Raw genomic sequence first — 53,994 nt, forward strand, 5'->3', positions numbered from 1 at the left:
CCCAGGCCGTGGAGTGGCACCAGGGCTCACGGGTGCTCGACTCCCGGGTCTTGGCCTGGAGGTAGGTGGGCTCCATGGCGTCCAGCTCGGCGGGCCAGGCGTTCCGCTTGGTCATCGCCTGGATGTGGTCGATGGGGTGGTCCGGGTCGTACATGGAGTGGATGAGCGAGGCCAGCCGCCCCTGCCCCAAGGGCTGGCGCACCCGGATGTCGGCCTCGGCGAGCCGGGCGCAGATGTCGGTCAGCTCACGGGCCATCACCACGGCGAGGCCCGCGTCCTTGTCGAGCCGCCGGCCGCCGCCGCTGTGGCGGGCGGCGCGCGCGATGGCCTGGGCCTCGGCGGCCAGGTCGCGGGTGTAGTGCATACAGGCGACGAGATAGGCGCGGTGCTGCTCGGAGGAGGTGGAGACCATGGACTGCAACTGGTCGTAGGAGTCCTTGAGCCAGTTGGGGGCCTGGTCGTCACCGCGCCGCTCGACGTCCTTGGCATGCGCGTCGGGGTCGGCGGGGAGGGTACGGGCCAGCATCTGGAGGCGGGTCACGAAGCCGTCGCCGTTGGCCACATGCTTGAGCAGGGTGCCGAACCGGTCGACGAGGGCCTCCTGGTCCTCGCTGTCGCGCAGTCCGACACCGGGGCCCTCGATCTCGATGGCGGCGGTGACGGTGCGGCGGTCGGCGTGCAGGAGCACGGCGATCTCGTCGGGGCCGAAGGGGGCGGCGAGCCAGTTGATCCGGCCGATGCCGGGGGGCGGGCCGACCTCGATCTCACGGCCGTCCAGGCGGGTGCCGGCCTCGGCGGCGCCGGAGCGGTAGGCGGTGGTGCCCTTACGGACGCTGCGCTTGTAGGAGCGGTTGATCTCGAACCAGCGGTAGAACGTCCGCCCGTTGTACGGGACGTACACGGCGGCGAGGGCGAGGGTGGGGAAGCCGACCAGGGCGGTGATGCGGAACATCAGCACCGGCACCAGCAGCCCGCACATCATCCCGATGAACGCCCCCGCGATGATCAGCCCGATCTCGCCGGTCTCGCGGTTCTTGCCGACGATCGCGTTCGGGCGGGGGCGCCCGATCAGATATGTGCGACGGGGCGCGATGTGGTGCGACTGGGCGTCGATCGTCACCGGCGGTCACCTCCCGAGTTGTTGCCGGAGCCGCGGTTCGTGGCGGAGCCGCCGCCGGAGCCTCCGGTGCGGCCGGTGCGGCTGGCGGGCGCGGGGGAGGCTCCCCCGCCACCTCCGCCGCTGGTGCGGGTGGAGTGGGCCGCCACACCGCCGGAGACGGGGTTGGCGGGCTTGGCCTGCCCCGGGGCGCCGCCGCCCCCGCCGCCCTCGCCTCCGCCGCGGGCGCTGTGGGTGTTGATGCCCTGCTTCACCAGGGCGGCGGGGGAAGTGATGACGGCGGCGGCCTGGCGGGACGCGGGGTCGGAGCTGGCGCTGCGGGCCTTGACGATCTCATCGCCGAAGCCGGGCACGAAACGGTAGATCATCGCGCTGGCGAAGATGGCGAGGATGATGATGGACAGACCGGAGACGACGGCCGAGAAGGCGTCGGGCTTGTCGCCGTTGGTGGAGAGCGCGCCGGCGAGGGCCAGGACGGTGATGATCACCGGCTTGACGAGGATCACGGCGATCATGATCCCCGCCCAGCGGCGCACATGCCCCCACATGTTCTTGTCGACGAGGCCCGCGTAGACGGCGGTGCCGAGCAGCGCGCCCACGTAGAGGAGGGCGGCGCGGATGACGAGCTCGAGACAGAGGACGCCGGCGGCGAGGATCGTCACCAGCGAGACGACGATCAGCATGATCGGGCCGCCGCCGATGTCCTCGTCCCGTTTGAGCGCTTGGGAGAACGAGCCGAAGAAGGCGTCGTTGTCCGCACCGGTGCCGGAGGCGATGGCGTCGGTGACGGCGTCGGTCGCGGTGACGACCGTATAGAGGATGAGGGGGGTGAAGGCGGAGGCCAGGACCGTCAGCCAGAGAAAACCTATGGCCTCGGAGAGCGCCTCGCCGAGGGGGACGCCGCGGATGGCGCGCTTGGCGACGGCGAGGAGCCAGAGGATGAGGGTGAGGACGGTGGAGGCGGCGAAGACGACGGCGTACTGGCGGAGGAAGGCCTCGTTGGTGAAGTCGACGTTGGCCGTCTCCTTGACGAGCTTGGAGAGCTTGCCGACGAGCCAGGAGGCGGCGTCGGCGCAGCCGCGGGCGAGGGAGGCGGCGGGGTCCAGGGGGTTGGAGGGGTCGGGGGGGCCGCCCCCCTTGTCGCCCTTTTCGCAGTACTTCTTGGCCGAGCCTGTGAGCAGATTGCAATCGCTGTCGTCGGACGGGCTCGGCGACGGCGCGGCGGCGGCCCGCGTGGCGAGGAGCACAGCAGAGGTCTGGACCGCCGCCACCACCCCAGCGAGCGTGACGATGCGCTTGCGCGGCTTACCGGGCATACGTGAACCCTCCGTACTGCTGCACAGCCTTGGCGATCTCATCAGCCGTCGACGCGGTGTTGTCGCTGTTGACCGGGGCAGGGCCGTCCTTCTGGGAGTAGCTCTCGACCTTCCAGTCCTTGTTCACCCATCGCAGCTTGACGGTCATGGTGAACCAGTCGTTGGCTACCGGGTTCTTCGATCCCTCTCCTGCCGTGCCGAACACGCCGGTGCACCAAACCTCGACGGTGGCGGCGGTATCCGTGGAAGTGGTCGTCTTCGTGCCGATGGGAGCGGCGCGCGAGACATAGGTCATGCCGTCGCCCGCGTTGCCGTTCGCGTCCAGGCCGAGCTTCTCCAGGAAGCTCTTGGAGTAGGCCCGGTCCAGCTTCTTCTGTAGCCCGTCCACTCTGTCGCTCGTGAAGATCTGGGAAACCAGCTGGTGACGGCGGTCCGACTTGGTCATGTCGGCGGATGCGAGAGCCACCGCGTAGTTCGCCGCCGCGCTCTGGGCGCCCTGCTCCGATTTGGCGAAGCCCGAGGCGATGTCGGTCGTGGCGTTCTTGCCGTCGACCGGGCGCTCGCCGGTGGGGGCGGTGGGCTGGGCTTCGGTGCCGCCCGCGCCGGCGTCGCCGCCGCTGGAGTCGCCGTCCTTGCCGTCGCCGCGGTTGACGAAGGCGATGGCCGCGAGGAGGAGGACGATGACGCCGACCACGGTGATCAGGTTGCGGCTGGGCTTGGCGCGGCCGGGGGCTCGGCGGGGTGGGCCGTAGGGGTCGCCGTCGCCCTCGGGCAGGCGGGTGCGCGTCAGGTGACCCTCGGGGGCCGCGCCGCGTCCGCGGCGCACCTCATGGCCCTCGTAGTCACCGCCGTATCCGTCGTCGCCGCCGAGACTCATCCTGCGTACGCCCCTTCACCTTCACCCGTGCCGAGTCTGCCGAGCCTGCTGATCCCGTCGATCCCGCCCATTCTGCCGACCGCGTCATCCATCGTCCCTCTTCCGTCACCCGCATACGACGGTAACGGCGAGGACTGACGCTCGGGCGCGCTGGTGTGAGTGGACATCAAGCTGACACGACCTCAGCGTGGTGAGCGGGAGCGGGCATCAGGGAGCAGCCTCGGGTACGGGGATGTGGGGCCGGTAGGGGGAATCGGGAGCGGAGGCTTGCGGCCAGGGGTGTGCGCCCCGCGCGGAGGGGCGGCTCGGGGGCGGGCGGGGGACGCGGCTAGATGGCCATGCCGTACACGATCGTGAAGAGCGTGCCCAGAGATCCGATGATGAACACACCGGTCAGGCCCGCGACGATCAGCCCCTTGCCCTGCTCCGCGCTGAAGGTGTCCCGCAGGGCCGTCGCGCCGATCCGCTGCTTGGCCGCGCCCCAGATGGCGATGCCGAAGCACAGCAGCAGTGCGACCGCCATCACGACCTCGATCATGACGCGGGCCTCGCTGCCCAGGCTGCCGAACGGGCCCCAGTCTGGGGCGATTCCGCCGATGATGGTGTTGATGTCGCCCTTTTCGGCCGCTAGGAACATGATGAACTCACCGCCCCTTGTGGGTTGTTGTGTCCCTCCGCCGGCATGGCGTGGGTCAGCCTCTATCTTCGCTGATGAATCCGCTTCCGCATGTCGACTTGGCGGCATTTCTTGGCGGATCTCGTGCGTGTTGTGGGACACGCCCGTCCGGCGGCTGTGGGAGGCATGTCAACGGAGCGTCGTATGGTCACTCTGTGTATCACGCGGGTGAGCGTCGGGCAACGATCCGTGAGTGGCTGACGGGTGGGCCCCTCGACGGACGTCGTCGGAGGTCGTCAGCGCGCCCGCGCCCAGCGTCCCCGCCCGCTCACTTCTCCGCGGGCTCGTCCGTCTCCGTAAGGTCCGCGAAGTCGTCCTCAGCAAGGTCCGCGAAGTCGTCGAACTCGCCCGCCTTGACGCCCTTGATGAACGCGTCCCACTTGGCCCGGGTCGTGACGACGACGGTCTCCGGGTCGTTGCTCTCGCGCATCAGGATCTGGTCGTCGGGGCCCACGGCCACCTCGAGGTACGCGGCGCCCTCCGGGAGGTCGTCGGGTGCGGCCCGCTGCCAGTCGAGGTCTTGCCAGTCGAGCCGTGTCATCTGCGGTCCCCAGGGTCGTGGTGCTCGGACGGCTGGACTCTACGCGTTCCCCGGCCCCGCGAGAGGCGGCCGAGACGGGGCGGTGAGGCGCGCGGGGCGGGTCGGCGGCGCATAAGGGGGCGCGCGCCGGCGGCGGTCGTATGGTTTCGGCTGGGGAGCGGCTGATTTTCGCCGTGCGAGCGGAAACGCGTTCGCATGGCGGGCGGATGGGGGAGGATGGCCGGGTGCGTAAGGTCTGGCTGGGTGTCAGTGTCGGTCTCGGAGTCTCCTTTTCCTTCGTCGCGCTGCTCGTCGTCGGTACCTATATGGTCGCGGCGGACCTCGTCGGCGGTGCCGGCGGTAAGGCCGTCGGGCTGGCCAAGGGCGCCGTTCCCGCCACGTACGAACCGCTCATCCAGCGGTACGGGAACTCCTGCCCGGCCATCAACCCCGCGCTCCTCGCCGCGCAGCTCTACCAGGAGAGCGGCTGGAACGCGAAGGCGCAGAGCCCGGCCAACGCCAAGGGGATAGCGCAGTTCATCCCCGCCACCTGGGCCTCGCACGGGGTCGACGGCAACAAGGACGGCGTCAAGGACATCTGGGACCCGCAGGACGCGATCCCGTCGGCGGCCGCCTATGACTGCTCGCTCGCCAAGTACGTCAAGGATGTGCCGGGCAATCAGACGCACAACATGCTGGCCTCGTACAACGCGGGCGCCTATGCCGTGATCAAGTACGGCGGGGTGCCGCCTTACCGCGAGACCCAGAACTATGTGAAGACCATCACCACCCTCGCCAAGAGCTTCGAGGCGCCGGTCCAGAAGGTCCAGCCCTCCCAGCAGTCGGCCGGGGCGATCTACTTCGCGCAGAAGCAGCTCGGCAAGCCCTATCTCTGGGGCGGGAACGGCACGCCGGAGGAGGGCGGGCGGTTCGACTGCTCGGGGCTGACGAAGGCGGCGTACAAGACGGTCGGCATCGATCTGCCGCGCGTCGCCAACGACCAGTGGAACGCCGGACCGCACCCCAAGCGGAGCGAACTGCTCCCCGGGGATCTGGTCTTCTTCGCCTATGACCTCGACGATCCGAGATCGATCCACCATGTGGGGATCTATGTGGGCGGCGGCTACATGATCAACGCGCCCTACACCGGTGCGGTGATCCGTTTTGACAAGATCGACTCGCCCGACTACATCGGTGCTACACGGGTGACTCAGGATGGCGCGAAAGCGCTGCCGCGGGCGAACCCCGCGTAAGGATTCCCTCTGAGCTGCGACGATCGGTCACCCTTCGATAACGTCCCGGTGATCGTTGGGTGGAGTACGGAACCCCTGGCACGAAGAGGGCGTTCCCTGGAGGTGGATCGAGGCGTGGATCAGCGTGGATCGACGGCGGACTCTCCGGCGCCGGTCGCGTTGCCACGGCTCGCAAGGCATTACGGGGGGTCGGCAGCTGCACGTAGTGACAGGCAAGAGATAAGGGGCCACGGCATATGGCTGGACTCGCACTGGACGGGTCGAACCCCGATGTCAGCCTTCTCTACGACATCAACGGGCTTGCGAAGGACGCCCCGCACTGGTTCGACCGCGTCATGGAGTTCGTCGGCGAGTACGGGATCATCATCGGGCTCGCCCTGGTGACCCTGGCCGCCTGGTGGAGCGTCCGGAAACGGCCGCAGGAGGCGCCGTCCGCCGTCGCCGGGCTGGTGTGGGCCCCGCTGGCCGCCGGGCTGGCGCTGGTCGCCAACATCCCCATCCGCGGCTTCGTCGAGCGGCCCAGACCCTTCAAGGACCATCAGGGGCTCGACGTCCTGGTGGCGGGCAAGACCGACTTCTCGTTCGTCAGCGATCACGCGACGCTGACCATGGCGGTCGCCGTCGGCGTCTTCATGGCCCATCGCGCCTATGGGGTCGCCGCCATAGGGCTCGCGCTGCTGGAAGGGTTCTGCCGCGTCTATATGGGTGTCCACTACCCGACCGACGTGATCGGCGGGTTCGCCCTGGGGACGGCGGTCACGCTGCTGCTCGCGCCGCTGGCGATGATGCTGCTGACCCCGCTGACCACGGCCGTCGCGGGTTCGCGGGTCGGCCGCTTGATACGGGCCGAGCCCGCCGCCGCCGACCAGGACGCGGACGAGGCACGCGCGGAGCTCGCCGAGTCCCGCCCGGTGGGCGGCGACCACGGGAACAAGGATCTGGCGGCCTGACGGCACCCTTACGGACGTCACGGACGCGGATACGACGCCACGAACGCGGAGATGACAGAAGGCCCGGCGGCTGCCGGGCCTTCTGTCATCTCCGCGGTTCGACCGCCGCTCCGCGGCTCAGCCGCCGCTGAACCTCCGAGGCCCCGCGCATCCCCGGCCGAAGACCTCACAGCGCCTGCGGGAAGTCGAAGAGCCGGTCCGGGTCGTAACGCTTCTTCACCCGCGTCAGCTTGTCTGCGGCCGAGCCGTAGTAGGCCGAGCGCCAGTCCTTCAGCGACGCGTCCGTGTAGTTCTGGTACGCCGCCCCGGAGGCGTACCGCCGCATCGCCCCATGGGCGCCGTCCAGCCAGGCGTTGCCCGCGGTGCCCGAGCCGCCCGCCGCCCAGGACGCGGTGTACTGCGCGAGGAACCGCGAGCGCCGGTGAACGAAGGACGTGGCCGTGGACGAGACCCGGTTGACCGCTCCGCCGAGCGCGGTGAGCGCGACGCTGACCGCGCCCCCGCCGCCGGTGCGCCGCCCGTAGCGCTCCAGTTGGTCCAGCATCGCCCGGACGCCCGCCTGGCTCAGCGAGCGGTCGAAGAAGTCCGAGCGCGCCGCGTAGGTCTCGCGGTTCAGCACCCCGGAGGTGCTGTGGCCGGGCTTGTCGCCGGGCAGATGGCAGTTGGCGGTGGAGGTGTCGCCGCAGCCCGCGTACATCCGCATGGCGTCGACGTAGCCGCGCCGGCGCAGGCTGACCTGCGAGGCGGGGCCGGGGCCGCCGGGGCCGTCGGCGAGCTTGTCCACCGCGTTCTGTAGCGCGCCGTAGGTGCCGAGCGAGAAGCAGCTGATGGAGACGGTGGGGGTGCGCCCGGGAGCGGCCGACAGATGCAGTGCCGACCAGATCTCGTCCGGCTGGTCCGGGCCCCACTTCTGCCAGGCGCTCAGCACCTTCGCGGCCTTGGACCATGGCCATGACATATAACAGGTCACGCCGTCGGCCGCGTCATGCGTACGGAAGCGCAGTTCGGTGACGACGCCGAAGTTGCCGTTGCCCGCGCCGCGCAGCGCCCAGAACAGCTCGGCCTCGCGGCTCTTGGAGACCTCCAGGGCCTTGCCGTCCGCGGTGACGATGGTGGCCCCCGTAAGGCTGTCGGCGGTCAGTCCGTACGCCCGGGAGACCACGCCGTGGCCGCCGCCGAGGGTCAGCCCGGATATGCCGACGCTGGGGCAGGAGCCGCCGGGGACGGTGACCCCACGGGCGCCCAGTGTGGTGTAGACGTCGATGAGCTTGGCCCCGGCGCCGATCCGCGCCTCGCCGGAGGTCGTACGGATCGAGGAGAGCGCGGAGACGTCGATGACGAGACGGCCGTCGCCGCTCGACCAGCCGGCGTAGGAGTGGCCGCCGTTGCGGATCGCGACGGGGGCGCCATGGCGCCGGGCGAAGTCCAGACAGGCGGAGATGTCCGAGGTGTTCTCTATATAGGCGACGGCGGCGGGGCGCAGATGGTCGAAGCGGGTGTTGTAGAGCCGGCTGGCGGAGGTGTAGTCGGAGTCTCCGGGGCGCACCAGGCCGCCCTGGAGGTCCTTGCCGAGCGCGCTCCAGTCCGCGGACTTGGGCTTGCCGTCGACGGCGCGGCGACTGCCGCTCGCCGAGGCCGAACGGGCGTCCGACGTAGCGGAGGAGCCGATCGGGCTCGTGTCACCGCCGGCCTTCCCCGCGTCATCGTCGCACGCGGTGACCCCTGTGGCGGTGGCCGCCAGCCCCGTGCCCACTGCCAGCAGTGTCCGCCGGTTCATGGCGGTGTCCCCTCCCTGTCGACGCTGCTCTCAACCGTCGACCGGGCCGCCGCCAAGCGGGCCCGGTCCTTTGGTCAGAGGGGTCGACCGGGGGGTGTGGTTCCGCTCGTGGCCGAAGAGTTGTCGGGGGACGGACAACCCGCGCCAATCGGACGAGCCTGATCCGGACCAAGACGAGCCTGATCCGGACTAATCGGATGAGTCCGATGAATCGCTTGTGCCGGGCGGGGTGTGACGGGCCGTCGCATGGTCCGCCGCGTCATCGCGGGCAAGGGCTCTGGCGCGACGGGCCGGGCCGGACCAGCCGCAGGTGCAGCGGGCGATGGAGAACGAGCCCCGCTCCACGGTGGTGGTGCGGTTCTGGCCGGGGCCTATGTCGCCTGAGTCGAGCACATGACCACGCTACCTGGCCGTGACGAGCCGCCGGTGTGAATCGTTAAACGAACAAGTACCAAGCGGGACGAGCGTGGCCAGGGGGTCGGCGGTCGATGGTGTTCCAGCAGCGCGGGCTCGGCGTGCGGAGACGGGTGAGAGCGGTCGCCGGAGCCGTGTCGGGTGGCCTGCTGGCCCTGTCGCTGGCGACCGTGAGCGGCTGCTCCACCGAGACGGCGGCCGATGAACGACCGGGCGGCACCGCACGCGAGAGCGCGGTCACGGCCCTGCACCGGGCCGCGGACGTGCTGGTCAAGTCGGGCAGCTCACGGGTCCGTACGACCATGGAGACGGCGACGGGCGGCACCCGCGTGTCCATCCGGGGTGCCGGCGCGTACGACTTCGCGAAGCGGCTGGGACGGCTGCGGCTGCTGCTGCCGAGGGATGCGATGGGGGCCGCGGAGCATGCGCCGATCACCGAACTCCTGACCTCCGGGGCGCTTTTCATGCGCAATCGCGGTGCGGGCATTCCCCGCGACAAATGGGTGCGGGTGGATACGACGGACATTCCCGATGGGAATCTGGTCACCGGCGGGGCCACGGATCCACTGACCGCCGCCGAACTGCTGCGCGGGGTGCGGGAGGCCAGCCTGGTCGGCGAGGAAGGACTCGGTGGAGACTTGGTGCGCCACTACCGTGGCACCACCGACATCGGCCGGGCGGCGCGGGCCGCGTCGGAGGGTGCGCGGGGGGCGCTGGTGGCCGCGGCCAGGGGGTTCGGCGAGAGCACGGTGCGCTTCGACGCGTATCTCGACGGCCTCGGCCGGCTGCGCGAGGTGCGTCACCGGTTCACGGTGACCAGCCGGGCCGACGGACAGGAGGCGGCGGGGAGCCCGGATGCCGCGGGGCGGCGGCGCGGTGAACTGGGGGTGGCCTCCACCACGGAGCTGTACGACTTCGGGGCCCCCGCCGAGGTTCAGCTCCCCAAGCCCACGGATATCTACACAGGAAAGGTCGGATCGCCTCAGAAGTAGTCGGAGGGGCCTGCTTTGCCCTTCGAAATGGCCCATCCGTGCCATGCGCGGAGTGTGTACCGATCCCTACGCTGGGAAGCCGCTGCTCGAAAGTGCTCGCAGGTGCTCGCTGGAGGAGGTGAAACACGTGGTTGCGCGTCGCGGCTCGTCGGGCCCGGACCCCGTGGCCCTCGTCGAAATCGATCTCTACGGTGACTTGATGATCGCTGCGTCGAGCGCGGACGAGGACAGGCTCAGTACGGACCGTATCGACGAGGTGCTCCGGGTGCAGGCCGACCGATCAGATTCGGCCGAGGGAGCCACGGGCGCCAAGGGAAACGGGAAGGCCGCCGAGGACGGGAAGCGCCCCGAGAAGGCGAAGCCCGCGGAGAAGGCGAAGCGCTCCGAGGGGGCGAAGAGCGCCGCGGAGGCGAAGGCCGCCCCGGAGTCCGGTGCCGGGAGCCCGGACGCCCCGTAGCGGACGCCCTCGGACAATGTCGATGCCGCCGTCTCGCCGGCGGGCGCCCAGTGGCCCCGTCCGGCGAGAGGCGAGCGTACGGTCATGTCCACGTCCGCGAACGGGCCCCCGTACCGGCGCCGCCCCGGAGACCGCTCCCACCTGCGCTCCCCGGGAGCGGTCCGTAATGCCCCGTAACGCCGCGCACCGGCCGTCGGCCCGCACCGGCGCTCAGGCCCGTATCGGCGCTCAGGCCCGCACCAGCGCTCAGGCCCGCACCAGCGCTCAGGTCCGCAGCAGCCGGGCGATGGCCGCCGTGGCCTCGGCCACCTTGGCGTCGACCTCTCCCGTGCCCTCCGCCTCGCCCTGGGCGGCGCTCTCCACGGCCGCGCTGGCGACACAGTGGCGCAGATGCTCCTCGAGCAGCTGGAGGGCGAAGGACTGGAGCGCCTTGGTGCTCGCCGAGACCTGGGTGAGTATGTCGATGCAGTAGACGTCTTCCTCGACCATCCGCTGCAATCCCCTGATCTGGCCCTCGATCCGGCGCAGCCGCTTCAGGTGCTGATCCTTTTGTTTGGCGTATCCATGCCCACCGTGGGGTACGGAGTCCTGGGCGGAGGTGTGCCCGGATGCCTGGCCCCGCTCGTCGCCGTCGGTGGGCACGGTGGCGTCGGCCGCCGAGGTCGTCATGGCTTCCTCCCGTTGATTGCACTATGTCCGCATATACCCCCAGTGGGTATATGGTATCGCCTTTTCCGGTCGAACCGGGCCCCCGTGCTGAGCACTCTGCCCCATGGGCGACACTGGGATCGCCGGTTACCGTGGCCGGAAGATGCGCCTAGCATCGTCGAGTCCCCATCCGCTGCATTCCGAGGATCCCCAGTGCGCTTTCGTCTGACCCCCAGGGAGACGAGCTTTTACGACATGTTCGCCGCGTCCGCGGACAACATCGTGACCGGCTCCAAGCTCCTGATGGAACTGCTCGGGGCGGACTCCTCCGCTCGTGCCGAGATCGCGGAGCGGATGAGGGCCGCGGAGCACGCGGGGGATGATGCCACGCACGCGATCTTCCACCAGCTGAACTCCTCCTTCATCACGCCGTTCGACCGTGAGGACATCTACTCCCTCGCCTCGTCCCTCGACGACATCATGGACTTCATGGAGGAGGCCGTCGACCTGGTCGTCCTCTACCAGGTCGAAGAGCTGCCCAAGGGCGTCGAGCAGCAGATCGAGGTGCTGGCGCGGGCGGCCGAGCTGACCGCCGAGGCGATGCCGAATCTGCGCACCATGACCAACCTCACGGAGTACTGGATCGAGGTCAACCGGCTGGAGAACCAGGCGGACCAGATCCACCGCAAGCTCCTGGCCCACCTCTTCAACGGTAAGTACGACGCCATCGAGGTGCTCAAGCTCAAGCAGATCGTCGATGTGCTGGAGGAGGCGGCGGACGCCTTCGAGCATGTGGCCAACACGGTCGAGACCATCGCCGTCAAGGAGTCCTGAGCCCGGGCATGGACACCTTCGCGCTTGTCGTGACCATCGCGGTCGCGCTGTTCTTCACCTATACCAACGGCTTCCACGACTCGGCCAACGCCATCGCGACCTCGGTCTCCACCCGGGCGCTGACCCCACGGGCGGCGCTCGCCATGGCCGCCGTGATGAACCTCGCGGGTGCCTTCCTCGGCAGCGGTGTCGCCAAGACCGTCAGCGAGGGCCTGATCGCCACCCCCACCGGCGACCAAGGCATGATGATCTTGTTCGCCGGACTGGTCGGCGCGATCACCTGGAACATGGTGACCTGGTACTACGGTCTGCCGTCCTCCTCCTCGCACGCGCTCTTCGGCGGGCTGGTCGGCGCGGCGCTCGCGGGGGCGAGCACGGTCCACTGGGACGGAGTGCTGGAGAAGATCGTCATCCCGATGGTCCTCTCGCCCATCGTCGGCCTGGTGCTCGGCTACTTCGTGATGGTGGTCATCCTCTGGATCTTCCGTAACGCGAACCCGCACAAGGCCAAGCGCGGCTTCCGGATAGCGCAGACCGTCTCGGCGGCGGGCATGGCGCTCGGCCACGGCCTCCAGGACGCCCAGAAGACGATGGGTGTCGTGGTGATGGCCCTGGTCATCGGGGGTGTCGAGGACGAAGGCGACGCGATTCCGGTGTGGGTGAAGATCTCCTGCGCCGCGATGCTGTCGCTCGGCACCTACGCGGGCGGCTGGCGCATCATGCGTACGCTGGGACGGCGGATCATCGAGCTGGACCCGCCGCAGGGGTTCGCGGCGGAGACCACCGCGGCAGGCGTCATGTACACGGCGTCGTTCATGTTCCAGGCGCCCATCTCGACCACCCATGTCATCACCTCGGCGATCATGGGCGTGGGGGCGACCAAGCGGGTGAGCGCGGTCCGCTGGGGGGTCGCGAAGAACATCGTCCTCGGCTGGTTCATCACCATGCCCGCGGCGGCCGGAGTCGCCGCGCTCAGCTACTGGATCGTCAACCTGGCCTTCGGCTGACCGCCGCAGAGACTGACCGCCGCAGAGACTGACCGCCGCACAGACCGACCACCGCACAGACCGACCGCCGCCCAACAGACTGGACCCACGAAGGTGGGCCCGCCCCCGGGAGCCAGGGGCGGGCCCTTCGTCTTGCGGTGGCACCGCCATGCAGCACCGCAGGACGTTCTGTCCTCGCCGGTCGTGCGAGGGGCCTGGGTCAGCCGAAGCGGCCGGAGATGTAGTCCTCGGTCGCCTGCACCGACGGGTTGGAGAAGATCCGCTCGGTCTCGTCGATCTCGATGAGCTTGCCCGGCTGGCCGACACCGGCCAGGTTGAAGAAGGCCGTACGGTCCGAGACGCGCGCTGCCTGCTGCATGTTGTGCGTCACGATGACGATCGTGAAGCGCTCCTTGAGCTCACCGATCAGGTCCTCGATGGCGAGCGTGGAGATCGGGTCGAGCGCCGAGCAGGGCTCGTCCATCAGCAGCACATCGGGCTCGACCGCGATGGCGCGGGCGATGCACAGCCGCTGCTGCTGACCGCCGGAGAGCCCGGCGCCCGGCTTGTTGAGCCGGTCCTTGACCTCGTTCCACAGGTTGGCGCCCTTGAGGGACTTCTCGACGACGCCCTCGAGCTCGCTCTTCTTGTACGAGCCGTTGAGCTTCAGCCCGGCGGCCACGTTCTCGAAGATGGACATCGTGGGGAACGGGTTGGGGCGCTGGAAGACCATGCCGACCGTGCGCCGCACGGAGACCGGGTCCACGCCCGAGCCGTAGAGGTTCTCGTCGTCGAGCATCACCTTGCCCTCAACACGTCCGCCGAGGGTGACCTCGTGCATCCGGTTGAGGGTGCGCAGGAAGGTGGACTTGCCGCAGCCCGACGGGCCGATGAAGGCGGTCACCGAGCGGGGCTCGACGGTCATCGAGATGTCCTCGATGGCCTTGTGGCTGCCGTAGTAGGCGGTGAGCCCGCTGACGTCGATGCGCTTGGCCATGTGAATCACTTCTCTTCTTCTCGGCCTCAGCGGCCGGACTTCGGGGCCTTCCAGCGGGCGATGCCGCGAGCCACCAGGTTCAGGATCATGACGAAGGCGATGAGCACGAGCGCCGCTGCCCAGGCCCGGTTGAAGGAGGCCTCGTTGCCGAGCTGCCACTGCTCGTAGATGTAGTAGGGCAGCGACGACTGGGCGCCTTCGAACGGGTTGTTGTTGATCCCCGTGGCACCGAAGACCAGCAGCACGATGGGCGCCGACTCACCGGCGATACGGGCGACCGCGAGCATCACGCCCGTGGTGATCCCGCCGATCGCGGTGGGCAGCACGACCTTGAGGATGGTGCGCCACTTGGGTACGCCGAGCGCGAGGGACGCCTCACGCAGCTCGTCCGGGACCAGCTTGAGCATTTCCTCGGTCGAGCGGACGACGATCGGCATCATCAGGATGGCCAGCGCCATGGCGCCGGCGAAGCCCGAGTAGCTGAAGCCGAGAATGATGATCCAGAAGCTGAGGATGAACAGACCGGCGACGATCGAGGGGATGCCGGTCATCACGTCGACGAAGAAGGTGACGGCCTTGGCGAGCCGGCCGCGCCCGTACTCCACCAGGTAGATGGCGGTCAGCAGCCCGATCGGCACGGCGATGAGGGCGGCGAGGCCGACCTGCTCCAGGGTGCCGATGATCGCGTGGTACGCGCCACCGCCGGGCAGGATCGTCTGCACACCCTCCATGGAGTGGGCAAGGAAGTAGCCGTCGAGCACCGTCCGGCCCCGGTCGATGGTCTCCCAGATCAGGGAGAGCAGCGGGACGACGGCGAGCAGGAAGCAGACCCAGACCAAGCTGGTGGCCAGCCGGTTCTTGGCCTGTCGGCCGCCCTCGACCGCGGCGCCGAGGGTGTACGAGGCGATGATGAAGACCAGGGCGGCGAGCAGGCCCATCTGGAACGGGTTGCCCATGCCGAGGGCGGTGCCGATGCCCGCTCCCAGCGCCAGCGAGACCACGACCAGGGCGTACGGGGCCCATCCGGGCAGCCGGGCCTGCTGGAGGCTCGAGCCGTGGCGCCCGGCGTTCTTGTCAACGACAGTGCTCATGCGGCGGTCCCCGAGTACTCCTTGCGGCGGGCGATGATCATTCGCGCGGCGCCGTTGACCAGCAGGGTGATGACGAACAGCACCAGACCGGAGGCGATCAGCGCGTCACGGCCGTCGTCACCGGCCTCCTTGAAGCGGCTGGCGATGTTCTGGGCGAAGGTGCCGCCGCCCCCGTCCAGCAGGCTGGTCTCGATCAGGAAGTTGGGGGACAGCACGGTGGCGACCGCCATGGTCTCGCCCAGCGCGCGGCCCAGGCCCAGCATGGAGGCGCTGATGATGCCGGAGCGGCCGAACGGGAGGACGGCCATCCGGATGACCTCCCAGCGGGTGGCGCCGAGCGCCAGCGCCGCCTCCTCGTGCATCTTCGGGACCTGCCGGAACACCTCGCGGCTCACGCTGGTGACGATCGGCAGGATCATGATCGCCAGCAGGATGCCGACGGTGAACAGGGAGCGCGCGGGGCCGCCCTGGTAGCTGAGGACCCCGGTCCAGCCCAGGTAGTCGTCGAACCAGGTGTACAGGCCGGTCAGATGCGGCACGAGGAAGAGCGCGCCCCACAGGCCGTAGACGATGCTGGGGACCGCGGCGAGCAGGTCGATGACGTAGGCGACCGTGGTGGCCAGCGGGCGCGGGGCGTAGTGCGAGATGAACAGCGCGATGCCCACCGCGATCGGGACCGCGATGAGCATGGCGATGATCGAGCTGACGACCGTGCCGTAGGCGAGGACGGCGATGCCGAACCGCATCGGCGAGGAGCCGGTGTTCCACTCGAAGGCGGTGAGGAAGTTGGCCTCGTCCTTGGAGATCGCGATGGCGGCGCGGTAGGTGAGGAAGGCCGCGATGGCCGCCATGATCACCAGCAGAGCGATACCGGAACCCCGGGACAGGCCGAGGAAGATCTTGTCACCGGCGCGGCCGGTGGAGCGGGTCCGGACCTTTGATGGTGACTCTGCGGCTGATGACGTGGGTGCTATATCCGTTTTCATGGGTTCTCCGGTCTGCGGAGCCTGCCGCGGAGGAGGCTCCTGGTGCGGCGGTGCACCGGACGATGCGGCTGACTCCGTCGTGGCGATCGCCGTGACGGAGTCAGCCGCACTCGGTCAGGAGAGGCTCTTGACGCTCTCGCGGACCTTGTTGGCGATCTCGGTCGGCAGCGGGGCGTAGCCCAGCTCCTTCAGCGAGGTCTGGCCGTCCTCGCTGGCGACGTAGGTCAGGAAGGACTTGGTCGCGGGGAGGGTGCTCGCCTTGTTGCCCTTGTCGCAGGCGATCTCGTAGGTGACCAGGGTGATCGGGTAGGCGCCGTCAGCCTTGGTGTCGTAGGCCAGGTCCAGGGCCAGGTCGCTGCCGGTGCCCTTGACCTTGGCCTCGGAGATGGCCTTGGAGGCGTTCTCGACGGTGGCCTGGACCGGGGCGGAGGCGCCGGTGTCCAGGTCGACGGTCTTGATGCTGTTCGCGGTCGCGTAGGAGAGCTCGAAGTACGAGATCGAGCCCGGGACCTGCTTGACCTGCGAGGAGACACCGGAGGAGCCATCGGCCGACTGGCCGCCCTCGCCCTCCCACGCCTTGCCCGGCTCATGCGGCCACGCCTTGGGCGCGGCGGCCTTGAGGTACTTGGTGAAGTTGTCCGTGGTGCCCGACTCGTCGGAGCGGTGGAACGCCTGGATCTTGAGGCTCGGAAGCTTCGCGTCCTTGTTCAGCGCCTTGATCGCGGGGTCGTCCCACTTCTTGATCTCGGAGTTGAAGATCTTGCCGAGGACCTCGGCGTTCAGCGTCAGCTTGTCCACGCCGGGCACGTTGAAGCCGACGGCGATCGGGCCGCCGACCATCGGCAGGTCAATGGCCTTGCCGCCCTTGCAGACCCGCTCCGAGGACTTGATCTCTTCGGGCTTCAGCGCCGAGTCGGAACCCGCGAAGGCGGTCTTGCCCTGGAGGAACTCCTGGATGCCCGCGCCCGAGCCGGTGGCCTTGTAGTTGAGCTTGGTGTCCTTGCAGGCCTCGCCGTAGGTCTTGATCCACAGGTCCATGGCGTTCTTCTGCGCGGACGAGCCGGAGGCCAGCAGCTGCCCCTTGCCGTCGCACTTGATGTTGGAGGCTGCCTTGGAGTCGCCACCGCCGCCACCACCGCTGTTGTCGTCGGAGCCGCACGCCGTGAGGACAAGGGCGCCGGAGACGGCGAGGGCACCGGCGGCGATGGCGCGAAGCCGGTTCTTGCGCTGAAGCTTCACTTTCGGGGGTTCCTTCCAGAAGCCGCCGGTTGGGGGACGGCGCGCGAGATGGGTGGAGCGCACTTGTTGCGGCGTGCGCCGGAGCCGTTCTCGGCTCACGCTCAGTAGGGCCGAAATTAGGCAGATCAGGTGAAGCGGCCTGAGGGGGTGAGTTAACGGACGGTGAACCTCGGCCGTCAGTGTGGTGGCCATGTCACGGCCAGGTCACGGCTGGATCGCAACGTGGGAGACCTCCTCGCGGTGGTCGCCCACGGTCCGTCCGACACCTGTGCGGCACCCGTCCGGGGAACCGGATCGGGGTGGCTGCCGGCGTAACCGCCGCGTGTCTCTGTCGGATTGCGGTACGGCATGTCACTATCCGTCCCTACGTGCCGGTACGTCAGGTCTGGCGCGCGAGAGCGACAGGAGCGCGCACGGCCGGAACCGAACGAGAGGAGACCGCGGGTGAGGCGGGACGGGAGAGGGAGGGGTGTGAGCGTCGCCGCGGCCACCGCGCTCGTCTGCGCGCTGGGACTGTCGGCCGTGCCGGAGGCGGCGTACGCCGCGCCCGGCGAGCCGGGGCCGACGCCGGGCGGCGGGGCCGGTGGCGGGACCGGTGGCGGCGGGAGCGGGGACCGGAGCCTGGAGGCGGTCCGTCAGGAGGTCGAGGGGCTCTACCGCAAGGCGGAGTCCGCCACCGACGCGTACAACCTGGCGCGGGAGAAACAGGCCCGGCAGGAGAAGTCCATCCTGAGGATCGCCCGGGCCGTGGTGAAGGCCCAGAAGGAGATGGCCGGACTGCGCAAGCGGGCCGGGGCGATGGCCCGGGCCCAGTACCGGGGCGGCGGGATGCCCGCGGAGGCGCGGCTGTTCCTCAACGGCGACCCGGGTGACTTCCTCGACGGCGTCACGCTCGCGCGCAAGGGTGAGAAGGCGACCCACGGTCTGATCGGCCGTCTGGCGCGCACCCAGGTGGCGCTGGACCGCTACGCCGAGTCGGCCTCCCAGGAGTGGGAACGGCTGGACCGGAGCCGGGCGAAGAAGGCGGCCGCGAAGAAGGAGATCCTGCGCAAGCTGGCCCGGGCGCAGCGGCTGGAGTCCCGGCTGGCGAAGGACGAGCGGGAGCGGCTGCGCCGGCTGGAGGAGGACAAGGCCCGTGGCGCACAGGCGAAGTGGCTGGACACCGGGATACTGCGGGAGCTCGGCGGCGGCGCCACCGCGAGGGGCGGCCGCGCGGTCGACTTCGCGAAGGACCAGCTCGGCAAGGACTATGTGTGGGGCGCGGTGGGCCCGAACACCTATGACTGTTCGGGGCTGACCCAGCGGGCGTGGGCGGCGGCCGGCCGGGCGATCCCGCGGACCTCGCAGGAGCAGTGGCGGCTGCTGCCGAAGGTGAGCGTGAAGGACATGCGCCCGGGTGACCTGATCATCTACTTCCGGGACGCGAGCCATGTGGGGATGTACGTGGGCAGCGGCGCGATGATCCACGCCCCCCGCCCGGGCCGCCAGGTGACGGTCGCGGGCGCGGGCTCGATGCCGATCCTGGGCGTGGTGCGGCCGGACGCGAAGTAGGCACCGGCCACCAAGGGCTCAGGGAGTAGCCACCGGTCGCCAGGGGGTCAGGCCGGCGGAAGCTCGTTCAGGGCCGTCTCGAAGGCGTCGTACGCGCGCTGGTCGAAGAGAACGAAACGGGCCTCGGTGACCGAAGTGTCCGTATCGCGCACGGTGGTGAGCGCGATCCGGGCGGCGTCGTCGAGGGGCCAGCGGTAGACGCCGGTGGAGACGGCCGGGAAGGCGACCGTACGGGCGCCCAGTTCACCCGCGACCCGCAGTGACTCGCGGTAGCAGGAGGCGAGGGTGGCCGAGCGGTCCTCGGCCGCGGAGAAGACCGGTCCGACCGTATGGATCACCCAGCGGGCGGGCAGCCGGCCGGCCGTGGTGGCGACCGCCTCACCGGCCGGAAGTCCCTTGCCGTAGCGAGATGCGCGCAGATCACGGCATTCATCCAGAATGTCGGATCCGCCCCGTCGATGGATGGCTCCGTCGACGCCACCCCCTCCCAGCAGGGAGGAGTTGGCCGCGTTCACGACCGCGTCGACGCTCTGCTCGGTGATATCGCCCAGCGCCAGCGTGATGTTCGTCATCTCGGGATTGTCTCGCGGGCCGCCAAGTGCCGCATGACGTGGGGCATATGACAAAAGTCAGTGCCTGGAGGTCATTCCGTGAAACGGCCGCCTAGCGCTAAGGTCGCCTGGCAATATCCGGTACCCGCACCTTGAGGCCGTTGAAACCGACCAGTCGGTGTACCGGATCCCAGCACGCTCCACCGTTGGCGGGGCGCGCCCTCGGGGGGAGGGAAGGAATCGAGCGATGTCCGTACCCGTGCCGAGGCAACGGGAGGCACCGGCCCAGTCGGCCGGTCCCGCCACCCTGCCCGACAACGGGCTCACCCTGCTGGTGATCGAGGACGATCCGTCCGGTGCCTTCAACGTTCCCGAGATGCTGGATACCGAGGGTAACCGGGTCCGCATCCGTACGGCCCGCAACCTCACCGAGGCCACCCGGCTGCTCACCGACGGGGTGCAGTGCATCCTCCTGGCCCTGCCGGGCCCGTGCCACGACGGCACGGACTCGCTGGCCACGCTGCGCGAGGTGCTGAGGCTCGCGCCCTCGCACGCCGTCCTCGTGCTCACCGCCGAGGACGACGCCGAGCGCGCCGCCGAGGCGGTGCGGGTGGGTGCCCAGGACTACCTCTTCCGCGGCGAGCTGGACGGCCGGATCCTCAGCCGCGCCATCCGCTACGCCGTCGAGCGCAAACGCTCCGACCTCGCCCAGCGCCAGCTCACCGAGTCACGGCTGCGCGCCCAGGAGAACGCCCGGCTGGAGCGCGGGCTGCTGCCCACCCCGCTGCTGGACGGCTCCGGGCTGCGCTTCGCCGCCCGCTACCGGCCCGGCCGCAGCCGGGCCCTGCTCGGCGGCGACTTCTACGACACCGTCCGTACCCCGGACGGCACGGTCCACGCGATGATCGGCGACGTCTGCGGGCACGGGCCGGACGAGGCCGCCCTCGGCGTCGAGCTGCGGATCGCCTGGCGCGCCCTGACCTTTGCCGGGCTCTGCGGCGATCAGCTGCTCGGCACCCTTCAGCAGGTGCTGGAGAACGAACGCGCCGACGATGAGATCTTCGCCACACTGTGCACGGTCGACATCACCCCGGACGGCCGCCGGGCCGGGGTCTGCCTGGCCGGGCACCCCTCACCGCTGGCGATCCGCCCGAGCATGGCGCCCCGGCTGCTGCCCACCGACGAGAACGGCCCGGCGCTGGGCCTGCTGCCGAACGCCCGCTGGCCGCGCCGCGAGGTCGAGCTCGGCGGGGCGTGGAGCCTGATGATGTACACCGACGGGCTGATCGAGGGCCGCGTCGGGCAGGGGGTGCAGCGGCTCGGCCAGGAGGGGATGGTCGAGATCGTGGCGCGCCAGGTCGCGGAGGGACGGCGCGGTGAGGAACTGCTGGACGCGACCGTCACCGAGGTGCGGTCGCTGAACGGCGGGGAGCTGACCGACGACCTGGCGGTGCTGCTGCTGGACCGCGGCTGACCGGCCGCGGCCCGCTATGAGGTCCCGCTATCGGCCGTTGAAGGGTCCGTAAGGGCCGTCTGAGCTGGAGCCACGGCCGCGCGGCCAGCGGCGGCCGCCGCCGGAGACCTGCCGCAGCGCGGGCCGGACGTCCACGATGTACACGATCGTCGCGATCAGCCCGATGATCGGCAGGAAGTCCAGGATTCCCATGAAGAAGTTCACCGCGGCCGCGAGACCGAGGATGATCAACCAGAATGCCTTGGTCTGCTTGTCCGCCGCTCGATACGCGTCCTCCCGGCGGATCGCCGAGTCGACGAAGGCGAAGAGGCTGAAGAGGAGCAGGGCCCAGGAGACCCAGTACATCAGCTTGCCGAAGCCTTCAACCAGCACGCCGTCCACCGCCTAGAAGATATGTATGGGAAGCGTCTCTGCGGGCCACCGTACCCGCCCACCGGGCCGGGCACGCAGGGTATACCCGGCGTACCCGGCCCGGTCGTGGACGTGCGCGCGTCAGCCGGCCGACTTCGGCTCCGGCTTCTTGGCGGCGGTGGCGGGCTTGTTGCCGCGGGCCGGGGCCTTCTTGGCCTGGGAGGCCGACGAGGCCGCGGACGCCTGGGCGCCCGAGTGACCGGAGCCACTTGACGCGGCCGGGGTGGCCGGCTTGGCCGGGGACTTCGGCGCCTCCTTGGACGAGTCCATGGCGACCGAGTGCGCCGGAGCCTTGGACCGGGCGGCGTGGCCGTCCCGCTCCTCCTTGGGCTCGATCGCGTCGGCGATGTCGACGACCTCGTCGGCCGCCTCACCGCGCCAGGTCCGCACGACGTCCTGGCCGTGCTCGGCCACCTCGTCGTACCGCTCCCGCGCCTTCACGGCCAGCTCGGCGGCCCGGCCCACACCCTGGAGGGCGAGCTCCTGCGCCGTGTCGCGCAGCCGCTTGATGTCGGTGTCGAGCGTGCCCAGCATCTCGGTGAGCTTGTCCTGGGCGCCCTTGGCCTGCTGGGAGACCCGCTCCTGCACGACCTTGGGGTCGGTGTTGCGCACCGCGTTCAGGCGCTCCGGGGCCTCCGCGACGATCTTCTCGACGAACGATGGCACCTCCTTGAGCTTCTGGGCGGCGATGTCGGCCGTGCCCGCCATGAAGTACAGCGGGGTCGGGTCGGTGAGGGTCTTGCGTACGTCGTCGGTGATGGCCATGGTGATGGTCCTCCCGGATCAGTTCGAGGGTGCGGCGACGTCGGCGCCGGTGTCGGGGGTGTCGGAGGCGTCGTCCGAGGCGGTCTGGAGCCCGTTCTCCTTGCGGAAGGACTCGTAGATTTGCAGCAGGACCTGCTTCTGCCGCTCATTGATCGAGGGGTCGGCGAGTATCACGCCGCGCACCTCGGTCTCTGCGCGGTCCCGCTCATCGAGGATCCCCGCCTGTACGTACAGGGTCTCGGCGGATATCCGCAGCGCCTTCGCCAGCTGCTGAAGGATCTCGGCGCTCGGCTTGCGCAGCCCGCGCTCGATCTGGCTGAGGTACGGATTGGACACCCCGGCCGCATCGGCCAGCTGCCGCAGCGACAGCTGCGCACTGCGCCGCTGCTCGCGCAGGAACCCGCCGAGGTTGCCGACGTTGAGTGATGCCATGCCTCGATGCTGCAACAGGTGTGCTAACTATTGCAAGCATTTGCTTGCAATAGTGGTGCGTGTCATGTGGGGGCCGTCGGCGCGACCTCGTCAAAAAAATTTCGTGAGGTCTGTCGATCCGGGCGGAGCTCGTTCGACGCAGGGGTGAGAGGCGGGGCAAGCCCCCCGGTCTCCGCTCCGAAATCTCGATCTCGTTACGCAAGGAGTCACCATGCCGCGCTATCTGTCGATGATCCGCGTCGATGAGCAGAACGCCCCCGCCGAGGGCCCCAGCCCCGAGCTCATGGAGCGGATGGGCGAGCTGATCGAGGAGATGACCAAGGCCGGGGTCATGCTGGACACGGCCGGGCTCACCCCGACCTCCGACGGCACCCGGGTCACCTGGTCCGGCGGAGAGATCAGCTGCACCGACGGCCCCTTCACCGAGAGCAAGGAGGTCATCGGCGGCTACGCCCTGCTCCAGGCCAAGGACAAGGCCGAGGCCCTGGAGTGGACCAAGCGGTTCCTGCGGGTCCATGAGGAGTACTGGACCATCACCTGCGAGGTCCGTGAGGTTGTCGAGCCCTGAGCCGGTAATGCTTGCTCCGTCCCCGTATGGCTGCTCTGATGGTGGCCGTGACGGCAGCAAGTCCGGCCGATGCGGCGAAAGCGGCTGAAAGCGCCCGGAGCGGCGCAACGGCTGATATCGCCAGAACGGTCGAAACGGTCTTCAGGATCGAGTCCGCGCGGATCATCGCAGGCGTCGCCCGCATCGTGCGGGACGTCGGACTGGCCGAGGAACTCGCGCAGGACGCCCTGGTCACCGCGCTGGAGCGGTGGCCGGAGTCGGGTGTGCCGAAGAATCCGGGCGCCTGGCTCATGGCCACCGCCAAGCACCGCGCGATCGATCTCGTACGCCGTAAGGAGACCTACGCACGCAAGCTGGCGGAGGTCGGGCGGGCCCTGGAGGACATCTCACCGCCCGACCCGGCGGATCTCGCCGGGACCGCCGAGGACATCGACGACGATCTGCTGCGGCTGATCTTCACCGCGTGTCATCCCGTGCTGTCCACCCCGGCCCGGGTCGCGCTCACGCTGCGGCTGCTGGGCGGGCTGACGACGGAGGAGATCGCCCGCGCGTTCCTGGTCCCGGAGCCGACGGTCGCCCAGCGCATCGTCCGGGCCAAGCGGACCCTCGCCAAGGCCGAGGTCCCCTTCGAGGTGCCGTACGGCGACGACCGGACCGCCCGGCTCTCCTCGGTCCTGGAGGTCATCTACCTCGTCTTCAACGAGGGCTACTCCGCGACCGCGGGCGACGACCTGGTGCGCCCGGCCCTGTGCGAGGACGCGCTGCGCCTGGCGCGGGTGCTGGCCGGGCTGCTGCCCCAGGAGCCCGAAGCGCATGGCCTGGTCTCGCTGCTGGAGTTCCAGTCCTCCCGGATCGCGGCGCGCACCGGCCCCGGCGGTGAGCCGGTGCTGCTCGCCGACCAGAACCGCACCAAGTGGAACCGCCTGCTCATCCGGCGGGGTGTCGAGGCCCTCCAGAGGGCGGGCCAGGGCCCGTACTCCCTCCAGGCCGCCATCGCCGCCTGCCACGCACGGGCGATCCGGTACGAGGACACCGACTGGACGGCCATCGCCGCCCTCTACGGCCGGCTGATGGCGCTGACCCCATCCCCGGTGGTGGAGCTCAACCGGGCGGTCGCCGTCGCGATGGCGGAGGGGCCCGCGGCGGGGCTGAAACTGGTCGATGCACTGGCTGAGGAACCGGCCCTCACGGGCTACCACCTGCTGCCGAGCGTCCGCGGGGATCTGCTGGAGCGGCTGGGGCGGCATGAGGAGGCCCGCGCGGAGTTCGCCCGCGCGGCGGCCCTGACCCGTAACGCCCGTGAGCGGGCGCTGCTGCTGGAGCGGTCGTCGGGCTGAGCTGATCTTGTGGTTGGGGCGAAAAGGTGCGCATGCTGCCCCATGACCTCATCCTCTTCCTTGTCCTCATCCTCTTCCTTGTCCTCATCCTCTTGCTTGTCTTCATCCGCTTCCGCTTCCGCTTCCTCATCCGCGGTTTCCTCGTTTTCGTCTTCCCGTCTCTCGTCACCGGCCGATCGGCTGGGCTTCGGGGCCATGCAGCTGCCGGGGCGGTGGAGCGGTCCCGCCGTCGAGCGGGCCACGGCCGTGGAGGTCGCACGGCGCGCCGTGGAGCTGGGCGTCCGTCATATCGACACCGCGGCCTTCTACTTCTCCGCCACCGAGCGGGCCAACGACATCCTGCGCGAGGCCCTGCACCCGTACCCCGAGCACCTCACCATCGCCACCAAGATCGGGCCGCTGCGCACCGCGACCGGGGAGATGTACGCGGAGGCGCGGCCGGAGCAGCTGCGGGGGCTGGTGGAGGAGAACCTGCGGCAGCTGGGCGTGGACGCCCTCGACCTGGTCCACCTGCGGGTGGGGCGGCTCAAGGCGGTGGGCGGGGTGCCGATCGGGGAGCGGTTCGGCGCGCTGGCCGCACTGCGGGAGGAGGGGCTGGTGCGGGAGCTCGGGGTGAGCAATGTGAGCGCCGAGCAGCTCGCCGAGGCCCGTGCGATCGCGCCCGTGGCGGCGGTGCAGAACCGGTTCGGGGTCCTCGACCAGGCCGACGGGGCGCTGGTGGACGAGTGCGCCGCGGCCGGGATCGCCTATATGCCGTTCTTCGCGCTGGGCGGCGGCCACACCGGCCTGGACGACGAGAATCTGCGGACGGTCGCGGAGCGGCACGGCGCGACGGCGCATCAGATCGCCCTCGCCTGGGGCCTCGCCCGCTCGCCCGCGATCATCCAGATCCCCGGCACCAGCTCACTGGCCCACCTCGAGGAGAACATGGCGGCGGCGCGGATCGCCCTCGACGAGGACGACATGGCGCTGCTGAAGCCGGTGGCGTCGGCGGACTGACGCCGAGCGGGGCGGGTGGGGCGGCAGGGCCGGGCAATAGGGGCGGGACGGGCCGTGACCTGGGCGCGAGGCCGTTGTCGTACCCCCGTGGTCGAATGAAGGGAAGGCGGGCGCGGAGTGCGCCGACGGCGGGAGGTGGGCGATGTCCGGTGGGACGAGCGGGGTGCGGGTGCGGCTCGAGCCGTGGGAGGACAGCGCGCTCTGCCTCGAGCTGCTGCGCCGCGTCAACAGCCCGGAGATGACGAGCCATCTGGGCGGACCGGAGAGCGAGGAGCAGATCCTGGTCCGCCACCGGCGGTATGCCGAGCTGACCGGGCCGGGCGCCGGGCGGATGTACCGGATCGTGCTGCCGGAGGGGGACGAGGGGGACGAGACGGCAGGCAGCATCGGGTACTGGGAGCGGGAGTGGCGGGGTGAGTCGGTGTACGAGACCGGCTGGGCCGTGCTGCCGCCGTTCCAGGGGCGGGGGATCGCGGCCGCGGCCGCGAGGGAGGTGGCCCGGGCGGCCGCGGCGCAGCGGACCCATCGGCATCTGCACGCCTATCCGTCCGTCGGCCACCCCGCGTCGAACGGGGTGTGCCGCAAGGCCGGGTTCACGCTGCTCGGCGAGTGCGAGTTCGAGTATCCGGTGGGGACGATGATGCGGTGCAACGACTGGCGGCTGGAGCTGTGGCCGCCCCCCTAGCCGTTCAGGGCGCTCTCGGTGTCCTGGGCGCCTTCGGCGGCCGGGGTGCGGGGCGGTGCGTAGTGCACGGAGAGGCCGGTGCGGCCCGGCAGGAGGTCGGGGCGGAGCACCAGGCGCTCGTCGTAGTCCCCGCCGTTCTGGCGGCGGAACGGAATCGGCTCCTCGGTCGGCAGGGCGGCCAGCCGTTTCCGCAGTTCGGCGGCATGGGTTTCGTACGCCTCGGCCGGGACCCGGTCCGCGCCGTACACCACATACGGCGGCAGCACGGACATCCCGCTGTACCAGAAGGTGCCGTGGTGCAGCGGGAACAGCAGATCACCGAGCTCGCCGTTGACACCGCGCGGGCCCATGGTGGCCTCGGGCGCCCCGGCGGTGAGCACCACCATGGCGCGCTTACCGGCCAGCTTGCCGTCCCCGTAGCGCAGGGTGCGGCCGTCCGGCCCGATGACCCCGTAGGCGAACCCCTTGACGAAGACGCGGTCGAACCAGCCCTTGAGGATGGCGGGCATGCCGTACCACCACAGCGGGAACTGCACGACGAGCGCATCGGCCCAGGCGATCTTCTCCTGCTCGGCGCGGATGTCCTCGCTGAGCGTCCCCGTGTCATGGGCGCGCCGCGAGGCGGCCCCGACGACGAGGCGTTCGTCCGCGTCATGCCGGAAGTCGGCGCCGTCCACCACCGGGTTCCAGCGCATCGCGTAGAGATCGGACAGCCGGTACTCATGGCCCGCCTCGCGCAGGGCGCGCAGCCCCTCGTCGCGCAACGCCCCGCTGAGGGAGCGCTGTTCGGGGTGGGCGAATATCCACAGCACGTTCATGCCCACCATGCTCGGAAATCGGCCCCGGGGCCGACGAGTGGCCGGATGGCCAGGATGTAGAAGAATCTGGCCAGCCACTGGCCGGCAACCTGGCCGGCAATCTGGCCAGTCCCTGATCCGGGCGGTCAGCTCCGCGCGCTGATCAGCGCCTCCACTCCGTCGAGGATCCGCTCCAGACCGAAGACGAACTCGTCGTCGGGGCCGCCCGGGGTGTCGAACTCCCCCGTCCGCAGCGCCGCCGTCACCGCCGGGAAGCGCTCGGCGTCGGTCAGCTTCTCCAGCAGCCTGGCCCAGGACGCCATCGAGGACTCCAGGCTCTGCCCCTTGCGCCGGTGGGCCGCCAGCAGGTCGAAGGTCATCCGCGCCTCGTTCCGGACAAAGCCGCTGACCAGCATCAGCACGGAGACCTTCTCACCCTCGCCGAGGTTGGTGTGGCGCAGACAGGCCAGCCCGCGCTCCATCCAGGCCACCGAGTTGGGCGTCGAGGGCGGGGTGCTTATGGGGACGTTCACCACCCATGGGTGGCGGGCGACGGCGGTGCGCAGCCCCCAGGCCCAGTCGGTGAACCCGGTCCGCCAGTCCTCCGCCGGTTCGCCGGGCGGGGGTGGGCCGTAGGCCGCGTCCTCCATCAGCGTCAGCAGCTCGTCCTTGGCCGAGACATAGCGGTACAGGGACATCGTGGAGACGCCCAGCTCGGACGCGACCCGGCTCATGGACACCGCGCCGAGGCCGTCCGCCGAGGCGATGCCGACGGCGGCGTCGACGATCCGGCCCAGGGTCAGACCGGGGCGGGGCCCCTTGCCCGGACGTTCCCGCAGTCCCCAGGCGGCCTCGATGCTCGTCGGCAGGCCGGTACCGCTGTCCTCGGTGGCCATGGCCTCGGGACCCTCCGTATCTACGTGCGCTGATGGTGGCTCGATTGACCGCCATCCTAGAGTTGTGTATACCCTACGCAGTAGGGCGTATGGCATACGCAGAAAGAGGAACGGGGGAATCATGGCCCATCGACCAGCCATCGAGGCGAGCGGCCTCGAGAAGGCCTACGGGGCGGTGAAGGTGCTCAGGGGCGTCGATCTGTCGGTCGCGCCCGGCAGCGTCTTCGCGCTGCTCGGTCCCAACGGGGCGGGCAAGACCACGACCGTGCGGATCCTGGCCACGCTGACGCCACCGGACGCCGGGCGGGCCCGTGTCGCGGGCTTCGACGTCGTCGCCGACCGCCGCCGGGTCCGCCGCGCCATCAGCCTCACCGGGCAGTACGCCGCGGTGGACGAGATGCAGACCGGCGAGGAGAACCTGCGGATGATGGGGCGGCTGACCCGGCTCGGCCGCGCCGAGGCCCGCGGCCGGGCACATGAACTGCTGGAGCGCTTCGACCTCACCGGCGCCGCCCGCCGCACCGTGGGCACCTACTCGGGCGGGATGCGCCGCCGACTCGACCTCGCCGCGGGCCTGGTCGGCCACCCCGAGGTGATCTTCCTCGACGAGCCGACCACCGGACTCGACCCGCGCAGCCGACAGGCCATGTGGGAGGTGGTCAAGGGGCTGGTGACGGACGGGGTGACGGTCTTCCTCACCACCCAGTACCTGGAGGAGGCCGACCAACTCGCCGACCGCGTCGCCGTGGTGGACGGCGGCCGGGTGGTGGCCGAGGGCACCCCGGCCGAGCTGAAGGAGCGCGTGGCCGGGCAGCGGCTGGACCTGACGCTCGGCGATGTCGCGGCGTACGAGACGGTCGCGCGCCAACTCGGCGTACGGCTCGTCCGGAGCGACGCCGACCGGCTGACGCTGGGCGTCGCGACGGACGGCAGCGCCGCCCATGTGCGCGCCCTGCTCGACGAGATCGACCCCGAGCGCCGCGCAGTGGACCGCTTCACCGTGCACAGCGCCACGCTCGACGATGTCTTCATGACCCTGACCGGCCATGACGCCGGGGGCGACAGCCGCTGCGCCGGGGGAGAGCGCTCCGCGGGGGAGAAGGAGACGGCCGGTGTCTGACGCGATCGTTCTGACCGGCCGCACCATCCGCCTGAGCAGGCGCAATCTCGACGCGGTGCTCACCGCCATGCTGCTGCCGATCATGCTGATGCTGGTCTTCGTCTACTTCTTCGGCGGCGCCATCCACACCGGTACCGAGTACGTCACCTATGTCGTCCCCGGGGTGATGCTGCTGTGCGCGGGCTTCGGCTCGGCCAATACGGCGGTCACCGTCACCAATGACATGGCCGGTGGCATCATCGACCGCTTCCGGTCGCTGGACATCGGCGGCACCCCGATCCTGGCGGGCCATGTGGCCGCGAGCGTGCTGCGCAACACGGTCGCGACCGCGATCGTCTTCGGGGTGGCCTTCCTCATCGGCTTCCGTCCGGCCGCCGGTCCGCTCGACTGGCTGGCCGTGGCCGGGATCCTGCTGATGTTCATCCTCGCCATCTCCTGGCTGTCGGCCTGCTTCGGTCTGATCGCCAGGTCACCGGAGGCCGCGGGCGGGTTCACCTTCATGATGATGTTCCTGCCGTATCCCAGCAGCGCGTTCGTGCCCATCGACACCATGCCGGGCTGGCTGCACGGGTTCGCGGAGCATCAGCCGGTCACCCCGGTCATCGAGGCCCTGCGAGGGCTGCTGCTGGACCGGCCGGTCGGCGACAGCGCCTGGCAGGCCCTGGTCTGGTGCTGCGGAATCCTGGTGGTGGCGACCGGACTGTCGGGCGTGCTCTTCCGCCGTCGCACCGGCTGAGCCGCGGAGCCGCCGCACCGGCTGAACTGCTGAGCCGTCGAACCGGCTGGACTGCTGAGCCGTCGCACCGGCTGAGCCCATGAGCCGGTGAGCGCGTTCCCGGCGGCGCCGTCAACGGGGGTCGGCGCCGCCGGGCGGATCAGCTGCCGTACGGGTGGGTGGTGCGGGCCGTGCGCAGGGCCCGCGCCCACCAGGTGAGCTGGTCGAGCATCGCCCCGGCGGCGGTGTCCGGGCCCTCGGGATCCTTCAGCCGGCCGTCCTCTCCGAACAGCCCGCCCGCGTTGTGGAAGCTGACCGTGTCGCGGACGGTCACGGCGTGGACCTCGGCGAAGACCGGCCGCAGATGCTCGACCGCGCGCAGGCCACCGGAGATGCCGCCGTAGGAGACAAAGCCGACCGGTTTGGCCTGCCACTGGGTGAAGTGCCAGTCGATCGCGTTCTTCAGAGAGGCGGGGTAGCTGTGGTTGTACTCGGGCGTGACCACGGTGAACGCGTCGGCCGCGGCCAGCCGGGGCGTCACCGCTTCCAGGGCCGCGACGTCCTCGGGGCCGGGACGGTGGGTGAGGGCCGCGGGCAGCGGAGTCTCGGCCAGGTCCACCACATCGACGGTCATATCGGAGCGGAGCGTCGCATGACCGGCGAACCAGTCCGCGACCTTCGGCCCGAAGCGGCCGTCGCGGGTGCTGCCGATGATGATGGCGAGCCGGATGGGGGAGTCGGAGTCGGTGGCGGATGCGGGCGTGGTGGTTGCCGTCAGAACGGCGGTGTCTGTCGTCATGAGACGAGCCTCGGACTTAAACAAAGGTTGAAGTCAAGCTACCCTCGGCACCATGACGCAACTGACCTGGAAAACCCATGAGCTCACGGTCGGCGATCTCGCACAGCGCAGCGGGGTGCCCGCCTCCGCGCTGCGCTTCTATGAGCGCGAGGGGCTGATCCACAGCCGCCGCACCTCCGGCAACCAGCGCCGCTACACCCGTGACACCCTCCGCCGCGTGGCCTTCGTCCGCTCCTCGCAGCGCGTCGGCATCCCGCTGGCGAGGATCCGGGAAGTCCTCGGGCTCTTCCCCGAGGACCACGTCCTCACCAAGGAGGACTGGGCCCGGATCTCGGAGTGCTGGCACGCGGACCTCAACGAGCGCATCGAACAGCTGGAGAACCTCCGCGACCACCTCACCGACTGCATCGGCTGCGGCTGTCTGTCGATCGACAAGTGCGCGCTGGCGAACCCCTACGACCGGCTGGGCGAGCAGGGCACGGGCGCCCGCCGGCTGCTGAAGTCCAGCTGCTGAGCACCGGGCGGCTCAGAAACCGGTCGGCTCAGAAGCCGTCGGGGCACCAGGGGCGGCGCGGGGTCCGCAGCAGCCGGTCCGCCAGTGCCGCGGCGCCCGGGCGGTCCTCCGATATCCGGCCCAGTGAGGCGAGCCGGACCGCCGACTCGTCGCCCAGCCACAGGGTGCTCAACTCGCCGATGTCCATGGTCAGATCGGCCGGACGGCCCGTGGTCGCGCACGCCGCGCCGTCGGGGCCCGCCTCCAGGAAGTAGCGGCCCCCGGCCAGCCCGGCGGCGTCGCGCAGCTCGAGCACCAGCGAGCCCTCCGCCGGGTACGTACGGGTCTCCAGCAGCTGGGGCACATCCAGCGGTCGCAGCCACAGCCAGTCGGCATACATGGTGACCTGGGCCGCGCGGGGGTCGCCGAGCAGCAGCGGAAGCAGATCGTCCGGGGCGCGTCGGCCGGTGTTGACCCGGGTCACCCAGTCGACCGAGAGCAGGAAGTGCCACAGCGCCCGCTCGGCGGCCGGGGTGACCGTGGTCAGCTCGAGCACGGTGGCGGTGTTGTGCGGTCGTTTGTTGCCCTCCCAGCGGTCGTCCGCCGTATAGGCGAGCAGTCCGTCCACCGGGCCCTCGGGGGAGCGGTAGAGCACATAGAACGGCTCGGTCCAGGGGCGGTTGGGGTACTGCCGCTGACCGGTGTTGGTCCGCCACCAGTGGTCCGGGCGGTCGATGACGCCGTGCTGCTTCGCGCGCAGCCGCTCATGCAGGGCGGGGCCCAGCTTCCGCACCTCGTCGGCGTCGGCGAAGTCGACCCGGCCGCCGTCCACCGGAGCCGAGTGGCGTGGGTCGAGACCGGCCCGGGGGACGTCCACCTGCCATTCGGTGATCCAGGTGGCCGGGCCGAAGCCGTACCGCCCGTAGATCGGGTACTCGGCCGCGATCAGGGTGGCCACCGCCTCGCCCCGCTCCTTGGCGGCGCGCAGATCGTGCTCCATCATCCGGCTGAGCAGCCCCCGGCGGCGGTGGGTGGCCGATACCGCGACATTGCTGATCGCGTCGGCCGGAACATCCGCCCCGCCGACCGCCGTCAGCCGCTGTGCGAAGCTGCGGAAGGTGGCCACGCAGCGGTCCCCGTCGAAGACCCCCTGCGTACGGGACAGATCGATCTGCTCCCGCCGCAGCTCCACCTCCTCCTTCGGCGCCTCCGGCGGACGCAGGAAGCCGGTGTTGAGCGCGACGGTCCAGTTGGTGAGGTCGGAATCGGCGAGTGGGGTGCGGAGTTCGAGGGCCATGCGCACACGCTAAGCGTCGGCCGCCACCGGCCGCACGCCGATTTCCACAGCCCTCGGACCAGGTACTTTCATCACACCGCACCCTGTGGATGGCTCGGCGAGCACCCTCAGGACGGCCCGTCGCCGCCTACGCCAGCAGGTCGTCCACCTGCGCCTCTCCCTCGCGGTACCGGCGGGCGATCTCCGCGCTGCAACCGTCCGCCGTGCGCTGTAGCTCCTGCCGCCGCCGCGACACCTGCCGCTCATGGCCGACGAGGCGGGCCATCGCGCCGTGCAGCTCCTCGTCCGTACGGGCCCGCAGATCCGACAGGCCCACCTCGGCCAGCATCTCCTCGGCCAGCCGCTCGTACTCCGCGTCCTGTGGCGTCCCGAGCGTGACATGCCGGGCCGAGGAGCGGTGCCGTGGGGGGAGATCCGCGAGGATCTCCGGCAGCCGGTCCACCAGCGCGGCGGGCGGCTGGGCCGCGGCCGCCGCGGGCGCCGGGTCACGGCGGTGGCCCAGCTCGGCGCGGAGGATGTCGATCCGCCCCTGGAGCAGTCTGCGCAGATAGCTCAGATCCGCCTCCTCGCGCTGTGCCGAGCGGCGCAGCGACCGCAGCTCCGGCAACTGCAATGCGTTCAGACCGCTCGCCGCCGCCGACGTGGACGTCACGGCCGGCGCCGTCACGGCGGCGGAGTCGGCCCGCCGCCCGCCGCGCTGGCTCGGCGGCCGTGGCGGCAGCAGGCCCTCGGTGGCCATGGGCTGGCCGGTGCCCGATGTGTTCATTGGTGTCCGTCCCCTCCAGCGATGCGTCGTTCCCGCAGTTCCTGCCCGCCTGCACCGCCTGCACGCATCGTGCCACCAGTGATGCTCCCTGTGCAGCGGCTCTCCACCCGATCGGCCCCGGATGGACGCACGGCATGATGGTCGCCATGCGTGCTGTGGTACAGAGAGTGGACGGGGCGAGCGTCGTCGTGGACGGCGAGACGGTCGGCGAGATCGTCGGTGAGGGGCTGTGCGTACTGGTCGGGGTGACACATGACGACACCCCGGAGAAGGCGGCCCAGCTCGCCCGCAAGCTGTGGTCCGTAAGGATGCTCCACGACGAGCGGTCCTGCTCGGACCTGGACGCTCCGCTGCTGGTCATCAGCCAGTTCACGCTCTACGGCGACGCCCGTAAGGGGCGCCGCCCCACCTGGAACGCGGCGGCGCCCGGCGGGGTCGCCGAACCGCTCGTCGACGAGGTGGTGGCCCAGCTGCGGAAGCTGGGCGCACACGTGGAAACGGGCCGGTTCGGAGCGGCCATGAAGGTCTCGCTCACGAACGACGGCCCGTTCACGGTGCTCGTAGAGGTCTAGCCGAACCGCGAGGCCCGGCGGACCGGCCGTGGGTTCACGGCCCGGCTGACCGGCGGGTTCACGGCCCGGCGGACTGGCGGCGGGTTCACGGCTCCACGACCGTCTCCTGCGCGGCGGCCGTGGAGTCCGCGATCAGGTCCGCGTCCACCGGCACATTGCGCTTGACCAGCGCGAGGGCGATCGGCCCCAGCTCGTGGTGGCGGGCCGAGGAGGTGATGAACCCCAGCTGGCGGCCCTCCTCGCCTTCCGAGGCCAGCCGTATGGGCGCGCCGTGGGACGGCAGCGTCACCTCGCTGCCGTCGAGGTGGAGGAAGACCAGCCGGCGCGGTGGCTTCCCCAGGTTCTGCACCCGGGCGACGGTCTCCTGGCCGCGGTAGCAGCCCTTCTGGAGATGGACGGCGGAGCCGATCCAGCCCAGCTCGTGCGGGATGGTGCGGTGGTCGGTCTCCAGGCCGACCCGCGGCCGGTGGGCCTCGACCCGCAGCGCCTCGTACGCCAGCACCCCGATCGGCGGACCGCTCTCCTCGGCGAAGGCGGTAAGGCGCTCACGGGGCAGGAAGAGGTCCCGGCCGTGCGGGGTCTCGCGGACGACGGCGTCCTCGGGGGCCTCGGTGATGCTGCCCGCCGGGAGGTGGACGACCGCGTACGCGTCGGTGCGGTCCGCGATGTCCACCCGGTAGAAGAACTTCATGCTCTCCAGGTAGGCGATCAGATCGCCCTGGCTGTCGGGCTCCACATGGGCCCAGGTGGTCTCGCCGTCGTCGACGAGGTAGAGCGCGTGTTCGATGTGGCCGTGGGCGGAGAGGATCAGGGCTTCGGTGGCCTGGCCCGGCGGTAGTTCGCTGACGTGCTGGGTGAGCAGCAGATGCAGCCAGCTGAGCCGGTCGGCACCGCTGACCGTGACCACTCCGCGGTGCGAGAGGTCCACGAAGCCGGTGCCGTCGGCGAGCGCGCGCTGCTCGCGGAACAGGTCGCCGTAGTGGGCGGCGACGCCTTCGTCGGGGCCCTCGCCGGGGACGGCGCCGGGCAGCGACAGCAAAGGGCTCTTCATGAACTCAGCCTACGACCTGCGGGCTCGGCCCTCACCGGAGCGGTTCTCGGCGCCGCCCCCAGCGAGCTGTCCGGGGTCTCCACCGGCCTCCGCGGCGCGCTGCCGGGCGGAGCAGGAGGCACACCGGCCGAAGATCGCGAAGTGCTTCAGATCGGTGTCGAAGCCGAAGTCCGCCCGGAGCTGCCGGGTGAAGGCGTCGGCCACGGAGACATCGGCCTCGATCACATCCGTGCAGTCCCGGCACACCATATGGATGTGATGGTGCCGGTCGGCCAGGTGGTACGTGGGGGCGCCGTGGCCGAGATGGGCATGGCTGACCAGGCCCAGCTCCTCCAGCAGCTCCAGCGTGCGATAGACCGTGGAGATGTTGACGCCGCTCGCGGTGCGGCGCACCTCGGTGAGGATCTCGTCCGGAGTGGCGTGCTCCAGATGATCGACGGCTTCGAGCACGAGCTGGCGCTGCGGGGTCAGACGGTAGCCGCGCTCCCGCAGATCGCTCTTCCAGTCGGTGGTCGCCACGGTGCAAGTGTAGGCGGGCCCGCGGTGACCGGCCGGACGCACGGGGGAGAACCGGACGCGGTACGCGGGGGCCTGACTCGGCGGAGGGCGGAAGGCGGAGGGCGGAAGGCGTTTGAGCCGGGGGGCCCAGCGGGTGGCCCAGCGGGGCTCAGCGAGGGCTCAGCGGAAGAACGCGATCCCGTCGTCCGGCAGGTCCTTGAGGTCCTTGGCCCACTCCCGTGGGTCCACGACCTTCTTCAGATGCGCGGACATGTACGGGCGCAGCTCGACCTCGGGTGTGGCCTTCTCGCCGACCCACATCAGATCGCTGTTGACGTAGCCGTACAGCCGCTTGCCGCCCGAGTACGGGGCCGCGTGGGCGGTGCGCGCCACCGCGTCCGTCGCCAGGTCGATCTGCGGCTTGCCCTCCGCGAGCTCGCCGTACCAGACCTCGACGATGCCCTGGTCCCGGCTCATCACGACCTCGACCTTGCGGTCCTTGTCGATCCGCCAGTAGCCGGATTCGGTCTCCAGGGGGCGGACCTTCTTGCCCTCGGAGTCCAGCACCCAGGTGTGCGAGACGTACTCGATGAAGTCACGGCCGTCGTGCGTGAAGGTGGCCTCCTGGCCGAAGTTGCACTTCTCGGCCCCGGGGAAGTCCGAGACGCCGGCCCCTTCCCAGTTGCCCAGGAGGAAGGCGAGCGGCACGAGGTCCGGGTGGAGGTCGGACGGAATCTGGATCATGAATTCAGGCGATCTGTCGAGAGTCGAGCCGTGGTGGCGGGGCGGGAGCGGTTCAGCGCTGGCCCTGGTACAGCTTCTTCCAGGTCAGCGCGGCGAAGCCGAGCGTGGCCACGGCGACCAGGATCATCAGGGTGGTGAAGACTGCCTCAAGCACGAGCGCGCTCCTCGGAACAGATGACGGACGGCACCGAGTCTAGTCGCCGCCGGGACGGCCGGTGGAGACAGGTGGCCGTGCGGCGCCGGGCCCCTGGGTGCCGAGCCTAAGGTTGACGCATGGCGAAGAAGCTGGTGATCAAGGTGACGGCGGGCGCGGACGCTCCTGAGCGGTGCTCTCAGGCGTTCACGGTGGCGGCGGTGGCCGCGGCGAGCGGCGTCGAGGTCTCGCTCTGGCTGACCGGGGAGTCGACGTGGTTCGCGATCCCGGGCCGGGCCGCGGAGTTCGAGCTTCCGCATGCCGCGCCGCTTCCGGATCTGATCGACGGCATCCTTACGGGCGGTGGGACGATCACGGTGTGCACACAGTGCGCCGCTCGGCGGGAGATCGAGGAGAAGGATCTGATCGAAGGTGCTCGGATCGCGGGCGCTCAGGTCTTCGTGAGCGAGATCATGCCGGACGGCGTCCAGGCGCTCGTCTACTAGCTCGGGTACGAGGGGGTTTCCCCTACCCGCCCCTTCCCACAACTGGGGCTCCGCCCCAGACCCCGCTCCTCAAGCGCCGGAGGGGCTGGAAGGTGGGGCTCCGCCCCGGACCCGCTCCTCAAGCGCATGAGGGGCTGGAAGGCGGGGCTCCGCCCTGGACGCTCCTCAAACGCCGGAGGGGCTGGAAGGTCGGGCTCCGCCCCAGACCCCGGGGTGCAGGGGCGAAGCCCTGTCGGTCAATGCCGGTGGTTGTGCTCGTCCAGCTCACGCCACCACCGGTCGGACTCCTCGTCCCCCGATTCGTCCCACCACCGGTCGTCCGGGCCCCGGCGATTGGCGACGATCGCCGCCAGGGGCGGTATCACCATGGCGACGATGCACATCGCGACCGCGGCGGGGACAGACCACAGGCGCACAAAGGCCCACGCCGAGATGAAGAGCGTCAGACACGCGCCCATCAGGAAGAAGTATGCGTGGCGACGTCGCGCGTACATATGTCCAGCGTACGTCCGCGACCGCCGCACCGACAGACGAAAGACCCTGGCGCCGATGGACGAAAGCCCCCGCACCGACGGACGAAGGGCCGCACCCCGCCGAGGCGTCCAACCCCGGGGTGCGGCCCTCCGGCCGTGAGTCACGACGCGTCGTAGCGCGTCAGACGGCGATGGCGACCTCCGCCAGCCCGCCCTTCTGGGCGACGACGGTGCGGTCCGCGGTACCGCCGGGAACCAGGGCGCGCAGCGTCCACGTGCCCTCCGCGGCGTAGAAGCGGAACTGCCCGGTCGCGGAGGTGGGGACCTCGGCGGTGAACTCGCCGGTGCTGTCCAGGAGCCGGACGTAACCGGCGACGGGCTCGCCGTCGCGGGTCACCGAACCCTGGATCGTGGTCTCACCGGGCTTGATCGTCGAGGCGTCGGGGCCGCCGGCCTTGGCTCCACACATGGATGTCTGTCCTTACGTTCGGGGGAGAGGGGTCAGCTGTCGGAGCCGAGCTCGACCGGCACGCCGACCAGCGAGCCGTACTCGGTCCAGGAGCCGTCGTAGTTCTTGACGTTGGTCTGGCCCAGGAGCTCGTGCAGGACGAACCAGGTGTGAGCGGAGCGCTCACCGATGCGGCAGTAGGCGATGGTGTCCTTCGACAGGTCCACGCCCGCGCCCTCGTAGATCTCCTTGAGCTCGTCGTCGGACCTGAAGGTGCCGTCGTCGTTGGCCGACTTCGACCACGGGATGTTGCGGGCGCTCGGGACGTGGCCCGGACGCTGCGACTGCTCCTGCGGGAGGTGGGCCGGGGCGAGCAGCTTGCCGGAGAACTCGTCGGGGGAGCGCACGTCGACCAGGTTCAGCGAGCCGATGGCGTCCACGACCTCGTCGCGGAAGGCGCGGATGGCGGTGTCCTGCGGCTTGGCCTTGTACTCGGTCTGCGCGCGGCTCGGCACCTCGGCGACCAGGTCGCGGGAGTCCAGCTCCCACTTCTTGCGGCCGCCGTCGAGCAGCTTGACGTCCTGGTGGCCGTAGAGCTTGAAGTACCAGTAGGCGTACGCCGCGAACCAGTTGTTGTTGCCGCCGTAGAGGACGACCGTGTCGTCGTTGCCGATGCCCTTCTCCGACAGGAGCTTCTCGAAGCCGGCCTGGTCGACGAAGTCACGGCGCACCGGGTCCTGGAGGTCCTGCTTCCAGTCGATCCGGATGGCGTTCTTGATGTGGTTCTTGTCGTAGGCCGAGGTGTCCTCGTCCACCTCGACGATGACCGTCTTGGGGTCGTCGATACGGGCCTGGACCCAGTCGGCGTCCACCAGGACGTCACTGCGGCTCATGTTTCTCTCCTCCGGGGCAGTTGCGGCGGTACGGGCACGCTCACGACGCGGCGCCGCGCGGGGGCGTGCGGCGAGCGTACGAGCGAAGGTGCGGGGAGGCCCGGCTGACGGGCCGAAGAGGGGGGCCGGTCCGTGGCGTGTGCGGACCGCGTCCCATTCAGACGGGGCGACAGAGCATGGCGGCGACGCGGCACAGGTCGACTGCCCGCCGCTTCGTGAGATCCGCCTGTCGCTTCATGGGTCCGATCGTAGGGACGGACAGGCGGGCATGTCACCGGTGTGTCGCATGATGAGACGTTATCGTCCGGAGTGTGGGATGGGAGATGCGTGAACGGCTGCGGGGCGCGGCCGGAGGGGCCCGCGGAGGGCAGGGCCGTCCATATACGCGGACATGATCGTCTCAGTGAATGGACCAGGGGCGTGATCCGACGCCCCTGGTACTGATCGCGTCAGCCCGTCAGCTGGACATCGTGACCCGCGACCGAGACGTCTATGCCGTCCTTGGAGGTCTCCACCTTGTCCAGCCGCATCCCGGTGGGCAGTCCATCGATCTTCCGCTCCATGTCGGTCTTCTCGCGCACCTTGTCCTCCCACTGGGGGATGCTGCCGCCCGGTATCGACTCGGCGTGCAGCCGGATGGTGTTGCCGTTCACGATGGTGACCTGGGAGTGGGCGGTGAGGCTGAAGCCCAGCAGACTGCCGGTGATCTTGACTTTGTTGGCGCCCGACGGGTCGTGGGCGACCGTGATCCCCGGACCGGCGGCCTGCGAGAGGTCCGCGTAGCTGATGTGGGCCGAGCCGGTGGCACGGTCGGCGCTGGCCGACGAGAAGTTGCCCGAGATGCGCACGTTGTGCAACTGGGCGTCGAGCTCGGTGACCCGGACGCTGCGGCCGTCCCCCGCGTCCGTCGTCAGCCCGTCCACGCCGACGTCGACCTCGTCCAGCTCCTTGCCCACGACCTGGGTGAGGAACGGGAAGCCCTTGATCGAGACATTGGGCGTCGTGGTCAGGCCCTGAGAACTCTTGATCTTGTCGGCCGCCTTGGACTCGGCCATGTACACCGCGATGCGGTCGGCGGCCACGAAGAGGCCGCCGAGTATCACGACGACGATCAGTGTGATGCGTAGTGCGCGCATGTGCGTGGGTCCCCCAGGCTCTCGCTCAGGCCCTCGCGCCTGAGGCTGCGAGCCTATCCGGAGCGGATGAGCGGGAGCCGGGGAGTCAGCCCAGAGCGCGGCCGATCACATAGACCACGGGGGCGGCGGCCGCGAGCGGCAGCGCCACGCCGGCCGTCATGTGGACGAAGCGCGAGGGGTAGTCGTAGCTGGCGACCCGGTGGCCGATCAGCGCGCACGCCCCGGCCGCGAACCCGAGCAGGGCGGCGGTGGACGTGCCCGTTCCGGTGAGCTGCCCGGCTCCGACCCCGGCGCCGGTGGCGGCCGCCAGCGCGACCACGACCGCGGCGGCGGTCGGCAGCGGCAGTGCCCGGACGAGCACGGCCACGGCTACGGCGGCCGCGCCCACCACCACGGCGTCCGAGGACTCGGCGACGGCGGCCAGATGGCCGGCCGCGAGCACGGCGAGGGCCGTGGCCGCCACGGCGGCCGTAAGGCCGTACAGCCGCTCGTCCGGGGAGGCGTGACTGCGGAGCTGGAGGATCAGCACCAGCAGCAGCCAGACGCCGATGGTGCCGATGACGACCGTAGGGGCGTGGGACGGCTCGGTGGCGAGCAGGCCGACGTCGGCGGCCAGACCGCCCGCGAAGGCGAGCGCGATGCCCTGCCGGGCGGGCCACATGCCGTTCAGCCGGAACCAGCCCGCCGCCGTGACCGCCTGGAGCGCCGCCACCGCGACGGCGACCGCCGGGCGGCCCAGCGGTGCGGTGGCCGCGAGCAGGGCGGCGAGCACGGAGGTCAGGGCGGCGGGGACGAACCCCGGGTGGACGATCTGCGGACGCCCCTCGGCCTTGGCCTTCTCGGCGGCGGTGAGCGGCCGGTCCGGCTGCGGGGCGGGCGGCTCGGCGGTCGCGGTCGCGGCCTGTGCCTGAGCCGGGGCTTGAGCCTGCGCCGGGGCTTGAGCCTGAGGCGGGGCCTGCGACGGGGCCTGAGCCGGGGCCTGGGACGGGTCGGCGGGCTGGTGGTACGGGTGCTGCTGCTGCTGATCCCAGCCCTGGGCGTACTGGCCCTGGTGGCCCTGATGTCCTGGGGGGCCCTGGTGCGGCTGCTGGCCCTGCTGCCCCTGGTGGCCCTGCTGGGCGGCGGCGTAGGGGTCCGCGTACGGCGGCTGCTGGTACTGCTGCTGCGGGTGCTGGTACTGCGGCGGCTGGGCCTGGGCGTACCCCTGCTGCTGATACCCCTGCTGCTGATACCCCGCGTACCCCTGCCAGTCGGCCTGCTGCTGGCCACCCTGGCCATTGCCACCGTGAGCGCCGTTGCCACCGTGAGCGCCGTTGCCACCGGGGCCGCCATGGCCGCCGTAAGGATGCCCGCTCTGGTCGTATCCCCCATAAGGAGCCTCGTACGACCCGTACGGGGGATACGGCTGCTGGCCTTGCTGCGGATGAGGCTCGTCGGGCTGATGAGGCTCGTTGGGCTGGTGCGGCTGGTTGCTCATGAGCTCGGGGTTCACCCTCCTGCGAACGGCGGGAGCACCTCGACCGTGCCGCCCTCGGCGAGTTGGATCGTCTTGTGGTCACGGGTGCCGGCCGGGGTTCCGTCGACCAGGAACGAACAGCGCAGCAGGACCCGTGCGAACTCCGGCCGCGCGTTGTGCCGCTGCCGGGCCGCGTCAAGCGCCTCCGCCAGTGTCCACGCGGTGTACGGCTCCTCCGCGGTGCCGGCCGCGGCGCGGGCCGCGGCCCAGTACCGGATGGTCCCGGCGGGCGTGCTCATCATCGCCATCGCGATCCCTTTCCCGTCATCTGCCGCCTCCATGATGACGGGTGCGGGACCGCGCCCGGGACCACACGCGGTTCGTCGAAAATACGGCCGGTTCAGGACGAGTGTCACTTAAGGTTTCCGTGTGCTGGTACGACTGATACGGGCGTATCTGAGGCCCTACACCCGAACGATCACGCTGATCGTCTTATTGCAGCTGGTGCAGACCATCGCCACCCTCTATCTGCCCGCACTGAACGCGGACATCATCGACAGCGGAGTGGTGAAGGGCGACACCGGCTACATCCTCCGTGTCGGCGGGCTGATGATCGCCGTCACCTTCGTCCAGATCGTGTGCGCCGCGGGGGCCGTCTACTTCAGCGCCCGCACCGCCATGGCGCTCGGCCGCGATGTGCGCGCCGCCGTCTTCGACCGGGTGCAGTCCTTCTCCGCCCGGGAGATGGGCCACTTCGGGGCGCCGTCCCTGATCACCCGCACCACCAACGACGTCCAGCAGGTGCAGATGCTGTGCCTGATGGCCTTCACCCTGATGGTCTCGGCGCCGATCATGTGCGTCGGCGGCGTGGTCATGGCGCTCAACGAGGATGTGCCGCTGTCCGGGCTGCTCCTGCTCATCGTTCCGGCCCTGGGCCTCGTGGTCACCCTCATCGCCCGCCGGATGCGGCCGCTGTTCCGCGACGTCCAGCAGCGCATCGACACCGTCAACCGGGTGCTGCGCGAGCAGATCACCGGGATCCGGGTCATCCGCGCCTTCGTCCGCGACACCCATGAGCGCGGCCGCTTCACCGACGCCAACACCGGGCTGATGGATGTCTCGCTGCGCGCCGGGCGGCTGATGTCGCTGATGTTCCCGGCCGTGATGCTGGTGGTGAACGTCTCCAGCGTGGCCGTCGTCTGGTTCGGCGGGCACCGCATCGACAGCGGCGGGATGCAGATCGGCGCGCTGACCGCGTTCCTCAGCTATCTGATGCAGATCCTGTCGTCCGTGATGATGGCCACCTTCATGTTCATGATGGTGCCGAGGGCCGAGGTGTGTGCCGAGCGCGTCCAGGAGGTGCTGGACACCGGGACCAGTGTCGTACCGCCGCTGATGCCCGTCGCGCCCGCGCCCGCCGACGCCGGACGGGGGCTGCTGGAGCTGCGGGGCGTGGAGTTCCGCTACCCCGGCGCCGACGCGCCCGTGCTGCGCGACATCTCGCTGACCGCCCGGCCCGGCCGGACCACCGCCGTCATCGGCTCCACCGGCAGCGGCAAGTCGACCCTGCTCGGGCTGGTGCCGCGGCTGTTCGACGCGACCGACGGCAGCGTCCACCTCGACGGGGTGGATGTGCGCGACCTCGCCCCCGAGGTGATGACCCGGGCCATAGGGCTGGTCCCGCAGAAGCCGTACCTGTTCGCCGGCACCGTCGCCTCAAACCTGCGGTACGGCGACCCCGACGCCACCGACGAGGAGCTGTGGCGGGCCCTGGAGACCGCCCAGGCACGGGAGTTCGTGGCGGCCATGGAGGGCGGTCTGGACGCCCCGATCGCCCAGGGCGGAACCAATGTGTCCGGCGGCCAGCGGCAGCGGCTGGCGATCGCCCGCGCCCTGGTCCGCAAGCCGTCCGTCTACCTCTTCGACGACTCCTTCTCCGCGCTCGACTACGCCACCGACGCCCGGCTGCGGGCGGCGCTCGCGGACGAGACGGACAACGCGACGGTGGTCATCGTCGCCCAGCGGGTGTCCACGATCCGGGGCGCCGATCTGATCGTGGTCCTCGACGCGGGGCGGATCGTCGGCGCCGGCACCCACGGCGAGCTGATGGCCGGCAATGAGACCTATCGCGAGATCGTGCTCTCCCAGCTCACCGAGGAGGAGGCGGCATGAGCGGCACTTCGGCGCCCCGCAGGGGGCCGGCGCCCGCCGCCGGGCCCGGCCGCTTCATGGGCGGGCAGCCCACCGAGCGGTCCATGGACTTCCGCGGCTCCGGCCGCCGGCTGCTGGTCCGGCTCCGCCCCGAGCGCGGGATCGTGCTGCTGGTGCTCGCGCTGGGCACGGTCAGCACCGGGCTCGCGGTGGTGGGCCCGAAGATCCTCGGTGCGGCCACCGACCTGATCTTCGCGGGCATCGTCGGACGGCAGCTGCCCGACGGCGTGAGCAAGGAGCAGGCCGTCCAGTCGCTGCGCGACAAGGGCCAGGGCACGGTCGCCGACATGGTCGCCTCGATGGACGTCACCCCGGGCCAGGGCATCGACTTCCACGCGGTCGGCGTCGTGCTGCTGTGGGTCACGGCGCTGTATGTGGCCGCCGCGCTCCTGGGCCTGGTCCAGGGCCGGGTGGCGACCGTCGTCGTCCAGCGCGCGGTCTTCCGGCTGCGCGAGGACGTGGAGCACAAGCTGGCGCGGCTGCCGCTGGCGTACTTCGACAAGCAGTCGCGCGGCGAGGTGCTCTCCCGCGCCACCAACGACATCGACAACATCCAGCAGACGCTCCAGCAGACCCTCAGCCAGATCATGGCCTCGCTGCTGACGATCGTGGGCGTGCTGTCGATGATGTTCTGGATCTCGCCGCTGCTGGCTCTGGTGGCGCTGATCACCGTCCCGGTCTCGGTGTGGGTGACGACACGCATCGGCAAACGCGCGCAGCCGCAGTTCATCGCCCAGTGGAAGACCACGGGCAAGCTCAACGCCCATATCGAGGAGATGTACACCGGCCATGCGCTGGTGAAGGTCTTCGGGCGGGAGAAGGAGTCCGCGCAGGCGTTCCGCGAGCAGAACGACGAGCTCTACGGGGCGGGCTTCCGGGCCCAGTTCATCTCCGGTCTGATCCAGCCGTCGATGATGTTCATCGGGAACCTCAACTATGTGCTGGTGGCCGTGGTCGGCGGGCTCCGGGTGGCCTCCGGCGCGCTGTCGATCGGCGATGTCCAGGCGTTCGTCCAGTACTCCCGGCAGTTCAGCCAGCCGCTCACCCAGGTGGCCTCCATGGCCAACATGGTGCAGTCGGGCGTGGCCTCCGCCGAGCGGGTCTTCGAGCTGCTGGACGCGCCGGAGCAGAGCGCGGAGCCGGTGGACGCGCGGCGGCCGGAGGCGGTGCGCGGGCAGGTCGCGTTCGAGGAGGTCTCCTTCCGCTACCAGCCGGACACGCCGCTCATCGAGGGTCTTTCGCTGTCGGTGCGGCCGGGCCAGACCGTGGCCATCGTCGGGCCGACCGGTGCCGGGAAGACCACGCTGGTCAATCTGCTGATGCGGTTCTACGAGGTCAGCGGCGGGCGGATCACACTGGACGGGGTGGACATCGCCGAGATGACACGGGAGGAGCTGCGCTCCCACATCGGGATGGTGCTCCAGGACACCTGGCTGTTCGGCGGGACGATCGCCGAGAACATCGCGTACGGGGCGGAGGGGGCGAGCCCCGAGAGGATCGTGGCGGCGGCGAAGGCCACCTATGTGGACCGCTTCGTACGGATGCTGCCGGACGGCTACGACACGGTGATCGACGAAGAGGGCTCCAACGTCAGCGCCGGTGAGAAGCAGCTGATCACGATCGCGCGGGCGTTTCTCTCCGAGCCGTCGATCCTGGTGCTGGACGAGGCCACCAGCTCGGTGGACACCCGTACCGAGGTCCTCATCCAGCGGGCGATGGCCTCGCTGCGCAGCGGCCGTACGAGCTTCGTGATCGCCCACCGGCTGTCGACCATCCGGGACGCGGACGTGATCCTGGTCATGGAGTCGGGGCGGATCGTGGAGCAGGGCTCGCACGACGCGCTGCTCGCGGCCGGGGGCGCGTACGCGCGGCTCTACGCGTCCCAGTTCGCCGAGCCGGTGGCGGAAACCGAATAGGCGAGGGCCGGGGGACGGGCTCAGGCATGGGCCGCGGCCCAGTCGGCGATGCGGGTCAGCAGGTCGGGGGAGGCGGCGGTCTCGGCGTGGCCGTAGCCCGGTTCGATCCACAGCTCCGAGGCGGCCGGGTCCGCTGCCGACGCCAGCATCCGCGGATGGTCCAGCGGGAAGTACGGATCCCGGTCGCCGTGCACGATCAGCAGCGGCGTCGGCGCGATCAGCGGCGCCGCGGCCACCGGGGACAGCGGATCGACGGCCCAGCCGCGGGGGTCGATCCGGGTGCGCAGGCCGTAGCGGGAGACCAGCCGCCCCGTCGGCCGGGTGATCGCCCAATGGAGCCGCCGCATGGGCGCGGTGCCGCGGTAGTACCAGCGGGCGGGCGAGCTCACGGCGACCACGGCATCAGGCGCCGCGCCGTCGGCCGACCCGGCGGACTCTTCGGCCTTCCGGTACAGCGCCGCCTGCCGGATCACCACCGAGCCGCCCATCGAGAAGCCGACGGTGGCCACCCGCCGGTGTCCGAGCCGGCGCGCCCAGCGCACCGCGGCGGCCAGGTCCAGCACCTCGCGATCGCCCACCGTGGACCGTCCGCCGGACCGCCCATGACCTCGGAACGAGAACGTGATCACGGCCGTACGCTGGCGAAACGCCAATGCCACCCGCCGTAGCGCGGGGCGCTCCAGGGCGCCGGAGAAGCCGTGCCCGACCACCAGCGCGAGGTGGTCGGAGGGTTCGGTGCCGACCCTCGGGGAAGGTTCGTAGCGCGCCTCGACGGAGACCCCGTCATCGGTCAGCAGCATGGCCCGTTGTTCCCCCGCGGTGACCGTGGAAGGACAACGGGGAGCAGATTGAGCCTCTCCGGCGCATGTCATGTGGGTTATTCTGTCGTGAAGAGGATCCGGGCAACGTAGCCCCCGGGTCCTTTTGTGCTTTCGGGGCGGGGGTGCGCGTTTGAGCGCACCGTCGCTCCAAGGGCGCGGAGCGTGACCGTACGAAGTAGTAGCCGCAGACTCCCCCGGGCACGGCCTGGGAGGTGCCCCTCTCGCAAGGGACCGAGGAGGAACCGACGTAATGGGCGAGCGAAGCGTGCACAACCTCGAGAAGACGGCCGGGGCAGGTGATGGACGATGAGTTCCCTCCTGCTGCTGACCAACGCACTCCAGCCCTCGACGGAGGTGCTCCCCGCCCTCGGCCTGCTGCTGCACAGCGTGCGGGTGGCCCCCGCCGAAGGCCCCGCCCTGGTGGACACCCCGGGCGCCGACGTCATCCTGATCGACGGCCGCCGGGATCTGCCGCAGGTGCGCAGCCTGTGCCAGCTGCTGCGGTCCACCGGCCCCGGGTGTCCGCTGCTCCTGGTGGTGACCGAGGGCGGGCTCGCCGCCGTCACCGCCGACTGGGGCATCGACGACGTCCTGCTGGACACCGCGGGCCCGGCCGAGGTCGAGGCCCGGCTGCGGCTGGCCATGGGCCGTCAGCAGATCACCACCGACGACAGCCCGATGGAGATCCGCAACGGCGATCTGTCGGTCGACGAGGCCACCTACAGCGCCAAGCTCAAGGGGCGTGTGCTCGATCTCACATTCAAGGAGTTCGAGCTGCTGAAGTACCTCGCCCAGCACCCGGGCCGGGTCTTCACCCGGGCGCAGCTGCTCCAGGAGGTCTGGGGCTACGACTACTTCGGCGGCACCCGCACCGTGGACGTCCACGTCCGGCGGCTGCGCGCCAAACTGGGCCCGGAGCACGAGTCCCTGATCGGCACGGTGCGGAACGTGGGCTACCGCTTCGTCGCGCCGGAGAAGGTCGAGCGCGCCGCGGAGGAGGCCCGGGCCAAGGCGGCGGCGCGGGACGCCGGAGGAGCGGGCGGCGCGGCGCGTGGCGGGCACCCCGACGGCGCGGCCGACTCCTCAGGCTCCGCGGGCTCTGTCGGCTCCTCGGCGAGGACCGCTGCCGCACGACCGGCCAACAGCTAGCTGGACCCGCGTAGACTTCGCGCGTGGCCAAGGTGACGCGGGATGATGTGGCAAGACTTGCGGGAACGTCGACCGCGGTCGTCAGTTACGTCATCAATAACGGACCCCGGCCGGTCGCCCCGGCCACGCGCGAGCGGGTGCTCGCCGCGATCAAGGAGCTCGGCTACCGGCCGGACCGGGTCGCGCAGGCGATGGCGAGCCGCCGGACCGATCTCATAGGACTGATCGTTCCGGACGCCCGGCAGCCGTTCTTCGCGGAGATGGCGCACGCCGTCGAGCAGGCGGCCGCCGAGCGCGGAAAGATGGTGCTGGTCGGCAACTCGGACTACCTGGACGAGCGCGAGGTGCACTATCTGCGCGCCTTCCTGGGGATGCGGGTGTCCGGGCTGATCCTCATCAGCCAGGGCCCGAGCGAGAACGCGGCGGCCGAGATCGAGGCCTGGGACGCCCGGGTGGTGCTGCTGCACGAGCGGCCCGAGGCGATCGACGACGTGGCGGTGGTGCTGGACGACGTCGGTGGCGCGCAGCTCGCGGTGCGGCATCTGCTGGAGCACGGCCATGACTATGTGGCCTGCCTCGGCGGCACCGAGATAACCCCGACGGTCGGCGACCCGGTCACCGACCATGTGGAGGGCTGGCGCCGCGCGATGCACGAGGCCGGGCGGCCGACCGACGGGCGGCTCTTCCAGGCCCCTTACAACCGGTACGACGCCTATAAGGTCGCGCTCGATCTGCTCGCCGGTCCCGACCGGCCCCCGGCCATCTTCTGCGCCACCGACGACCAGGCGTTCGGGGTGCTGCGGGCGGCGCGTGAGCTGCGGATCGACGTCCCCGGGGAACTGGCGGTGGCCGGTTTCGACGATGTGAAGGAAGCCCATCTCACCGACCCCCCACTGACCACGGTCGGCTCCGACCGCCCCGCGATGGCGCGCGCCGCGGTCGACCTCGTCCTGGACGACGGCGTCCGCCTCGCCGGCTCCCGCCGCGAACGGGTCAAGCAGTTCCCGTCGGCCCTGGTGGTCCGCCGCTCCTGCGGCTGCGCGTAGCGCTTCGGGAACGCCGCCGCCCTACTGGCCCTGTGGCGACCGTAAGGGCGTTGGCGACACCCTTATGTCGGGCATACCGACTTCTGGCCGGGTTCTCAGCGGGCACTCACGGGACTCTCATACTCCGGCCGCACAGTCATAGACATGACGGACAGCACACGCCGCAGCGGCGCAGACGAGCCCTATCCCTACGCGTACGGCGGCGGTGCGGGGTATCCCGACCCGCCCGCGTATCAGCCTCAGCAGCCGGTCACCACGCCGTCCGGGGTCACCGTATGGCCGGGTGACGGCGGTGGCAGTGGCGGGAGCGGCGCGGGGGAGGACGGCGGCGCGTTCGCGAGTGAGGGGGCGCACGGGGGCGGGGGGCGGCGCAGGGCGCGGGTCTCGCGGCCGGTCGCGCTGATCGCGGCCGTGGCGGCGGTCTCGGCGCTCGTGGGCGGCGGGGCGGCCGCGCTGGTCACCAACGCCACCCAGAAGTCCGACACCACGATCTCCACCCCCGTGGTCAACGCCAAGTCCAGCAGCAACAGCGGGGTTTCGGCCGTCGCGGCGGCCGTCAGCCCCAGCATCGTGGAGGTCAGCGCCAGCGGCACCAGCGGCCAGTCCACCGGCTCCGGCGTGGTGATCACCAGCGGCGGCGAGATCATCACCAACAACCACGTGGTCTCCGGCGCCGACGCGATCAAGGTGACCTTCAGCGACGGCAGCAAGAAGACCGCGACGGTCGTCGGCACCGACAGCAAGAAGGATCTCGCCCTGATCAAAGTGGAGGGCGCGAGCGGGCTGAAGGCCGCGTCCCTCGGCGACTCCGGCAAGGTCACGGTGGGCGACCAGGTCGTGGCCATCGGCTCGCCGGAAGGGCTTACCGGCACCGTCACCAGCGGCATCGTCTCCGCCCTCGACCGTGACGTCACCGTCTCCACGGACCAGGGCCAGGGGCAGGGCCAGGACGGTCAGGGGCCGGGCGGCGGCGGGCAGTGGCCGTTCGAGTTCGGCGGCGGCCGGTACAACGGCGACGTCGGCTCCTCGACCACCACCTACAAGGCCATCCAGACCGACGCCTCGCTCAACCCCGGCAACTCCGGCGGCGCGCTGATCAACATGAGCGGCCAGGTCATCGGCATCAACTCCGCGATGTACTCCGCGGCCTCGGACCAGAGCTCCAGCAGCGCGGGCAGCGTCGGCCTCGGCTTCTCGATCCCGATCAACACCGTCAAGTCCGATCTCGCCTCCCTGCGCGCGGGCGGAAGTGACAGCAACGCCTGATGGACGTGCGAGGCTGGCAGCAGCGCCGCACAGCCCGCCGCGGTCACCTGCCCGCCCCACCGTCACCCGCTTTGAGGAAACCGCCCCATGAGCCCCGCCGACCACGGCGACCAGCCGGCCCGCATCCTGATCGTCGACGACGAGCCGGCCGTCCGGGAAGCCCTTCAGCGCAGCCTCGTCTTCGAGGGCTACGCGACCGAGACCGCCGTGGACGGACTGGACGCGCTGGGCAAGGTCGGCTCCTACGACCCCGAGCTGATCGTGCTCGATGTGCTGATGCCCCGGATGGACGGGCTGACCGCCGCGCGGCGGCTGCGCGCCACCGGGGTGACGCTGCCGATCCTGATGCTCACCGCGCGGGACACGGTCGGCGACCGGGTCACCGGACTCGACGCGGGCGCCGACGACTACCTCGTCAAACCCTTCGAACTGGACGAACTGCTGGCCCGCATCCGCGCCCTGCTCCGCCGCAGCTCCTACGCCGCCCAGCAGGGCGCGGCGCCGCCCGAGGGGGACGTGCTGGCCTTCGGCGATCTGCGGATGGACCTGACGACCCGCGAGGTCGCCCGGGGCGCGCGCCGCGTCGAGCTGACCCGGACCGAGTTCACCCTGCTGGAGATGTTCCTGGCGCATCCGCGCCAGGTGCTCACCCGTGAGCAGATCCTCAAGGCGGTGTGGGGCTTCGACTTCGAGCCGTCGTCCAACTCGCTGGACGTGTACGTGATGTATCTGCGCCGTAAGACCGAGGCGGGCGGCGAGCCGCGGCTCGTGCACACCGTACGCGGGGTGGGGTACGTCCTGCGGCCCGCGGAGGGCGAGCCCTCGTGAGGTTCCGCAGACTGCCGCTGCGCTCGCGGCTGGCCCTGCTGACCGCCATGGCGGTCGCGGTCGCGGTGGCGGTGTCCGCGTTCGCGTCCTGGCTGATCGTCCGGGAGCAGCTCAGCGCCCAACTCGACTCGTCCCTGCGCAACGTCACGGTGGACGAGCGCAATGTGCTGAGCATCCTGGAGGCGTGCCAGAACCCCGACGGCGCCGACGACCGCACCCCGCACGCCCTCGGCTCGTACTCCGTGCAGATCGTGCTCGCCGACGGGAGCCGCTGCACCCAGCCCGGGGCGACCAAGCTGCCGGTGACCACCGCCGACGTGGCCGTGGCCGTCGGGGAGCGGCCGAGCGCGCTGCATGACGCGACGGGCGCGGGCGGCGAGGACATGCGGGTGTTCACCTACCGGCCGGCCTCCGGCCCCGGCAGCCCGCTGCCGCGCGGGATCGCCGTCTCCATGGCGCGCCCGCTGAGCGAGGTAGCGCATCCGCTGGGCACGCTCGCGCTGGTCCTGGCCCTCGTCGCCGGGGTCGGTGTCGTGGGCGCGGGAGCGGCGGGCCTGTGGATCGCCAGGACCGGGCTCAAGCCCGTGGACCGGCTGACCGAGGCGGTCGAGCATGTGGCCCGCACCGAGGATCTGGCCGTGCGTATCCCGACGGAGGGCGATGACGAGATCGCCCGGCTGTCCCGGTCGTTCAACTCCATGACGGCGGCGCTCGCCTCCTCCCGCGACCGTCAGCAGCAGCTGATCGCGGACGCCGGGCATGAACTGCGCACCCCGCTGACCTCGCTGCGGACCAATATCGAGCTCCTCGCGCGCAGCGAGGAGACCGGCCGCGCGCTGCCGCCCGCCGACCGTAAGGCGCTCATGGGGAGCGTCAAGGCGCAGATGACCGAGCTGGCGGCGCTGATCGGCGATCTTCAGGAGCTGTCCCGCCCCGACGCGCTGCCCGGCAGCGGACCCCCGCAGATGGTCGCCCTGCACGAGGTGGTGCGGACGGCCCTGGAGCGGGCCCGGCTGCGCGGCGCCCATCTTACGATCAACGCCTCGATCGAGGCCTGGTACGTCCGGGGCGAGGCCACCGCCCTGGAGCGGGCGCTGGTCAATCTGCTCGACAACGCGGTGAAGTTCAGCCCTTCGGGTGGTGTGATCGACGTCGTCCTCAGAAGCGGAGAGGTACGGGTGCGCGACCATGGCCCCGGCATCCCCGCCGAGGAACTGCCGCATGTCTTCGAGCGCTTCTGGCGCTCCCCGTCCGCCCGCAGCATGCCCGGCTCGGGCCTCGGGCTGTCGATCGTGGCCCGTACGGTCCAGCAGTCGGGCGGCCAGGTGGGGCTGGAACCGGCCCCGGGCGGCGGCACGGTCGCCTGGCTCAGACTCCCAGGCGCGCCTACGGCTCCGCCGGACATCGCCCCGGACTGAGCCCAGCCTGCTCCGGCTCGGGGTCCGGTTCGGCGCAGGTCCGGCTCAGCCCGGTCCGGTTCGGGGGCCCGGCTCGGGGCTGGCTCAGCCCGGTCCGGTTCGGCTCGGTGCCCGGTTCGGCTCGGGTCCGGCGCGGATCCCGCTCGGCTCGTCCCGCCCGGCTTGGTCCGGCCCGGCCCGGCCTGGTCAGGGCGTGTCCGACGGGTCTTTCCCCTCCCCGCCCCTTCCCGTTACCAGGGGCTCTGCCCCTGGACCCCGGGCTGTTGGGGCGACGCCCCGGTCCGGGGGGTGTGGGGCGATGCCGCGGCCCGGGGGGCGAGGCTCCGGTGCGGGGTGTGGGGCGGAGCCTCGGTCCGGGGGGTGTGGGGCGGGGCCCCGGCAGTGGGGCGATGCCTCGGTCGGGGGTGTGGGGCGAGGCCCCGGCACGGGTATGGGGGGCGATGCCTCGGTCTGGGGGGCGAGGCCCCGGTGCGGGGTGTTGGGGCGACGCCCCGGTCTGGGGTGTGGGGCGGGGCCTCGGCACGGGTGTGGGGCGGGGCCCCGGTGCGGGGGGTGTGGGGCGAGGTCCTGGTCTGGGGTGTGGCGTGGAGCCCTTGTCCGGGATTTGGGGCGGGGCCCCTGTCCGGGGTGTGGGGCGGAGCCTCGGTGTGGGGTCTGGGGCGGAGCCCCGGTTTCGGGAAGGGGCGGGGAGGGGACAGCCCGCCGCAGGCGTCCAGATCCGTCGGACACGCCCTGACCAGGCTGGGGTCGGCTGGCCCAGCCCGCCCCCTCACCGCGGCCCGAGCCGGAGCGTCGGCTGCGGGCCCGTCTCGGCCGGCGAACCGTCCCCGGAGCCGTGCAGCCGCGCGTACGCCCCACCCAGCGCCAGCAGCTCGTGATGCGTGCCCGTCTCCACGAGCCGCCCGTGGTCCAGCACCAGGATGCGGTCCGCGTCCGCCGCCAGGTTCAGATCGTGGGTGATCATGATCGTGGTGCGGCCGGACATCAGCCGCCGCAGCGGCCGCACGACCCGCCGCGCGGCCAGCGCGTCCAGACCGGTCGTGGGCTCGTCCAGGACGAGGACGGGCGCGTCGCGCAGCATCGCGCGGGCGATGGCGATGCGCTGGAGCTGCCCGCCGGACAGCCGCGCCGTATGCGGGTCGATCCGGGTGTCGTAGCCCTCGGGCAGCGCCGCGATGAAGTCGTGCGCGGCGGCGTCCCGCGCCGCGCGTACGATCTCGTGCTCGGCGGCCCCGGGGCGGCCGCAGGCGATGTTCTCGCGGATGGTGTCGTGCAGGATCAGGGTCTCCTGCGGCAGCAGCGTCACATGCGTCCGCAGAAAGCCCAGCGGCATCGCGTACAGCGGTACGCCGTCGAGCCGTACGAACCCCTCCGCCGGGTCGTAGAAGCGGGTCAGCAGCTTGGAGACGGTGGACTTGCCCGCCCCGCTCGCCCCGGTGATCAGCACGAACTCACCCGGCCGGGCGGTGAACGAGACCCCGGCCAGGGTGCGCCGGTCGCCGCCGGGGTAGCGGAAGCCGACACCGTCGAACTCCACCGTGCCGTGCACCCGCCACGGCGCCATCGCGGCCCCCGGCGGCGGATCGCTCACGGTGGGCTCGGCGTCGAGGATCTCCGCCAGCCGCTCGGCGCCCGCGGCGGCGGCCGTAAGGGTGAGACCGAGCTGCCCGAGGTTGCGGATCGGCGGGTAGAGGTAGCCGAGGAAGGCGGCGAAGGCCAGCAGCTGGCCGATGGTCATCCGGTCCTGGGAGATCTCCCAGGCGCCGAGCCCGATCACGGCGAGCACGCACAGCGTCTCGATGACCTCGACCAACTGCTCGTACAGCTCGCTCATCCGGGCACCGGCCACCGACGCCCGCAGCCACGCCCGCGCCTCCCGGTCCAGCCGCCGCTCCTCGGCGTCCTTACGGTGGTACGCCTGCGTCAGCACGACGTTGCCGAGCGACTCCTCGACGACGGAGGTGATCGCGCCGTCGGCGACCCGCTCGTCCCGCGCGACCGAGCCGATCCGCCCCGAGAAGCGCCGCGCGGCCAGCCAGAACAGCGGCGCCAGGACGAAGGTGACCAGCGCCAGGTCCCAGCGCAGCCGGAAGGCGGCCACGGAGAAGAACACCGTGCTGAAGACGGCGGAGACGGTGCTCACCACCCCGGAGACCACCATCTGCTCGATGGACTCCACGTCCCCGGTGAGCCGCTCGACCAGATCGCCCTGGCGGTGGCGCTGGAAGAAGTGCGGCGGCAGATCCTGCACATGCGCGAAGACCCGGGCCCGCAGCCGCAGTACGAACCGTTCCGCGGTCCATACGGCGAGCGAGTTGCCCATATAGCCGACGCCCGCGCCGAGCACCGCGACCGCGAGCCACTGCGCGGCGGGAACCCAGAAGGCGCTGAGCGAGCCCTGCCGCAGGGCGTTGTCGGTCAGATCGGAGAAGAGGAGGATCGCGGCGGTCTCGGCGAGCGCCGCGGCGATGACACAGGCGCAGATGAGCACCAGCCAGCGCCGGTCGCCCCTGGTGAGCGGCCAGAACCGGCGGAACGCCTGTCGCGCGGCCAGCCGCGGAGCCGCCCCCTCGCCGCCGGGCTCACCGTCCCCCGCGTCCACGGGCAGGTACTCCTCGGGGAGCTGCGGGGCGGCCTTCGGCT

General features: G+C 70.8%; 57 protein-coding genes (2 of these 57 running past the window's edge). 24 read left to right on the forward strand and 33 right to left on the reverse strand.

All coding sequences use genetic code 11. The features are described 5' to 3' along the window. The 5 genes from ACJX2R_RS28930 to ACJX2R_RS28950 all read right to left on the reverse strand — a co-directional run. Positions 1-1,114 carry the 5' portion of an SCO6880 family protein gene (locus ACJX2R_RS28930; RefSeq protein WP_413105967.1) on the reverse strand. Its footprint begins 443 nt before the window's first position, so only the first 1,114 of its 1,557 coding nucleotides appear in the window; its start codon is at positions 1,112-1,114; the stop codon falls past the left edge of the window. Positions 1,115-1,116: 2 nt separating this feature from the next. Next, positions 1,117-2,433, reverse strand: coding sequence for a hypothetical protein (locus ACJX2R_RS28935; RefSeq protein ID WP_413102544.1), 1,317 nt, complete (start codon positions 2,431-2,433; stop codon positions 1,117-1,119). Next, on the reverse strand, positions 2,423-3,310 hold the full coding sequence (locus tag ACJX2R_RS28940; protein WP_413102545.1) for a hypothetical protein: 888 nt from the start codon (positions 3,308-3,310) through the stop codon (positions 2,423-2,425). Before ACJX2R_RS28940 ends, ACJX2R_RS28935 begins: the two co-directional genes overlap by 11 nt. Positions 3,311-3,638: 328 nt before the next feature. Then, positions 3,639-3,947 (reverse strand): hypothetical protein, encoded by a 309-nt coding sequence (locus tag ACJX2R_RS28945; protein ID WP_009716148.1) that lies wholly within the window; start codon positions 3,945-3,947, stop codon positions 3,639-3,641. 307 nt (positions 3,948-4,254) lie between these two features. Continuing rightward, complete coding sequence (locus ACJX2R_RS28950; RefSeq protein ID WP_262704496.1) at positions 4,255-4,527, reverse strand: DUF397 domain-containing protein; 273 nt, start codon at positions 4,525-4,527, stop codon at positions 4,255-4,257. A gap of 224 nt (positions 4,528-4,751) precedes the next feature. Between ACJX2R_RS28950 and ACJX2R_RS28955 the strand changes: the two genes are divergently transcribed. Both ACJX2R_RS28955 and ACJX2R_RS28960 read left to right on the forward strand, forming a co-directional pair. After that, a complete protein-coding gene (locus ACJX2R_RS28955; protein ID WP_317259613.1) occupies positions 4,752-5,759 on the forward strand; it encodes a bifunctional lytic transglycosylase/C40 family peptidase in 1,008 nt (335 codons plus the stop codon). A 236-nt stretch (positions 5,760-5,995) separates the two neighbouring features. Continuing rightward, on the forward strand, positions 5,996-6,709 hold the full coding sequence (locus tag ACJX2R_RS28960) for a phosphatase PAP2 family protein (RefSeq protein WP_413102546.1): 714 nt from the start codon (positions 5,996-5,998) through the stop codon (positions 6,707-6,709). Between the two features lie 166 nt (positions 6,710-6,875). Here the strand turns inward: ACJX2R_RS28960 and ACJX2R_RS28965 are convergent, their stop codons facing one another. Both ACJX2R_RS28965 and ACJX2R_RS28970 read right to left on the reverse strand, forming a co-directional pair. Next, positions 6,876-8,486 (reverse strand): FAD-binding oxidoreductase, encoded by a 1,611-nt coding sequence (locus tag ACJX2R_RS28965; RefSeq protein WP_413102547.1) that lies wholly within the window; start codon positions 8,484-8,486, stop codon positions 6,876-6,878. 189 nt (positions 8,487-8,675) lie between these two features. Then, positions 8,676-8,879: a hypothetical protein gene (locus ACJX2R_RS28970; RefSeq protein ID WP_262704492.1), complete on the reverse strand. Its 204-nt coding sequence runs from the start codon at positions 8,877-8,879 to the stop codon at positions 8,676-8,678. Between the two features lie 95 nt (positions 8,880-8,974). On the opposite strand from ACJX2R_RS28970, the gene ACJX2R_RS28975 reads away from it, so the two are divergent. Together ACJX2R_RS28975 and ACJX2R_RS28980 are read left to right on the forward strand one after the other, a co-directional pair. After that, on the forward strand, positions 8,975-9,892 hold the full coding sequence (locus ACJX2R_RS28975) for a hypothetical protein (protein WP_413102548.1): 918 nt from the start codon (positions 8,975-8,977) through the stop codon (positions 9,890-9,892). 199 nt (positions 9,893-10,091) lie between these two features. Further along, a complete protein-coding gene (locus ACJX2R_RS28980) occupies positions 10,092-10,349 on the forward strand; it encodes a hypothetical protein (protein ID WP_413106189.1) in 258 nt (85 codons plus the stop codon). 264 nt (positions 10,350-10,613) lie between these two features. Here the strand turns inward: ACJX2R_RS28980 and ACJX2R_RS28985 are convergent, their stop codons facing one another. Continuing rightward, complete coding sequence (locus ACJX2R_RS28985; RefSeq protein ID WP_413102549.1) at positions 10,614-11,018, reverse strand: metal-sensitive transcriptional regulator; 405 nt, start codon at positions 11,016-11,018, stop codon at positions 10,614-10,616. Between the two features lie 192 nt (positions 11,019-11,210). On the opposite strand from ACJX2R_RS28985, the gene ACJX2R_RS28990 reads away from it, so the two are divergent. Together ACJX2R_RS28990 and ACJX2R_RS28995 are read left to right on the forward strand one after the other, a co-directional pair. Next, the gene (locus ACJX2R_RS28990; protein ID WP_030837909.1) at positions 11,211-11,831 is read left to right on the forward strand and encodes a DUF47 domain-containing protein; all 621 of its coding nucleotides are present in this window, start codon (positions 11,211-11,213) and stop codon (positions 11,829-11,831) included. Between the two features lie 8 nt (positions 11,832-11,839). Beyond that, complete coding sequence (locus ACJX2R_RS28995; RefSeq protein ID WP_262704489.1) at positions 11,840-12,838, forward strand: inorganic phosphate transporter; 999 nt, start codon at positions 11,840-11,842, stop codon at positions 12,836-12,838. A gap of 199 nt (positions 12,839-13,037) precedes the next feature. Here ACJX2R_RS28995 and pstB read toward each other — a convergent pair whose 3' ends face one another. The 4 genes from pstB to pstS all read right to left on the reverse strand — a co-directional run bounded on the left by pstB (position 13,038) and on the right by pstS (position 17,130). Beyond that, positions 13,038-13,814, reverse strand: coding sequence for a phosphate ABC transporter ATP-binding protein PstB (gene pstB / locus ACJX2R_RS29000; protein WP_413102550.1), 777 nt, complete (start codon positions 13,812-13,814; stop codon positions 13,038-13,040). A 26-nt stretch (positions 13,815-13,840) separates the two neighbouring features. After that, the gene (pstA, locus tag ACJX2R_RS29005; RefSeq protein WP_413102551.1) at positions 13,841-14,905 is read right to left on the reverse strand and encodes a phosphate ABC transporter permease PstA; all 1,065 of its coding nucleotides are present in this window, start codon (positions 14,903-14,905) and stop codon (positions 13,841-13,843) included. Continuing rightward, complete coding sequence (gene pstC / locus ACJX2R_RS29010) at positions 14,902-15,891, reverse strand: phosphate ABC transporter permease subunit PstC (RefSeq protein ID WP_413102552.1); 990 nt, start codon at positions 15,889-15,891, stop codon at positions 14,902-14,904. The genes pstA and pstC overlap by 4 nt, the downstream gene beginning before the upstream one ends. 114 nt (positions 15,892-16,005) lie before the next feature. After that, positions 16,006-17,130: a phosphate ABC transporter substrate-binding protein PstS gene (gene pstS, locus ACJX2R_RS29015; RefSeq protein WP_413102553.1), complete on the reverse strand. Its 1,125-nt coding sequence runs from the start codon at positions 17,128-17,130 to the stop codon at positions 16,006-16,008. Positions 17,131-17,601: 471 nt separating this feature from the next. Here pstS and ACJX2R_RS29020 point away from each other — a divergent pair, with 471 nt between their 5' ends. Continuing rightward, a complete protein-coding gene (locus ACJX2R_RS29020; protein ID WP_413102554.1) occupies positions 17,602-18,681 on the forward strand; it encodes an NlpC/P60 family protein in 1,080 nt (359 codons plus the stop codon). Between the two features lie 47 nt (positions 18,682-18,728). Here ACJX2R_RS29020 and ACJX2R_RS29025 read toward each other — a convergent pair whose 3' ends face one another. Then, positions 18,729-19,253 carry an O-acetyl-ADP-ribose deacetylase gene (locus ACJX2R_RS29025; protein ID WP_413102555.1) on the reverse strand — a complete coding sequence of 175 codons (525 nt, stop codon included), beginning with the start codon at positions 19,251-19,253 and terminating at the stop codon, positions 18,729-18,731. Positions 19,254-19,479: 226 nt separating this feature from the next. On the opposite strand from ACJX2R_RS29025, the gene ACJX2R_RS29030 reads away from it, so the two are divergent. After that, positions 19,480-20,706: a PP2C family protein-serine/threonine phosphatase gene (locus ACJX2R_RS29030; protein ID WP_413102556.1), complete on the forward strand. Its 1,227-nt coding sequence runs from the start codon at positions 19,480-19,482 to the stop codon at positions 20,704-20,706. Between the two features lie 27 nt (positions 20,707-20,733). Here the strand turns inward: ACJX2R_RS29030 and ACJX2R_RS29035 are convergent, their stop codons facing one another. From ACJX2R_RS29035 to ACJX2R_RS29045, 3 genes are all read right to left on the reverse strand, one after another. Further along, positions 20,734-21,078: a DUF2516 family protein gene (locus tag ACJX2R_RS29035; RefSeq protein ID WP_037955086.1), complete on the reverse strand. Its 345-nt coding sequence runs from the start codon at positions 21,076-21,078 to the stop codon at positions 20,734-20,736. Positions 21,079-21,198: 120 nt separating this feature from the next. Next, complete coding sequence (locus ACJX2R_RS29040) at positions 21,199-21,882, reverse strand: hypothetical protein (RefSeq protein WP_413102557.1); 684 nt, start codon at positions 21,880-21,882, stop codon at positions 21,199-21,201. Positions 21,883-21,900: 18 nt separating this feature from the next. After that, positions 21,901-22,314 carry a helix-turn-helix domain-containing protein gene (locus ACJX2R_RS29045; protein WP_413102558.1) on the reverse strand — a complete coding sequence of 138 codons (414 nt, stop codon included), beginning with the start codon at positions 22,312-22,314 and terminating at the stop codon, positions 21,901-21,903. A gap of 211 nt (positions 22,315-22,525) precedes the next feature. On the opposite strand from ACJX2R_RS29045, the gene ACJX2R_RS29050 reads away from it, so the two are divergent. The 4 genes from ACJX2R_RS29050 to ACJX2R_RS29065 all read left to right on the forward strand — a co-directional run bounded on the left by ACJX2R_RS29050 (position 22,526) and on the right by ACJX2R_RS29065 (position 25,903). Then, positions 22,526-22,882, forward strand: a complete 357-nt coding sequence (locus tag ACJX2R_RS29050; protein ID WP_262704479.1) for a YciI family protein — start codon at positions 22,526-22,528, stop codon at positions 22,880-22,882. A gap of 47 nt (positions 22,883-22,929) precedes the next feature. After that, on the forward strand, positions 22,930-24,219 hold the full coding sequence (locus ACJX2R_RS29055; RefSeq protein ID WP_413105968.1) for an RNA polymerase sigma factor: 1,290 nt from the start codon (positions 22,930-22,932) through the stop codon (positions 24,217-24,219). A 42-nt stretch (positions 24,220-24,261) separates the two neighbouring features. Further along, entirely contained in the window at positions 24,262-25,218 is a 957-nt protein-coding gene (locus ACJX2R_RS29060; RefSeq protein WP_413102559.1) for an oxidoreductase, read from the forward strand. Between the two features lie 142 nt (positions 25,219-25,360). Next, on the forward strand, positions 25,361-25,903 hold the full coding sequence (locus ACJX2R_RS29065; protein ID WP_413102560.1) for a GNAT family N-acetyltransferase: 543 nt from the start codon (positions 25,361-25,363) through the stop codon (positions 25,901-25,903). Here ACJX2R_RS29065 and ACJX2R_RS29070 read toward each other — a convergent pair. Next, positions 25,900-26,721, reverse strand: a complete 822-nt coding sequence (locus tag ACJX2R_RS29070) for an NAD(P)H-dependent oxidoreductase (RefSeq protein WP_413102561.1) — start codon at positions 26,719-26,721, stop codon at positions 25,900-25,902. The two genes, ACJX2R_RS29065 and ACJX2R_RS29070, sit on opposite strands and share 4 nt — an antisense overlap. A 125-nt stretch (positions 26,722-26,846) precedes the next feature. Continuing rightward, entirely contained in the window at positions 26,847-27,596 is a 750-nt protein-coding gene (locus tag ACJX2R_RS29075) for a TetR/AcrR family transcriptional regulator (RefSeq protein WP_413102562.1), read from the reverse strand. 121 nt (positions 27,597-27,717) lie between these two features. Here ACJX2R_RS29075 and ACJX2R_RS29080 point away from each other — a divergent pair, with 121 nt between their 5' ends. After that, the gene (locus ACJX2R_RS29080; RefSeq protein ID WP_413102563.1) at positions 27,718-28,716 is read left to right on the forward strand and encodes an ATP-binding cassette domain-containing protein; all 999 of its coding nucleotides are present in this window, start codon (positions 27,718-27,720) and stop codon (positions 28,714-28,716) included. Next, positions 28,709-29,452 (forward strand): ABC transporter permease, encoded by a 744-nt coding sequence (locus ACJX2R_RS29085; RefSeq protein ID WP_413102564.1) that lies wholly within the window; start codon positions 28,709-28,711, stop codon positions 29,450-29,452. Before ACJX2R_RS29080 ends, ACJX2R_RS29085 begins: the two co-directional genes overlap by 8 nt. Positions 29,453-29,591: 139 nt before the next feature. Here the strand turns inward: ACJX2R_RS29085 and ACJX2R_RS29090 are convergent, their stop codons facing one another. After that, a complete protein-coding gene (locus tag ACJX2R_RS29090; protein WP_413102565.1) occupies positions 29,592-30,230 on the reverse strand; it encodes an NADPH-dependent FMN reductase in 639 nt (212 codons plus the stop codon). Between the two features lie 52 nt (positions 30,231-30,282). Between ACJX2R_RS29090 and soxR the strand changes: the two genes are divergently transcribed. Next, a complete protein-coding gene (gene soxR, locus ACJX2R_RS29095; RefSeq protein WP_037955001.1) occupies positions 30,283-30,744 on the forward strand; it encodes a redox-sensitive transcriptional activator SoxR in 462 nt (153 codons plus the stop codon). Between the two features lie 28 nt (positions 30,745-30,772). Here the strand turns inward: soxR and ACJX2R_RS29100 are convergent, their stop codons facing one another. Both ACJX2R_RS29100 and ACJX2R_RS29105 read right to left on the reverse strand, forming a co-directional pair. Then, positions 30,773-32,020, reverse strand: coding sequence for a GNAT family N-acetyltransferase (locus ACJX2R_RS29100; protein WP_413102566.1), 1,248 nt, complete (start codon positions 32,018-32,020; stop codon positions 30,773-30,775). 127 nt (positions 32,021-32,147) lie between these two features. Then, on the reverse strand, positions 32,148-32,786 hold the full coding sequence (locus ACJX2R_RS29105) for an ABC transporter substrate-binding protein (RefSeq protein ID WP_262704470.1): 639 nt from the start codon (positions 32,784-32,786) through the stop codon (positions 32,148-32,150). A 146-nt stretch (positions 32,787-32,932) separates the two neighbouring features. Between ACJX2R_RS29105 and dtd the strand changes: the two genes are divergently transcribed. Further along, positions 32,933-33,358 (forward strand): D-aminoacyl-tRNA deacylase, encoded by a 426-nt coding sequence (dtd, locus tag ACJX2R_RS29110; protein ID WP_044581611.1) that lies wholly within the window; start codon positions 32,933-32,935, stop codon positions 33,356-33,358. Positions 33,359-33,443: 85 nt separating this feature from the next. Here dtd and ACJX2R_RS29115 read toward each other — a convergent pair whose 3' ends face one another. The 3 genes from ACJX2R_RS29115 to ACJX2R_RS29125 form a co-directional block, all read right to left on the reverse strand. After that, positions 33,444-34,409: a YgfZ/GcvT domain-containing protein gene (locus ACJX2R_RS29115; RefSeq protein ID WP_413102567.1), complete on the reverse strand. Its 966-nt coding sequence runs from the start codon at positions 34,407-34,409 to the stop codon at positions 33,444-33,446. 9 nt (positions 34,410-34,418) lie between these two features. Further along, positions 34,419-34,928 (reverse strand): Fur family transcriptional regulator, encoded by a 510-nt coding sequence (locus tag ACJX2R_RS29120; RefSeq protein ID WP_413102568.1) that lies wholly within the window; start codon positions 34,926-34,928, stop codon positions 34,419-34,421. A gap of 159 nt (positions 34,929-35,087) precedes the next feature. Next, positions 35,088-35,651 carry an FABP family protein gene (locus tag ACJX2R_RS29125; RefSeq protein ID WP_198271853.1) on the reverse strand — a complete coding sequence of 188 codons (564 nt, stop codon included), beginning with the start codon at positions 35,649-35,651 and terminating at the stop codon, positions 35,088-35,090. Positions 35,652-35,924: 273 nt separating this feature from the next. Here ACJX2R_RS29125 and ACJX2R_RS29130 point away from each other — a divergent pair, with 273 nt between their 5' ends. After that, positions 35,925-36,290, forward strand: a complete 366-nt coding sequence (locus ACJX2R_RS29130) for a DsrE family protein (protein WP_413102569.1) — start codon at positions 35,925-35,927, stop codon at positions 36,288-36,290. A 236-nt stretch (positions 36,291-36,526) separates the two neighbouring features. Here the strand turns inward: ACJX2R_RS29130 and ACJX2R_RS29135 are convergent, their stop codons facing one another. The 7 genes from ACJX2R_RS29135 to ACJX2R_RS29165 form a co-directional block, all read right to left on the reverse strand. Beyond that, entirely contained in the window at positions 36,527-36,784 is a 258-nt protein-coding gene (locus ACJX2R_RS29135) for a DUF3099 domain-containing protein (protein ID WP_014053929.1), read from the reverse strand. A gap of 160 nt (positions 36,785-36,944) precedes the next feature. Further along, positions 36,945-37,232: a DUF1416 domain-containing protein gene (locus ACJX2R_RS29140; protein ID WP_020869513.1), complete on the reverse strand. Its 288-nt coding sequence runs from the start codon at positions 37,230-37,232 to the stop codon at positions 36,945-36,947. Positions 37,233-37,264: 32 nt separating this feature from the next. Continuing rightward, complete coding sequence (locus tag ACJX2R_RS29145) at positions 37,265-38,104, reverse strand: sulfurtransferase (RefSeq protein ID WP_262704465.1); 840 nt, start codon at positions 38,102-38,104, stop codon at positions 37,265-37,267. A gap of 157 nt (positions 38,105-38,261) precedes the next feature. Continuing rightward, positions 38,262-38,342: an Ms5788A family Cys-rich leader peptide gene (locus tag ACJX2R_RS29150; protein WP_351229977.1), complete on the reverse strand. Its 81-nt coding sequence runs from the start codon at positions 38,340-38,342 to the stop codon at positions 38,262-38,264. 211 nt (positions 38,343-38,553) lie between these two features. Beyond that, complete coding sequence (locus ACJX2R_RS29155) at positions 38,554-39,240, reverse strand: DUF2993 domain-containing protein (RefSeq protein ID WP_413102570.1); 687 nt, start codon at positions 39,238-39,240, stop codon at positions 38,554-38,556. Positions 39,241-39,325: 85 nt separating this feature from the next. Then, on the reverse strand, positions 39,326-40,717 hold the full coding sequence (locus ACJX2R_RS29160; protein ID WP_413102571.1) for a hypothetical protein: 1,392 nt from the start codon (positions 40,715-40,717) through the stop codon (positions 39,326-39,328). An 11-nt stretch (positions 40,718-40,728) separates the two neighbouring features. Then, positions 40,729-41,004 carry a MoaD/ThiS family protein gene (locus ACJX2R_RS29165; protein WP_262704462.1) on the reverse strand — a complete coding sequence of 92 codons (276 nt, stop codon included), beginning with the start codon at positions 41,002-41,004 and terminating at the stop codon, positions 40,729-40,731. A 121-nt stretch (positions 41,005-41,125) separates the two neighbouring features. Here ACJX2R_RS29165 and ACJX2R_RS29170 point away from each other — a divergent pair, with 121 nt between their 5' ends. Together ACJX2R_RS29170 and ACJX2R_RS29175 are read left to right on the forward strand one after the other, a co-directional pair. Next, entirely contained in the window at positions 41,126-42,868 is a 1,743-nt protein-coding gene (locus ACJX2R_RS29170; protein ID WP_413102572.1) for an ABC transporter ATP-binding protein, read from the forward strand. Then, entirely contained in the window at positions 42,865-44,823 is a 1,959-nt protein-coding gene (locus ACJX2R_RS29175) for an ABC transporter ATP-binding protein (RefSeq protein ID WP_413102573.1), read from the forward strand. Before ACJX2R_RS29170 ends, ACJX2R_RS29175 begins: the two co-directional genes overlap by 4 nt. A 20-nt stretch (positions 44,824-44,843) precedes the next feature. Here ACJX2R_RS29175 and ACJX2R_RS29180 read toward each other — a convergent pair whose 3' ends face one another. Then, the gene (locus ACJX2R_RS29180) at positions 44,844-45,695 is read right to left on the reverse strand and encodes an alpha/beta hydrolase (RefSeq protein ID WP_413102574.1); all 852 of its coding nucleotides are present in this window, start codon (positions 45,693-45,695) and stop codon (positions 44,844-44,846) included. A 255-nt stretch (positions 45,696-45,950) separates the two neighbouring features. Between ACJX2R_RS29180 and ACJX2R_RS29185 the strand changes: the two genes are divergently transcribed. The 5 genes from ACJX2R_RS29185 to ACJX2R_RS29205 all read left to right on the forward strand — a co-directional run bounded on the left by ACJX2R_RS29185 (position 45,951) and on the right by ACJX2R_RS29205 (position 51,351). Continuing rightward, positions 45,951-46,793: a winged helix-turn-helix transcriptional regulator gene (locus ACJX2R_RS29185; RefSeq protein ID WP_413102575.1), complete on the forward strand. Its 843-nt coding sequence runs from the start codon at positions 45,951-45,953 to the stop codon at positions 46,791-46,793. 23 nt (positions 46,794-46,816) lie between these two features. Further along, positions 46,817-47,839, forward strand: a complete 1,023-nt coding sequence (locus tag ACJX2R_RS29190) for a LacI family DNA-binding transcriptional regulator (RefSeq protein WP_262704458.1) — start codon at positions 46,817-46,819, stop codon at positions 47,837-47,839. Positions 47,840-47,983: 144 nt separating this feature from the next. Beyond that, positions 47,984-49,105 carry a S1C family serine protease gene (locus tag ACJX2R_RS29195; protein WP_262704457.1) on the forward strand — a complete coding sequence of 374 codons (1,122 nt, stop codon included), beginning with the start codon at positions 47,984-47,986 and terminating at the stop codon, positions 49,103-49,105. A gap of 87 nt (positions 49,106-49,192) precedes the next feature. Further along, positions 49,193-49,933, forward strand: coding sequence for a response regulator transcription factor (locus ACJX2R_RS29200; protein WP_413102576.1), 741 nt, complete (start codon positions 49,193-49,195; stop codon positions 49,931-49,933). Then, positions 49,930-51,351 carry an ATP-binding protein gene (locus ACJX2R_RS29205; protein ID WP_413102577.1) on the forward strand — a complete coding sequence of 474 codons (1,422 nt, stop codon included), beginning with the start codon at positions 49,930-49,932 and terminating at the stop codon, positions 51,349-51,351. Before ACJX2R_RS29200 ends, ACJX2R_RS29205 begins: the two co-directional genes overlap by 4 nt. A 769-nt stretch (positions 51,352-52,120) precedes the next feature. Here the strand turns inward: ACJX2R_RS29205 and ACJX2R_RS29210 are convergent. Next, a protein-coding gene (locus ACJX2R_RS29210; RefSeq protein ID WP_413105969.1) for an ABC transporter ATP-binding protein crosses the window boundary here: on the reverse strand, positions 52,121-53,994 show its 3' portion. The gene runs 91 nt beyond the window's last position; only the last 1,874 of its 1,965 coding nucleotides appear in the window; its start codon lies beyond the right edge, outside the window — the gene reads right to left on this strand; the stop codon is at positions 52,121-52,123.

Source organism: Streptomyces sp. Inha503 (assembly GCF_047215865.1).
Lineage (GTDB): Bacteria > Actinomycetota > Actinomycetes > Streptomycetales > Streptomycetaceae > Streptomyces > Streptomyces lycopersici.

What these genes read in the sequence shown, in the direction of transcription:
- ACJX2R_RS28935 (WP_413102544.1), bottom strand. Translation starts at nt 2,433, where the DNA reads ATGCCCGGTAAGCCGCGCAAGCGCATCGTCACGCTCGCTGGGGTGGTG.
- ACJX2R_RS28940 (WP_413102545.1), bottom strand. Translation starts at nt 3,310, where the DNA reads ATGAGTCTCGGCGGCGACGACGGATACGGCGGTGACTACGAGGGCCAT.
- ACJX2R_RS28945 (WP_009716148.1), bottom strand. Translation starts at nt 3,947, where the DNA reads ATGTTCCTAGCGGCCGAAAAGGGCGACATCAACACCATCATCGGCGGA.
- ACJX2R_RS28950 (WP_262704496.1), bottom strand. Translation starts at nt 4,527, where the DNA reads ATGACACGGCTCGACTGGCAAGACCTCGACTGGCAGCGGGCCGCACCC.
- ACJX2R_RS28960 (WP_413102546.1), top strand. Translation starts at nt 5,996, where the DNA reads ATGGCTGGACTCGCACTGGACGGGTCGAACCCCGATGTCAGCCTTCTC.
- ACJX2R_RS28965 (WP_413102547.1), bottom strand. Translation starts at nt 8,486, where the DNA reads ATGAACCGGCGGACACTGCTGGCAGTGGGCACGGGGCTGGCGGCCACC.
- ACJX2R_RS28975 (WP_413102548.1), top strand. Translation starts at nt 8,975, where the DNA reads ATGGTGTTCCAGCAGCGCGGGCTCGGCGTGCGGAGACGGGTGAGAGCG.
- ACJX2R_RS28980 (WP_413106189.1), top strand. Translation starts at nt 10,092, where the DNA reads ATGATCGCTGCGTCGAGCGCGGACGAGGACAGGCTCAGTACGGACCGT.
- ACJX2R_RS28985 (WP_413102549.1), bottom strand. Translation starts at nt 11,018, where the DNA reads ATGACGACCTCGGCGGCCGACGCCACCGTGCCCACCGACGGCGACGAG.
- ACJX2R_RS28995 (WP_262704489.1), top strand. Translation starts at nt 11,840, where the DNA reads ATGGACACCTTCGCGCTTGTCGTGACCATCGCGGTCGCGCTGTTCTTC.
- pstB (WP_413102550.1), bottom strand. Translation starts at nt 13,814, where the DNA reads ATGGCCAAGCGCATCGACGTCAGCGGGCTCACCGCCTACTACGGCAGC.
- pstA (WP_413102551.1), bottom strand. Translation starts at nt 14,905, where the DNA reads ATGAGCACTGTCGTTGACAAGAACGCCGGGCGCCACGGCTCGAGCCTC.
- pstC (WP_413102552.1), bottom strand. Translation starts at nt 15,891, where the DNA reads ATGAAAACGGATATAGCACCCACGTCATCAGCCGCAGAGTCACCATCA.
- ACJX2R_RS29025 (WP_413102555.1), bottom strand. Translation starts at nt 19,253, where the DNA reads ATGACGAACATCACGCTGGCGCTGGGCGATATCACCGAGCAGAGCGTC.
- ACJX2R_RS29030 (WP_413102556.1), top strand. Translation starts at nt 19,480, where the DNA reads ATGTCCGTACCCGTGCCGAGGCAACGGGAGGCACCGGCCCAGTCGGCC.
- ACJX2R_RS29040 (WP_413102557.1), bottom strand. Translation starts at nt 21,882, where the DNA reads ATGGCCATCACCGACGACGTACGCAAGACCCTCACCGACCCGACCCCG.
- ACJX2R_RS29045 (WP_413102558.1), bottom strand. Translation starts at nt 22,314, where the DNA reads ATGGCATCACTCAACGTCGGCAACCTCGGCGGGTTCCTGCGCGAGCAG.
- ACJX2R_RS29050 (WP_262704479.1), top strand. Translation starts at nt 22,526, where the DNA reads ATGCCGCGCTATCTGTCGATGATCCGCGTCGATGAGCAGAACGCCCCC.
- ACJX2R_RS29060 (WP_413102559.1), top strand. Translation starts at nt 24,262, where the DNA reads ATGACCTCATCCTCTTCCTTGTCCTCATCCTCTTCCTTGTCCTCATCC.
- ACJX2R_RS29065 (WP_413102560.1), top strand. Translation starts at nt 25,361, where the DNA reads ATGTCCGGTGGGACGAGCGGGGTGCGGGTGCGGCTCGAGCCGTGGGAG.
- ACJX2R_RS29070 (WP_413102561.1), bottom strand. Translation starts at nt 26,721, where the DNA reads ATGAACGTGCTGTGGATATTCGCCCACCCCGAACAGCGCTCCCTCAGC.
- ACJX2R_RS29075 (WP_413102562.1), bottom strand. Translation starts at nt 27,596, where the DNA reads ATGGCCACCGAGGACAGCGGTACCGGCCTGCCGACGAGCATCGAGGCC.
- ACJX2R_RS29080 (WP_413102563.1), top strand. Translation starts at nt 27,718, where the DNA reads ATGGCCCATCGACCAGCCATCGAGGCGAGCGGCCTCGAGAAGGCCTAC.
- ACJX2R_RS29090 (WP_413102565.1), bottom strand. Translation starts at nt 30,230, where the DNA reads ATGACGACAGACACCGCCGTTCTGACGGCAACCACCACGCCCGCATCC.
- soxR (WP_037955001.1), top strand. Translation starts at nt 30,283, where the DNA reads ATGACGCAACTGACCTGGAAAACCCATGAGCTCACGGTCGGCGATCTC.
- ACJX2R_RS29100 (WP_413102566.1), bottom strand. Translation starts at nt 32,020, where the DNA reads ATGGCCCTCGAACTCCGCACCCCACTCGCCGATTCCGACCTCACCAAC.
- ACJX2R_RS29105 (WP_262704470.1), bottom strand. Translation starts at nt 32,786, where the DNA reads ATGAACACATCGGGCACCGGCCAGCCCATGGCCACCGAGGGCCTGCTG.
- dtd (WP_044581611.1), top strand. Translation starts at nt 32,933, where the DNA reads ATGCGTGCTGTGGTACAGAGAGTGGACGGGGCGAGCGTCGTCGTGGAC.
- ACJX2R_RS29115 (WP_413102567.1), bottom strand. Translation starts at nt 34,409, where the DNA reads ATGAAGAGCCCTTTGCTGTCGCTGCCCGGCGCCGTCCCCGGCGAGGGC.
- ACJX2R_RS29125 (WP_198271853.1), bottom strand. Translation starts at nt 35,651, where the DNA reads ATGATCCAGATTCCGTCCGACCTCCACCCGGACCTCGTGCCGCTCGCC.
- ACJX2R_RS29130 (WP_413102569.1), top strand. Translation starts at nt 35,925, where the DNA reads ATGGCGAAGAAGCTGGTGATCAAGGTGACGGCGGGCGCGGACGCTCCT.
- ACJX2R_RS29135 (WP_014053929.1), bottom strand. Translation starts at nt 36,784, where the DNA reads ATGTACGCGCGACGTCGCCACGCATACTTCTTCCTGATGGGCGCGTGT.
- ACJX2R_RS29140 (WP_020869513.1), bottom strand. Translation starts at nt 37,232, where the DNA reads ATGTGTGGAGCCAAGGCCGGCGGCCCCGACGCCTCGACGATCAAGCCC.
- ACJX2R_RS29145 (WP_262704465.1), bottom strand. Translation starts at nt 38,104, where the DNA reads ATGAGCCGCAGTGACGTCCTGGTGGACGCCGACTGGGTCCAGGCCCGT.
- ACJX2R_RS29150 (WP_351229977.1), bottom strand. Translation starts at nt 38,342, where the DNA reads ATGAAGCGACAGGCGGATCTCACGAAGCGGCGGGCAGTCGACCTGTGC.
- ACJX2R_RS29155 (WP_413102570.1), bottom strand. Translation starts at nt 39,240, where the DNA reads ATGCGCGCACTACGCATCACACTGATCGTCGTCGTGATACTCGGCGGC.
- ACJX2R_RS29160 (WP_413102571.1), bottom strand. Translation starts at nt 40,717, where the DNA reads ATGAGCAACCAGCCGCACCAGCCCAACGAGCCTCATCAGCCCGACGAG.
- ACJX2R_RS29165 (WP_262704462.1), bottom strand. Translation starts at nt 41,004, where the DNA reads ATGGCGATGATGAGCACGCCCGCCGGGACCATCCGGTACTGGGCCGCG.
- ACJX2R_RS29175 (WP_413102573.1), top strand. Translation starts at nt 42,865, where the DNA reads ATGAGCGGCACTTCGGCGCCCCGCAGGGGGCCGGCGCCCGCCGCCGGG.
- ACJX2R_RS29180 (WP_413102574.1), bottom strand. Translation starts at nt 45,695, where the DNA reads ATGACATGCGCCGGAGAGGCTCAATCTGCTCCCCGTTGTCCTTCCACG.
- ACJX2R_RS29185 (WP_413102575.1), top strand. Translation starts at nt 45,951, where the DNA reads ATGAGTTCCCTCCTGCTGCTGACCAACGCACTCCAGCCCTCGACGGAG.
- ACJX2R_RS29195 (WP_262704457.1), top strand. Translation starts at nt 47,984, where the DNA reads ATGACGGACAGCACACGCCGCAGCGGCGCAGACGAGCCCTATCCCTAC.
- ACJX2R_RS29200 (WP_413102576.1), top strand. Translation starts at nt 49,193, where the DNA reads ATGAGCCCCGCCGACCACGGCGACCAGCCGGCCCGCATCCTGATCGTC.